The organism is Escherichia sp. HH41S, assembly GCF_009820115.1.
Classification (GTDB): domain Bacteria; phylum Pseudomonadota; class Gammaproteobacteria; order Enterobacterales; family Enterobacteriaceae; genus Escherichia; species Escherichia coli_F.
The window spans coordinates 1-41,674 of sequence record NZ_VNXE01000004.1 but is presented as its reverse complement, the minus strand read 5'-3'; the positions used below and the strand labels follow the sequence as shown (position 1 = coordinate 41,674).

The 41,674-nt window shown below is 49.1% G+C and carries 33 protein-coding genes and 2 pseudogenes; 28 read left to right on the top strand and 7 right to left on the bottom strand.

Annotated features, from left to right (window positions below; translation table 11 throughout):
* The 11 genes from FQZ95_RS01035 to FQZ95_RS00985 all read left to right on the top strand — a co-directional run.
* Positions 1-606: pyridoxal-dependent decarboxylase (locus FQZ95_RS01035; RefSeq protein ID WP_077473361.1), on the top strand; the 606-nt coding region annotated here is incomplete at its 5' end.
* A gap of 155 nt (positions 607-761) precedes the next feature.
* A complete protein-coding gene (gene gadC, locus FQZ95_RS01030; RefSeq protein WP_000246007.1) occupies positions 762-2,297 on the top strand; it encodes an acid resistance gamma-aminobutyrate antiporter GadC in 1,536 nt (511 codons plus the stop codon).
* 130 nt (positions 2,298-2,427) lie between these two features.
* Positions 2,428-3,747, top strand: a complete 1,320-nt coding sequence (locus FQZ95_RS01025; protein ID WP_160529786.1) for a family 10 glycosylhydrolase — start codon at positions 2,428-2,430, stop codon at positions 3,745-3,747.
* Between the two features lie 363 nt (positions 3,748-4,110).
* Positions 4,111-5,493 (top strand): diguanylate cyclase DosC, encoded by a 1,383-nt coding sequence (gene dosC, locus FQZ95_RS01020; protein WP_000426274.1) that lies wholly within the window; start codon positions 4,111-4,113, stop codon positions 5,491-5,493.
* A gap of 24 nt (positions 5,494-5,517) precedes the next feature.
* Entirely contained in the window at positions 5,518-7,917 is a 2,400-nt protein-coding gene (dosP, locus tag FQZ95_RS01015) for an oxygen-sensing cyclic-di-GMP phosphodiesterase DosP (RefSeq protein WP_088542343.1), read from the top strand.
* Between the two features lie 257 nt (positions 7,918-8,174).
* Positions 8,175-8,756 carry a D-alanyl-D-alanine dipeptidase gene (gene ddpX / locus FQZ95_RS01010; RefSeq protein WP_160529785.1) on the top strand — a complete coding sequence of 194 codons (582 nt, stop codon included), beginning with the start codon at positions 8,175-8,177 and terminating at the stop codon, positions 8,754-8,756.
* 13 nt (positions 8,757-8,769) lie between these two features.
* Positions 8,770-10,320, top strand: a complete 1,551-nt coding sequence (locus FQZ95_RS01005) for an ABC transporter substrate-binding protein (protein ID WP_160529784.1) — start codon at positions 8,770-8,772, stop codon at positions 10,318-10,320.
* Between the two features lies 1 nt (position 10,321).
* Positions 10,322-11,344, top strand: coding sequence for an ABC transporter permease subunit (locus tag FQZ95_RS01000; RefSeq protein WP_160529783.1), 1,023 nt, complete (start codon positions 10,322-10,324; stop codon positions 11,342-11,344).
* Positions 11,341-12,237 (top strand): D,D-dipeptide ABC transporter permease, encoded by an 897-nt coding sequence (ddpC, locus tag FQZ95_RS00995; RefSeq protein WP_160529782.1) that lies wholly within the window; start codon positions 11,341-11,343, stop codon positions 12,235-12,237. The genes FQZ95_RS01000 and ddpC overlap by 4 nt, the downstream gene beginning before the upstream one ends.
* Positions 12,234-13,220 carry an ABC transporter ATP-binding protein gene (locus FQZ95_RS00990; protein ID WP_032184224.1) on the top strand — a complete coding sequence of 329 codons (987 nt, stop codon included), beginning with the start codon at positions 12,234-12,236 and terminating at the stop codon, positions 13,218-13,220. The genes ddpC and FQZ95_RS00990 overlap by 4 nt, the downstream gene beginning before the upstream one ends.
* A complete protein-coding gene (locus tag FQZ95_RS00985; protein WP_160529781.1) occupies positions 13,213-14,139 on the top strand; it encodes an oligopeptide/dipeptide ABC transporter ATP-binding protein in 927 nt (308 codons plus the stop codon). The genes FQZ95_RS00990 and FQZ95_RS00985 overlap by 8 nt, the downstream gene beginning before the upstream one ends.
* A 55-nt stretch (positions 14,140-14,194) precedes the next feature.
* On the opposite strand, the gene osmC is transcribed toward FQZ95_RS00985, so the two are convergent.
* The gene (gene osmC / locus FQZ95_RS00980; protein WP_000152305.1) at positions 14,195-14,626 is read right to left on the bottom strand and encodes a peroxiredoxin OsmC; all 432 of its coding nucleotides are present in this window, start codon (positions 14,624-14,626) and stop codon (positions 14,195-14,197) included.
* Positions 14,627-14,969: 343 nt separating this feature from the next.
* Here osmC and bdm point away from each other — a divergent pair, with 343 nt between their 5' ends.
* The 6 genes from bdm to FQZ95_RS00950 all read left to right on the top strand — a co-directional run bounded on the left by bdm (position 14,970) and on the right by FQZ95_RS00950 (position 19,171).
* On the top strand, positions 14,970-15,185 hold the full coding sequence (gene bdm, locus FQZ95_RS00975; RefSeq protein ID WP_000495766.1) for a biofilm-dependent modulation protein: 216 nt from the start codon (positions 14,970-14,972) through the stop codon (positions 15,183-15,185).
* A 101-nt stretch (positions 15,186-15,286) separates the two neighbouring features.
* A complete protein-coding gene (gene sra, locus FQZ95_RS00970; RefSeq protein ID WP_000841554.1) occupies positions 15,287-15,424 on the top strand; it encodes a stationary-phase-induced ribosome-associated protein in 138 nt (45 codons plus the stop codon).
* Positions 15,425-15,580: 156 nt separating this feature from the next.
* Complete coding sequence (gene maeA, locus FQZ95_RS00965; RefSeq protein WP_160529780.1) at positions 15,581-17,278, top strand: malate dehydrogenase; 1,698 nt, start codon at positions 15,581-15,583, stop codon at positions 17,276-17,278.
* Between the two features lie 134 nt (positions 17,279-17,412).
* A complete protein-coding gene (adhP, locus tag FQZ95_RS00960; protein WP_000642407.1) occupies positions 17,413-18,423 on the top strand; it encodes an alcohol dehydrogenase AdhP in 1,011 nt (336 codons plus the stop codon).
* 185 nt (positions 18,424-18,608) lie between these two features.
* Entirely contained in the window at positions 18,609-18,887 is a 279-nt protein-coding gene (locus FQZ95_RS00955; RefSeq protein WP_032303016.1) for a type II toxin-antitoxin system RelE/ParE family toxin, read from the top strand.
* A complete protein-coding gene (locus FQZ95_RS00950; RefSeq protein ID WP_000781370.1) occupies positions 18,887-19,171 on the top strand; it encodes a HigA family addiction module antitoxin in 285 nt (94 codons plus the stop codon). Before FQZ95_RS00955 ends, FQZ95_RS00950 begins: the two co-directional genes overlap by 1 nt.
* A gap of 228 nt (positions 19,172-19,399) precedes the next feature.
* Here the strand turns inward: FQZ95_RS00950 and fdnI are convergent, their stop codons facing one another.
* From fdnI to fdnG, 3 genes are read right to left on the bottom strand one after another with little or no spacing between them, the layout of a single operon-like run.
* Positions 19,400-20,053, bottom strand: a complete 654-nt coding sequence (gene fdnI, locus FQZ95_RS00945; protein ID WP_160529779.1) for a formate dehydrogenase-N subunit gamma — start codon at positions 20,051-20,053, stop codon at positions 19,400-19,402.
* On the bottom strand, positions 20,046-20,930 hold the full coding sequence (gene fdnH / locus FQZ95_RS00940) for a formate dehydrogenase N subunit beta (protein WP_001240580.1): 885 nt from the start codon (positions 20,928-20,930) through the stop codon (positions 20,046-20,048). Before fdnH ends, fdnI begins: the two co-directional genes overlap by 8 nt.
* Positions 20,931-20,942: 12 nt before the next feature.
* Complete coding sequence (gene fdnG / locus FQZ95_RS00935; protein WP_160529778.1) at positions 20,943-23,990, bottom strand: formate dehydrogenase-N subunit alpha; 3,048 nt, start codon at positions 23,988-23,990, stop codon at positions 20,943-20,945.
* 231 nt (positions 23,991-24,221) lie between these two features.
* Here fdnG and yddG point away from each other — a divergent pair, with 231 nt between their 5' ends.
* From yddG to FQZ95_RS00885, 10 genes and pseudogenes are all read left to right on the top strand, one after another.
* Positions 24,222-25,103, top strand: a complete 882-nt coding sequence (gene yddG, locus FQZ95_RS00930; RefSeq protein WP_088542334.1) for an aromatic amino acid efflux DMT transporter YddG — start codon at positions 24,222-24,224, stop codon at positions 25,101-25,103.
* A gap of 259 nt (positions 25,104-25,362) precedes the next feature.
* Complete coding sequence (ompC, locus tag FQZ95_RS00925; protein ID WP_000768391.1) at positions 25,363-26,463, top strand: porin OmpC; 1,101 nt, start codon at positions 25,363-25,365, stop codon at positions 26,461-26,463.
* Positions 26,464-26,632: 169 nt separating this feature from the next.
* Positions 26,633-27,886, top strand: a pseudogene (locus tag FQZ95_RS00920) (leucine-rich repeat domain-containing protein).
* A 61-nt stretch (positions 27,887-27,947) separates the two neighbouring features.
* Positions 27,948-29,198, top strand: a complete 1,251-nt coding sequence (locus FQZ95_RS00915) for a leucine-rich repeat domain-containing protein (protein ID WP_160529777.1) — start codon at positions 27,948-27,950, stop codon at positions 29,196-29,198.
* 324 nt (positions 29,199-29,522) lie between these two features.
* Entirely contained in the window at positions 29,523-30,911 is a 1,389-nt protein-coding gene (narU, locus tag FQZ95_RS00910) for a nitrate/nitrite transporter NarU (RefSeq protein WP_105277757.1), read from the top strand.
* 94 nt (positions 30,912-31,005) lie between these two features.
* Positions 31,006-34,746: a nitrate reductase Z subunit alpha gene (narZ, locus tag FQZ95_RS00905; RefSeq protein ID WP_160529776.1), complete on the top strand. Its 3,741-nt coding sequence runs from the start codon at positions 31,006-31,008 to the stop codon at positions 34,744-34,746.
* On the top strand, positions 34,743-36,287 hold the full coding sequence (gene narH, locus FQZ95_RS00900) for a nitrate reductase subunit beta (RefSeq protein ID WP_000702545.1): 1,545 nt from the start codon (positions 34,743-34,745) through the stop codon (positions 36,285-36,287). The genes narZ and narH overlap by 4 nt, the downstream gene beginning before the upstream one ends.
* Positions 36,287-36,982, top strand: a complete 696-nt coding sequence (narW, locus tag FQZ95_RS00895; RefSeq protein ID WP_001166338.1) for a nitrate reductase molybdenum cofactor assembly chaperone — start codon at positions 36,287-36,289, stop codon at positions 36,980-36,982. Before narH ends, narW begins: the two co-directional genes overlap by 1 nt.
* Positions 36,979-37,659 carry a respiratory nitrate reductase subunit gamma gene (narI, locus tag FQZ95_RS00890; protein WP_000617115.1) on the top strand — a complete coding sequence of 227 codons (681 nt, stop codon included), beginning with the start codon at positions 36,979-36,981 and terminating at the stop codon, positions 37,657-37,659. The genes narW and narI overlap by 4 nt, the downstream gene beginning before the upstream one ends.
* A gap of 79 nt (positions 37,660-37,738) precedes the next feature.
* Positions 37,739-38,632 (top strand): PhzF family isomerase, encoded by an 894-nt coding sequence (locus FQZ95_RS00885; RefSeq protein ID WP_160529775.1) that lies wholly within the window; start codon positions 37,739-37,741, stop codon positions 38,630-38,632.
* Positions 38,633-38,727: 95 nt separating this feature from the next.
* Here the strand turns inward: FQZ95_RS00885 and nhoA are convergent, their stop codons facing one another.
* Positions 38,728-39,573 (bottom strand): N-hydroxyarylamine O-acetyltransferase, encoded by an 846-nt coding sequence (nhoA, locus tag FQZ95_RS00880; protein ID WP_160529774.1) that lies wholly within the window; start codon positions 39,571-39,573, stop codon positions 38,728-38,730.
* A 174-nt stretch (positions 39,574-39,747) separates the two neighbouring features.
* Between nhoA and FQZ95_RS00875 the strand changes: the two genes are divergently transcribed.
* The gene (locus FQZ95_RS00875) at positions 39,748-40,317 is read left to right on the top strand and encodes a flavin reductase family protein (RefSeq protein ID WP_032184209.1); all 570 of its coding nucleotides are present in this window, start codon (positions 39,748-39,750) and stop codon (positions 40,315-40,317) included.
* Positions 40,318-40,708: 391 nt separating this feature from the next.
* On the opposite strand, the gene FQZ95_RS00870 is transcribed toward FQZ95_RS00875, so the two are convergent.
* Together FQZ95_RS00870 and FQZ95_RS00865 are read right to left on the bottom strand one after the other, a co-directional pair.
* The gene (locus FQZ95_RS00870) at positions 40,709-41,344 is read right to left on the bottom strand and encodes a hypothetical protein (RefSeq protein WP_032184207.1); all 636 of its coding nucleotides are present in this window, start codon (positions 41,342-41,344) and stop codon (positions 40,709-40,711) included.
* Between the two features lie 213 nt (positions 41,345-41,557).
* Positions 41,558-41,674, bottom strand: a pseudogene (locus FQZ95_RS00865) (ISAs1 family transposase); the annotation flags it as partial.

Sequence of the window (41,674 nt, the reverse complement as noted above, 5' to 3'; positions counted from 1 at the left end):
CGTGTGAAATCGATCAGTGCTTCAGGCCACAAATTCGGTCTGGCTCCGCTGGGCTGCGGCTGGGTTATCTGGCGTGATGAAGAAGCGCTGCCGCAGGAACTGGTGTTCAATGTTGACTATCTAGGTGGTCAGATTGGCACTTTCGCCATCAACTTCTCCCGTCCGGCGGGCCAGGTGATTGCACAGTACTATGAGTTTCTGCGCCTCGGTCGTGAAGGCTATACCAAAGTACAGAACGCTTCCTACCAGGTCGCGGCCTATCTGGCAGATGAAATCGCCAAACTGGGGCCGTATGAGTTCATCTGTACCGGTCGCCCGGATGAAGGCATCCCGGCGGTTTGCTTCAAACTGAAAGATGGTGAAGATCCGGGATACACCCTGTATGACCTCTCTGAACGTCTGCGTCTACGCGGCTGGCAGGTTCCGGCTTTCACTCTCGGCGGTGAAGCCACTGACATCGTGGTGATGCGCATTATGTGTCGTCGCGGCTTCGAAATGGACTTTGCTGAACTGTTGCTGGAAGACTACAAAGCCTCCCTGAAATATCTCAGCGACCACCCGAAACTGCAGGGTATTGCCCAGCAGAACAGCTTTAAACACACCTGATAACGTTTAACGGTAACGGTGTCCCGAAACGAACCCGTTTCGGGACAATTTCCAAAGTCTGTTCACTGGCATTAGCAACGGAAAATATTGTTCTGAATACGCTTCAGAACAAAACAGGTGCGGTTCCGACAGGAATACCGTTTTAGGGGGATAATATGGCTACATCAGTACAGACAGGTAAAGCTAAGCAGCTCACATTACTCGGGTTTTTTGCCATAACGGCATCGATGGTAATGGCTGTTTATGAATACCCTACTTTCGCAACATCGGGCTTTTCATTAGTCTTCTTCCTGCTATTAGGCGGGATTTTATGGTTTATTCCCGTGGGACTTTGTGCTGCGGAAATGGCTACCGTCGACGGCTGGGAAGAAGGTGGCGTCTTCGCCTGGGTATCAAATACTCTGGGGCCGAGATGGGGGTTTGCAGCGATCTCATTTGGCTATCTGCAAATCGCCATCGGTTTTATTCCAATGCTCTATTTCGTGTTAGGGGCACTCTCCTACATTTTGAAATGGCCAGCGTTGAATGAAGACCCCATTACCAAAACTATTGCAGCACTCATCATTCTTTGGGCGCTGGCATTAACACAGTTTGGTGGCACGAAATACACGGCGCGAATTGCTAAAGTTGGCTTCTTCGCCGGTATCCTGTTACCTGCATTTATTTTGATCGCATTAGCGGCTATTTATCTGCACTCCGGTGCTCCCGTTGCTATCGAAATGGATGCGAAAACCTTCTTCCCTGATTTCTCTAAAGTCGGCACCCTGGTTGTGTTTGTTGCCTTCATTTTGAGTTATATGGGGGTAGAAGCTTCCGCAACCCACGTCAATGAAATGCGCAACCCCGGTCGCGATTATCCGCTGGCGATGTTACTGCTGATGGTGGCGGCAATCTGCTTAAGCTCTGTTGGCGGCTTGTCTATTGCGATGGTTATTCCGGGTAATGAAATCAACCTCTCCGCAGGGGTAATGCAAACCTTTACCGTTCTGATGTCACATGTGGCACCGGAAATTGAGTGGACGGTTCGCGTGATCTCCGCACTGCTGTTGCTGGGTGTTCTGGCGGAAATCGCTTCCTGGATTGTTGGCCCTTCTCGCGGGATGTATGTCACCGCGCAGAAAAACCTGCTGCCAGCGGCGTTCGCTAAAATGAACAAAAATGGCGTACCGGTAACGCTGGTTATTTCGCAGCTGGTGATTACTACTATCGCGTTGATCATCCTCACCAATACCGGTGGCGGTAACAATATGTCCTTCCTGATTGCCCTGGCGCTGACGGTGGTGATTTATTTGTGTGCTTATTTCATGCTGTTTATTGGCTACATTGTGTTAGTGCTTAAACATCCTGACTTAAAACGCACATTTAATATCCCTGGTGGTAAAGGGGTGAAACTGGTCGTGGCAATTGTCGGTCTGCTGACTTCAATTATGGCGTTTATTGTTTCCTTCCTGCCGCCGGATAACATCCAGGGTGACTCTACCGATATGTATGTTGAATTACTGGTCGTTAGTTTCCTGGTGGTACTTGCCCTGCCCTTTATTCTCTATGCTGTTCATGATCGTAAAGGCAAAGCGAATACCGGCGTATCTCTGGAACCAATCAACAGCCAGAACGCACCGAAAGGTCACTTCTTCCTGCACCCGCGTGCACGTTCACCACACTATATTGTGATGAATGACAAGAAACACTAACCATGTCTGAATGGTAATAACACAAGGGAGCGATAATTCATCGCTCCCTTTTTCATGCCTGTTGTCGTATTGACTTAACCGGGATAAGTACGAGAATGAGCGCACATCTGTTTACCGGAAACCAGCATATATGGATATCTGCTCCCGAAACTTGAAATTAGCGATTAGAAGACCAGCGGCACTGGTTGCACTGGCACTTTTACTGAGTAGTTGTAAAAGCACGCCTCCAGATTCAATGGTGACACCACCAGCAGGCTCAAAGCCACCAGCCTCGGCGCAACAATCATCACAACCGATGCGCGGCATCTGGCTGGCCACGGTGTCTCGCCTCGACTGGCCACCGGTTTCCTCGGTTAACATTAGTAACCCCACCAGCCGGATCCGCGTACAACAACAGGCGATGATCGACAAGCTCGATCATCTGCAACGTCTCGGTATAAACACGGTCTTTTTCCAGGTCAAGCCGGACGGTACCGCACTATGGCCATCGAAAATTTTGCCGTGGTCCGATCTTATGACCGGTAAGATTGGCGAAAACCCGGGTTACGATCCGTTGCAATTTATGCTCGACGAAGCCCACAAGCGTGGGATGAAAGTACACGCCTGGTTTAACCCTTACCGCGTATCGGTTAATACAAAGCCTGGTACTATCAGGGAACTGAATAGCACCCTGTCTCAACAACCGGCCAGCGTCTATGTGCAACACCGCGACTGGATAAGAACGTCGGGTGATCGGTTTGTCCTCGACCCAGGCATCCCTGAGGTTCAGGACTGGATCACATCAATAGTCGCGGAAGTGGTTTCCCGCTATCCGGTAGATGGCGTGCAGTTTGACGACTATTTTTATACTGAGTCACCAGCTTCACGGCTAAATGATAACGAAACGTACCGCAAATACGGAGGCGCATTTGCGTCAAAAGCAGACTGGCGGCGCAACAATACTCAGCAGTTAATTGCGAAGGTATCGCACACCATTAAAAGCATTAAGCCGGAAGTCGAATTTGGCGTTAGCCCGGCAGGCGTGTGGCGTAACCGATCACACGATCCGCTCGGTTCCGATACCCGAGGCGCGGCAGCCTATGACGAATCCTATGCTGACACCCGTCGATGGGTGGAACAAGGATTGCTGGATTACATTGCCCCCCAAATTTACTGGCCGTTCTCACGGAGTGCCGCACGTTATGACGTTTTGGCAAAATGGTGGGCGGATGTCGTTAAACCGACCAGGACCCGCCTGTATATCGGTATCGCCTTCTATAAAGTGGGTGAACCTTCAAAGATAGAGCCAGACTGGATGATTAACGGTGGCGTACCGGAACTGAAAAAGCAGCTCGATCTTAACGATGCTGTACCAGAAATCAGCGGCACAATCTTGTTCCGTGAGGACTATCTGAACAAACCTCAGACTCAACAAGCGGTCAGCTATTTGCAAAGTCGTTGGGGCAGTTAAACTTGTAACATGGCCGGTGCTTTACTCACCGGCTTGTTATCCTCTTGAAATATCCCACTAATAATCATGCTTATTTAAGCCAAATTAACCACGCAATTAACCACTCTGAGTTTAATAGCCATAAAACCCCTAATAAAAATGTATGAATATGAAAACCCTACGGTATTCGCTGTTTCCGAAAAATAATTACGATGGGCTATACTCTTCTGAAGAACAGTAGCGTAGATTGAAACTGTCCTAAGTCGCTTATTTGTTTTCAGAATATCTTCATATTTCAGGAGAATATGGTGCAGTTAGTCGATCTCGCACGTTGCGTTTCGTTTTGATTCCGTCTGCTTTCCCAGCCTTATAAGGGTGTGAATTATGGAGATGTATTTTAAAAGAATGAAAGATGAGTGGACCGGGCTTGTCGAACAAGCAGATCCGCTCATTCGTGCTAAAGCCGCGGAAATTGCCGTTGCGCATGCCCATTACCTGAGCATTGAGTTTTATCGGATTGTCCGTATTGACCCGCATGCAGAAGAATTCTTGAGTAATGAACAAGTTGAGCGGCAGCTGAAAAGTGCGATGGAACGCTGGATTATTAATGTGCTTTCTGCCCAGGTTGACGATGTTGAAAGGCTAATACAAATCCAGCATACCGTCGCAGAAGTGCATGCCCGCATCGGCATTCCAGTAGAAATTGTCGAGATGGGGTTTCGGGTGCTGAAAAAAATCCTCTATCCGGTGATTTTCTCTTCGGATTATTCTGCCGCAGAAAAACTTCAGGTCTACCATTTCTCGATTAACAGTATTGATATCGCGATGGAAGTCATGACCCGCGCGTTTACCTTTAGTGACAGTAGTGCCTCAAAAGAAGATGAAAACTATCGTATCTTCTCGTTACTGGAAAACGCCGAAGAAGAAAAAGAACGGCAAATAGCCTCAATCCTTTCATGGGAAATTGACATTATCTATAAAGTTCTGCTGGATTCTGATTTAGGCAGTAGTTTGCCTTTAAGCCAGGCTGATTTTGGCCTGTGGTTTAACCATAAAGGTCGACATTATTTTAGCGGCATTGCCGAAGTGGGTCATATCTCCCGTCTGATTCAGGATTTCGACGGTATTTTTAATCAAACCATACGTAATACAAAAAATTTGAGCAACAAAACTCTGCGGGTGAGATTTTTATTACAGATAAGAAATACCGTATCGCAAATTATTACCTTGCTGCGTGAATTATTTGAAGAAGTATCTCGCCACGAAGTGGGTATGGATGTACTGACAAAATTACTTAACCGCCGCTTCCTGCCGACCATCTTTAAACGCGAAATTGCCCATGCCAACCGGACCGGAACCCCCCTGTCAGTGCTGATTATTGACGTTGATAAATTCAAAGAGATCAACGATACGTGGGGCCATAACACCGGTGATGAAATTTTGCGTAAAGTTTCTCAGGCCTTTTATGACAACGTCCGCAGTAGTGATTATGTTTTTCGTTACGGGGGAGATGAATTTATCATTGTTTTGACTGAAGCTTCGGAAAACGAAACGTTACGTACCGCAGAACGTATTCGCAGTCGGGTGGAGAAAACCAAACTGAAAGCCGCAAACGGCGAAGATATTGCCCTCTCACTTTCCATCGGTGCCGCCATGTTTAATGGTCATCCTGACTATGAGCGCCTCATTCAAATAGCCGATGAAGCTCTGTATATCGCCAAAAGACGAGGTAGAAACCGTGTTGAACTCTGGAAAGCCAGTCTTTAGATGCGCCAGGATGCAGAGGTAATCATGAAGCTAACCGATGCGGATAATGCCGCCGATGGCATTTTTTTCCCCGCCCTTGAGCAAAATATGATGGGCGCGGTGTTAATTAACGAAAATGATGAAGTGATGTTTTTCAACCCCGCCGCAGAGAAGCTCTGGGGATACAAACGTGAAGAAGTCATTGGCAATAACATTGATATGCTGATTCCGCGGGATTTGCGTCCTGCGCATCCTGAATATATCCGTCACAACCGTGAAGGCGGTAAAGCGCGCGTCGAGGGGATGAGTCGGGAGCTGCAGCTGGAGAAAAAAGACGGCAGTAAAATCTGGACCCGTTTTGCGCTATCGAAAGTGAGCGCCGAGGGTAAAATTTATTACCTGGCGCTGGTACGGGATGCCAGCGTAGAAATGGCGCAAAAAGAACAGACCCGACAATTGATTATTGCTGTTGACCATCTCGACCGACCGGTGATTGTCCTCGATCCGGAACGCCATATTGTGCAGTGCAATCGCGCATTTACCGAAATGTTTGGTTACTGCATTAGCGAAGCCAGCGGTATGCAGCCCGATACACTCCTGAACATTCCTGAATTCCCTGCCGATAACCGCATTCGTTTACAACAGTTGCTATGGAAAACCGCCCGCGATCAGGATGAATTTCTGCTGTTGACGCGCACCGGTGAAAAAATCTGGATTAAAGCCTCTATCAGCCCGGTTTATGATGTGCTCGCGCATCTGCAGAACCTGGTAATGACTTTCTCGGATATCACCGAAGAACGGCAAATCCGCCAGCTTGAAGGCAATATTCTCGCCGCCATGTGCAGCAGCCCGCCATTTCATGAAATGGGGGAAATCATTTGTCGTAACATCGAATCTGTTCTCAACGAATCGCATGTTTCGCTGTTCGCGCTGCGCAACGGGATGCCGATACACTGGGCGTCATCTTCACACGGTGCAGAAGTTCAAAATGCGCAAAGCTGGTCAGCGACCATTCGTCAGCGTGATGGTGCGCCTGCGGGGATCCTGCAAATTAAAACCTCGTCAGGAGCAGAAACCAGCGCCTTTATCGAACGCGTGGCAGATATCAGCCAGCATATGGCCGCGCTGGCGCTGGAACAGGAAAAAAGCCGTCAGCATATTGAACAACTAATCCAATTTGATCCGATGACCGGTCTGCCAAATCGCAATAACCTGCACAATTACCTCGATGACCTGGTCGACAAAGCCGTCTCTCCGGTGGTCTATCTCATCGGTGTTGACCATATTCAGGATGTGATTGATAGCCTTGGCTATGCGTGGGCCGATCAGGCATTGCTGGAAGTGGTCAATCGCTTTCGTGAAAAACTCAAACCGGATCAGTATCTCTGTCGTATCGAAGGTACGCAGTTTGTCCTCGTGAGCCTGGAAAACGACGTCAGTAACATTACCCAAATCGCCGATGAGCTACGGAATGTGGTCAGCAAGCCGATAATGATTGACGATAAACCATTCCCGCTCACCTTGAGCATTGGCATCAGCTACGACGTGGGTAAAAACCGCGATTACCTGCTCTCCACTGCTCACAATGCAATGGATTTTATTCGCAAAAATGGCGGTAATGGCTGGCAGTTCTTCAGCCCGGCGATGAACGAAATGGTAAAAGAGCGTTTGGTTTTAGGCGCGGCGCTGAAAGAAGCGATTAGCAATAACCAACTGAAACTGGTTTACCAGCCACAAATCTTCGCAGAAACGGGTGAACTGTACGGCATCGAAGCCCTTGCTCGCTGGCACGATCCCCTGCATGGTCATGTGCCCCCTTCACGGTTTATTCCTCTCGCAGAAGAGATTGGCGAAATCGAAAATATTGGGCGCTGGGTCATCGCGGAAGCTTGCCGTCAGTTAGCAGAATGGCGTAGCCAGAATATTCATATTCCAGCGTTATCCGTTAACTTGTCTGCGCTGCACTTCCGCAGTAATCAGCTGCCTAATCAGGTGTCTGATGCAATGCAAGTCTGGGGCATTGACGGCCACCAGCTAACGGTGGAAATCACCGAAAGCATGATGATGGAACACGATACGGAAATTTTTAAGCGCATCCAGATCCTGCGCGATATGGGCGTGGGTTTATCGGTAGATGATTTTGGCACGGGTTTTTCCGGGTTATCCCGCTTAGTCAGTCTTCCGGTAACGGAAATCAAAATTGACAAAAGTTTTGTTGATCGTTGTCTGACTGAAAAACGCATCCTTGCCTTACTTGAAGCTATTACCAGCATTGGGCAAAGCCTCAATTTAACCGTCGTAGCGGAAGGCGTCGAAACCAAAGAGCAATTTGAGATGCTACGCAAGATTCACTGTCGCGTTATTCAGGGATATTTCTTTTCCCGGCCCCTTCCCGCTGAAGAAATTCCAGGCTGGATGAGCAGCGTGTTACCGCTGAAAATCTGACAAATCCCTCTCGCCCGCACTCGCGGGTTTTCATTTAACGTGACACTGTCACTTAAATACTGTGATTTCAGCTACGATTCCGGGAGATTCCTTCCTTAACTTCCCCTCTTGCACCAAAACTGCACTACGCTGCACAAATGTTGATCAAAAGTTAAAAAATATAACTTTAAGCCAGCATTCTGGCGCTTATCCCGGCATGGCATGAGATCTGCATAAGCGGAAAGCGCAGCAATTTTTGTCTTATACAGGAACCGTTTATGTCGGATACCACCGAACTGGTTGATTTAGCCGTGATCTTCCCTGATCTGGAGATCGAATTGAAATACGCCTGCGCTGATAACATCACAGGTAAAGCTATTTATCAGCAAGCGCGTTGTCTGTTACACAAGGATGCGATTACCGCGCTGGCGAAAAGTATCAGTATCGCCCAGCTGTCAGGCTTACAACTGGTGATTTACGATGCGTATCGCCCACAACAAGCACAGGCGATGTTGTGGCAAACCTGCCCAGACCCGCAATATGTTGTTGATGTGACGGTCGGTTCTAATCACAGCCGTGTCACGGCGATCGACCTGACGCTTCGTGATGAGCACGGGAACATCCTCGATATGGGCGCAGAGTTCGATGAAATGCACGAACGTTCCCATGCTTACCATCCTTCCGTCCCGCCCGCCGCTCAGCGCAATCGCCTGTTGCTGAATGCGATTATGACTGGCGGTGGCTTTGTCGGTATCCCGAGCGAATGGTGGCACTTCGAATTACCCCAGGCAGCAAGTTACCCACTACTCGCTGATCAATTCACCTGTTTTATATCCCCTGGCACACAGCACGCCAGTTAATCAGGAAACTGTCATGAAGAGATCGATTTCGTTTCGTCCTACATTGCTCGCGATCGTCCTTGCCACAACAATGCCGGTTGCGCACGCCGCCGTACCGAAAGATATGCTGGTGATCGGTAAAGCTGCCGACCCACAAACCCTCGACCCGGCGGTGACAATTGATAATAACGACTGGACAGTGACCTACCCGTCTTATCAGCGACTGGTTCAGCACAAAACGGACGGTGATAAAGGCTCAACCGACGTTGAAGGCGATCTGGCGAGTAGCTGGAAAGCGTCTGACGATCAAAAAGAGTGGACGTTCACCCTGAAGGACAATGCTAAATTTGCCGATGGCACACCCGTCACTGCCGAAGCAGTAAAACTCTCTTTTGAGCGGTTACTAAAAATCGGTCAGGGGCCAGCAGAAGCATTTCCCAAAGATTTAAAGATTGATGCTCCCGACGAACATACGGTGAGGTTTACCCTTAGCCAGCCATTCGCACCGTTCCTCTACACGCTGGCGAATGACGGTGCATCCATTATCAATCCGGCGGTCTTAAAAGAACATGCGGCCGATGATGCCCGTGGTTTCCTCGCGCAAAATACCGCTGGCTCCGGACCGTTTATGCTGAAAAGCTGGCAAAAAGGTCAGCAATTAGTTCTGGTGCCAAATCCGCATTACCCCGGCAATAACCCGAACTTCAAACGGGTATCGGTAAAAATTATCGGTGAAAGTGCCTCCCGTCGCCTGCAGCTCTCCCGTGGCGACATTGACATTGCCGATGCGCTGCCGGTGGATCAACTCAACGCCCTGAAGCAGGAAAACAAAGTCAACGTGGCAGAGTATCCGTCACTGCGCGTCACCTATCTGTATCTCAATAACAGCAAAGCGCCACTTAATCAGGCGGATCTGCGTCGGGCCATTTCCTGGTCTACCGATTATCAGGGTATGGTTAACGGCATTCTGAGTGGTAACGGAAAACAAATGCGCGGCCCGATTCCGGAAGGCATGTGGGGATACGATGCGACGGCAATGCAATACAACCATGACGAAACGAAAGCCAAAGCCGAATGGGATAAAGTGACGAGCAAACCCACCAGCCTGACGTTTCTCTACTCCGATAACGACCCAAACTGGGAGCCTATTGCTCTGGCAACACAATCCAGCCTCAACAAGCTGGGCATCAATGTGAAGCTGGAAAAGCTGGCGAACGCCACCATGCGCGACAGAGTGGGTAAAGGTGATTACGACATCGCGATTGGCAACTGGAGTCCGGATTTTGCCGACCCGTATATGTTTATGAATTACTGGTTTGAGTCCGACAAAAAAGGTCTGCCGGGTAACCGCTCGTTCTATGAAAACAGTGAGGTCGATAAGTTACTGCGCAATGCGCTAGCGACCACCGACCAGACGCAGCGTACCCGGGACTACCAGCAGGCACAGAAAATCGTCATTGATGACGCTGCTTATGTGTACCTGTTCCAGAAAAACTACCAACTGGCGATGAACAAAGAGGTGAAAGGCTTTGTGTTCAATCCCATGCTGGAACAGGTCTTCAATATCAATACCATGAGTAAATAACGTGACCTTCTGGAGTATTTTACGCCAACGCTGCTGGGGGCTGGTGCTCGTGGTGGCGGGCGTCTGCGTGATTACGTTTATTATCTCGCACCTGATCCCCGGCGATCCGGCGCGGTTACTGGCGGGTGACCGCGCCAGCGATGCTATCGTGGATAATATTCGCCAGCAACTGGGACTGGACCAGCCACTGTACGTACAGTTTTACCGCTACGTCAGCGACCTGTTTCAGGGTGACCTGGGAACATCCATTCGTACCGGGCGTCCGGTGCTGGAAGAGTTGCGCATATTTTTCCCGGCGACGCTGGAACTGGCATTTTGCGCCCTGCTGCTGGCACTCCTGGTTGGTATCCCGCTGGGCATACTCTCTGCAGTCTGGCGAAATCGCTGGCTGGATCATCTGGTGCGAATAATGGCCATTACCGGAATCTCCACACCTGCGTTCTGGCTTGGGCTGGGCGTCATTGTGCTGTTTTATGGTCATCTGCAAATTCTTCCCGGCGGCGGAAGGCTTGATGACTGGCTGGATCCACCAACGCACGTTACCGGCTTTTATCTGCTCGATGCGCTGCTTGAAGGCAACGGTGAAGTCTTCTTCAATGCGCTGCAACATCTCATCTTACCGGCATTAACGCTGGCGTTCGTTCACCTGGGGATTGTCGCTCGCCAGATCCGCTCAGCTATGCTGGAACAATTGAGTGAAGACTACATTCGTACCGCCCGGGCCAGCGGCTTGCCCGGCTGGTATATCGTTTTATGTTATGCGCTACCCAATGCGTTGATCCCCTCGATTACCGTATTGGGGCTGGCGCTGGGCGATTTGTTGTATGGCGCAGTGCTCACCGAAACCGTTTTTGCCTGGCCCGGAATGGGTGCATGGGTAGTAACATCAATACAGGCGCTCGACTTCCCGACAGTGATGGGCTTTGCCGTCGTGGTTTCATTTGCTTATGTGCTGGTCAACCTGGTGGTGGATTTGCTCTATTTGTGGATTGATCCGCGTATTGGACGTGGAGGTGATGAATGATGCTAAGCGAGGAAACGTCCGTCGTACGCCCACCAAAACAAACGCGATTTAACGGTGCAAAACTGGTATGGATGCTGAAAGGCAGTCCGCTCACCGTGACCGGCGCAGTCATCATTGTATTAATGCTATTGATGATGATTTTTTCACCGTGGCTGGCGACGCATGATCCCAACGCCATTGATTTAACTGCCCGCCTTTTGCCGCCTTCTGCGGCGCACTGGTTTGGCACCGATGAAGTGGGACGCGATCTGTTTAGCCGCGTACTGGTCGGCAGTCAGCAATCAATTCTCGCCGGATTAGTGGTGGTCGCCATTGCGGGTATGATGGGTTCACTACTCGGGTGTCTGTCCGGTGTGCTTGGCGGACGCGCAGACGCGATCATCATGCGCATCATGGACATTATGCTGTCGATTCCTTCGCTGGTGCTGACAATGGCGCTGGCTGCCGCACTTGGACCGAGTTTGTTTAACGCCATGCTGGCGATTGCTATCGTGCGAATCCCGTTTTATGTGCGCCTGGCGCGGGGGCAAACATTAGTTGTCCGCCAGTACACTTTCGTTCAGGCGGCGAAAACCTTTGGTGCGTCACGCTGGCATCTGATCAACTGGCATATTTTACGTAACTCCCTGCCGCCGCTGATTGTGCAGGCATCGCTGGATATTGGTAGCGCGATTTTAATGGCCGCCACGTTGGGATTTATTGGCCTGGGTGCTCAACAACCGAGTGCTGAATGGGGGGCGATGGTGGCGAATGGTCGCAACTATGTGCTCGATCAATGGTGGTATTGCGCATTTTCGGGGGCAGCGATTTTGCTTACCGCCGTCGGGTTCAATCTCTTTGGTGATGGTATTCGCGATCTGCTTGACCCGAAAGCAGGAGGAAAGCAGTCATGACCCAACCCGTTCTGGACATTCAACAGCTGCATTTGAGTTTCTCCGGTTTTAACGGCGACGTTCACGCGCTCAACAATGTGTCATTGAAAATCAACCGCGGTGAAATTGTCGGTCTGGTGGGAGAATCCGGCTCGGGTAAATCAGTCACTGCAATGTTGATTATGCGTCTGTTACCGACGGGCAGTTATTGCGTACATCGGGGACATATTTCACTGCTGGGAGAAGATGCTCTTAACGCTCGGGAAAAACAGCTTCGTCAGTGGCGCGGCGCACGAGTAGCGATGATCTTTCAGGAACCGATGACCGCCCTAAATCCGACACGTCGAATAGGTCTTCAGATGATGGACGTGATCCGCCATCATCAACCAATAAGTCGTCGGGAAGCCAGAGCTAAAGCGATTGCCCTGCTGGAAGAGATGCAAATCCCGGATGCCGTGGAAGTTATGTCGCGCTATCCGTTTGAGCTTTCAGGTGGTATGCGCCAGCGGGTAATGATTGCGCTGGCATTCTCCTGCGAGCCGCAATTGATTATTGCCGACGAACCGACTACGGCGCTGGACGTCACGGTACAGTTGCAGGTACTGCGTCTGCTTAAACATAAAGCCCGCGCCAGTGGAACTGCGGTACTGTTCATCAGCCATGATATGGCCGTGGTGTCGCAACTGTGCGATAGCGTTTACGTGATGTATGCCGGAAGCGTGATCGAGAGCGGTATGACGGCAGACGTTATCCATCATCCGCGGCATCCGTATACCATTGGTTTGCTGCAATGCGCACCGGAACATGGAATACCACGCCAGCCATTACCCGCCATTCCAGGGACGGTACCAAACCTCACCCATTTGCCTGACGGCTGCGCTTTTCGCGATCGTTGCTATGCGGCAGGTACACAGTGTGAAAACGTCCCGGCGCTGACAGCGTGTGGTGACAACAACCACCGCTGCGCCTGTTGGTATCCTCAGCAGGAGGTCATTAGTGTCTGACACGTTATTAACGTTACGCGACGTCCATATCAATTTCCCGGCCCGAAAAAACTGGCTTGGTAAAACTACGGAACATGTTCATGCCATCAATGGTATTGATTTACAGATCCGTCGTGGTGAAACCTTAGGGATCGTCGGTGAGTCAGGCTGCGGCAAAAGCACCCTCGCACAGCTTTTAATGGGTATGCTGCAACCGAGCCACGGGCAGTACATCCGTTCAGGATCACAACGCATTATGCAGATGGTGTTTCAGGACCCGCTCTCTTCGCTTAATCCGCGCTTACCGGTGTGGCGCATCATCACGGAACCGCTCTGGATTGCTAAGCGTAGTAGTGAACAACAGCGGCGAGCGTTGGCAGAGGAGCTGGCTGTGCAGGTGGGTATTCGTCCGGAGTATCTCGACCGCTTGCCTCATGCGTTCTCAGGCGGGCAGCGGCAACGTATCGCCATTGCCAGAGCACTCTCTTCGCAGCCTGACGTGATTGTGCTTGATGAACCCACCTCGGCGCTGGATATCTCCGTGCAGGCGCAGATCCTCAATTTACTGGTAACGCTACAGGAAAATCGCGAGCTGTCTTATGTGCTGATTTCACACAATGTCTCGGTGATACGTCATATGAGCGATCGGGTGGCGGTGATGTATCTCGGACAGATTGTGGAACTAGGAGACGCGCAACAGGTGCTGACAGCTCCGGCACATCCATACACCCGATTATTGCTGGATTCCCTCCCCGCCATTGATAAACCGCTGGAGGAAGAATGGGCATTGCGTAAAACGGAACTACCAGGAAACCGCACGCTGCCGCCGGGCTGTTTTTTCCGCGAACGTTGCCCCCTGGCAACCAGCGGATGTGAAGTCCGGCAATCATTAACAATAAGGGAGGACGGACGTGAGATCCGGTGCTGGCGGGCGCTGTAGAGACGCTAACAACGCATCAGGCAATCACGCGCCTGACGCGTCATCCGGCAACGCTTTACGATTTCAACTGGTAATCAAGCGTAATTTCCGCTTTCAGTACCTGAGAAACCGGGCATCCTGCTTTTGCTTTCTGGATAATGCCGTCAAAAGTAGAGGCATCAATACCCGGCACCGCAACTTCGCTCTTCAGTGCGATTTTCGTAATTGCAAAACCGGCATCCACTTTATCCAGCGACACATCGGCGGTGGTATCAATCGATGTTGGCGTGAATCCTGCTTCCCCCAGCATTAATGAAAGCGCCATTGAGAAACATGCTGCATGCGCCGCGCCAATCAGTTCTTCAGGGTTAGTTCCTTTTTCGCCTTCAAAACGCGTGTTAAACCCATACGGCTGTTGGTTCAGCACGCCGCTCTCGGTGGATACGGTTCCCTTCCCGCGTTTGATATCGCCTTCCCAGTGTGCCTGACCTTTCTTATGGATTGTCATTGTTGCTCTCCTGTGGGCTTAAAAAGGAAATTATAGACTACGTGAGAAACAGCACGAGGATAAGCAGGATATTCCGAATAAAATCCGGCGAAAATATTACTTCTGCACTTAAATTAAATTCCCATAATAGATAACTGGGAATATATATCTCAAGAGATATTGCATCAATATCAATCAACTCACACCAATAATATTCCCATTAATATCATGGAGTTAAAATATAAGAATCATCAACCAGGACTAATCTTAACAACGAAGCGGCAAATATTTGCCATGCTGAATGTGCTTTATAAATCTGCGATCCGTAGCAGACACCATAAATACACAGACACGGAGAATCACTATGTTTACTTATTATCAGGCAGAAAATTCAACAGCAGAACCCGCTCTGGTTAATGCCATTGAGCAAGGCCTTCGGGCAGAACACGGTGTTGTCACTGAAGATGACATTCTCATGGAGCTGACCAAATGGGTGGAAGCTTCTGATAACGACATCCTCAGTGATATCTACCAACAAACGATCAATTATGTGGTCAGTGGCCAGCACCCTACGCTTTAAGGTGCTATGCTTGATCGGCAACCTAATTTAGGGGTTTAGCACGTGTTTCTTCGCTACGGCGATGTTGTCCTTAAAACTAGCAACAGGATTGAGGAGTTAAAATGAAATCGAACCGTCAGGCACGTCATATTCTTGGACTGGACCATAAAATTTCTAACCAGCGCAAAATAGTTACCGAAGGTGACAAATCCAGCGTGGTAAATAACCCAACCGGCAGAAAACGCCCCGCTGAAAAGTAATTCATAACCATCAGTCCTCAATGACGATTAAACACCATTGCCTGCGCAATGGTGTTTTTGTTTTTATCTGCTTTATACTTGGGGTCGACGCCCTGGCGGTAAAGCAAAGACGATAAAAGCACCCCAGGGATGGATATTCAAAAAAGAGTGAGTGACATGGAACCAAAAACAAAAAAACAGCGTTCGCTTTATATTCCTTACGCTGGCCCTGTACTGCTGGAATTTCCGTTGTTGAATAAAGGCAGTGCCTTCAGCATGGAAGAACGCCGTAACTTCAACCTGCTGGGGTTACTGCCGGAAGTGGTCGAAACCATCGAAGAACAAGCGGAACGAGCATGGATCCAGTATCAGGGATTCAAAACCGAAATCGACAAACACATCTACCTGCGTAACATCCAGGACACCAACGAAACCCTCTTCTACCGTCTGGTAAACAATCATCTTGATGAGATGATGCCCGTTATTTACACCCCAACCGTCGGCGCAGCCTGTGAGCGTTTTTCTGAGATCTACCGCCGTTCACGCGGCGTGTTTATCTCTTACCAGAACCGCCACAATATGGACGATATTCTGCAAAACGTGCCGAACCATAATATTAAAGTGATTGTGGTGACTGACGGCGAACGTATTCTGGGGCTTGGTGACCAGGGCATCGGCGGGATGGGCATTCCGATCGGTAAACTGTCGCTCTATACCGCTTGTGGCGGCATCAGCCCGGCGTATACCCTTCCGGTGGTGCTGGATGTCGGGACGAATAACCAACAGCTGCTTAACGATCCGCTGTATATGGGCTGGCGTAATCCGCGTATCACTGACGACGAATACTATGAATTCGTTGATGAATTTATCCAGGCTGTGAAACAACGCTGGCCGGACGTGCTGTTGCAGTTTGAAGACTTCGCACAAAAAAATGCGATGCCGTTACTTAACCGCTATCGCAATGAAATTTGTTCTTTTAACGATGACATTCAGGGCACCGCGGCGGTAACGGTAGGCACGCTGATCGCAGCCAGCCGTGCGGCGGGCGGTCAGTTAAGCGAGAAAAAAATCGTCTTCCTTGGCGCAGGTTCAGCGGGATGCGGCATTGCCGAAATGATCATTGCCCAGACTCAGCGTGAAGGATTAAGCGAGGAAACGGCGCGGCAGAAAGTCTTTATGGTCGATCGCTTTGGCCTGCTGACCGACAAGATGCCGAACCTGCTGCCTTTCCAGACCAAACTGGTGCAGAAGCGCGAAAATCTCAGTGACTGGGATACTGACAGCGATGTGCTGTCACTGCTGGATGTGGTGCGCAATGTAAAACCAGATATTCTGATTGGCGTCTCAGGACAGACCGGGCTGTTTACGGAAGAGATCATCCGTGAGATGCATAAATACTGTCCGCGTCCGATCGTGATGCCGCTGTCTAACCCGACTTCACGTGTGGAAGCCACACCGCAGGACATTATCGCCTGGACCGAAGGTAACGCGCTGGTCGCCACCGGCAGTCCGTTTAATCCGGTGGTATGGAAAGATAAAATCTACCCTATCGCGCAATGCAACAACGCTTTTATCTTCCCGGGCATTGGGCTGGGCGTTATTGCTTCCGGCGCGTCACGTATCACCGATGAGATGCTGATGTCGGCAAGCGAAACGCTTGCTCAGTATTCGCCGCTGGTACTGAACGGCGAAGGTCTGGTACTGCCGGAACTGAAAGATATTCAGAAAGTGTCCCGCGCAATTGCGTTTGCGGTTGGCAAAATGGCGCAGCAGCAAGGCGTGGCGGTGAAAACGTCTGCCGAAGCTCTGCAACAGGCCATTGATGATAACTTCTGGCAAGCCGAATACCGCGACTACCGCCGTACATCCATCTAAGCCTGCGCCCGGTAGTGACTGCTACCGGGCAATTTTCCTCTTCCTTTTTCAGATCTCATCCATACTGGGTAGTGGCGAATAAATCTCATTTGCCTCACCTGCTATGCAGAACATCATCCGAAAAGGAGGAAACTATGAAGGCTGCAGTTGTTACGAAGGATCATCATGTAGACGTTACGGATAAAACACTGCGCTCACTGAAACATGGCGAAGCCCTGCTGAAAATGGAGTGTTGTGGCGTATGTCATACCGATCTTCATGTTAAGAATGGCGATTTTGGTGATAAAACCGGCGTGATTCTGGGCCATGAAGGCATCGGTGTGGTGGCAGAAGTTGGCCCCGGCGTTACCTCATTAAAACCAGGCGATCGCGCCAGCGTGGCATGGTTTTACGAAGGATGCGGTCATTGCGAATACTGTAACAGTGGTAACGAAACGCTCTGCCGTTCTGTTAAAAACGCCGGATACAGCGTTGATGGCGGCATGGCTGAAGAATGCATCGTGGTCGCCGATTACGCGGTTAAAGTGCCGGATGGCCTGGACTCCGCGGCGGCCAGCAGCATTACCTGCGCGGGTGTCACCACCTACAAAGCAGTAAAACTGTCAAAAATTCGTCCAGGACAGTGGATTGCTATCTACGGTCTTGGCGGTCTGGGCAACCTCGCCCTGCAATACGCGAAAAATGTCTTTAATGCCAAAGTGATCGCCATTGATGTCAATGATGAGCAGTTAAAACTGGCGACCGAAATGGGTGCTGATTTAGCGATAAACTCACGCACCGAAGACGCCGCCAAAATTGTGCAGGAGAAAACCGGTGGCGCTCACGCAGCGGTGGTGACAGCGGTAGCTAAAGCTGCGTTTAACTCAGCGGTCGATGCCGTTCGTGCAGGCGGTCGTGTTGTGGCTGTCGGTCTGCCGCCGGAGTCTATGAGCCTGGACATCCCACGGCTGGTGCTGGATGGTATTGAAGTGGTCGGTTCGCTGGTCGGCACGCGCCAGGATCTAACCGAAGCCTTCCAGTTTGCCGCCGAAGGTAAAGTGGTGCCAAAAGTTGCCCTGCGTCCGTTAGCGGACATCAACACCATCTTTACTGAGATGGAAGAAGGCAAAATCCGTGGCCGTATGGTGATTGATTTCCGTCGCTAAGAGGCCTTTGCTGCGACTGCCATGTTTGAGTCGCAGCCTGTTTTGCGAGACGCTTTCCGCAATTTCACTCTTCTTCTTTTCCTCCCCCATCTTTCCTCTCACAATTCACGAAAACGTAGCGAAATTTGTTGCGCTGCACGGAACAACAGTGATAGTGTTCCTTTCGAAGGAACAAGGATGAAGAGATGATAATGAATTTCAGACACAAGGGATTGCGTGACTTGTTTCTTCTCGGCAAAACCTCCGGCGTTATACCGACGCAAATCAAACGATTACGCCACCGACTCGCTGTGATTGATGCAGCAAGCTGTCTTGCTGATCTCGATATGCCCGGTTACCGACTACACCCGTTAAGCGGCGATCGTGATGGAATTTGGGCGATATCTGTCTCGGGCAACTGGCGAATCACATTTGAATTCGTCAATGGCGATGCATACATACTGGATTACGAGGACTATCACTGATGAAAATGGCCAATCATCCCCGCCCGGGGGACATTATTCAGGAATCACTGGACGAACTTAATGTCAGCCTGCGCGAGTTTGCCAGAGCAATGGAAATTGCGCCCTCAACGGCAAGCCGATTGCTGACCGGAAAAGCCGCGTTGACGCCAGAAATGGCGATTAAACTTTCCGTGGTGATCGGCAGTTCGCCGCAAATGTGGCTGAATCTACAAAACGCCTGGAGTCTGGCAGAGGCAGAAAAAACGGTAGATGTGTCGCGACTACGCCGTCTGGTTACGCAATAAAAAAATGGCACCTTATAAAGCGCCATTTGAAACTGATGGCAAACGCAACATTGCCTGATGCGCTACGCTTATCTGACCTACACGTTCACTGCAATCTATTGGATTTGAACGGTTTGTAGGCCGGATAAGGCGTTCACGCCGCATCCGGCATGAATAAAGCCTACGTTGTCTACAATATGAAAATGGCGCCTTTTACAGCGCCATTTTCAGCTTAAAGTTCAAAAGAGATTATATCCCTTCTTCACTCTCTTTTTTCGCTTCTGCCTTTTCGATTTCACGATACCAGCGTGGATGGTGTTTCTTCGCCCAACGACGGCTCACCTTCCCTTCGATCATCCCTTTAATCGACCCTTTCACCCAGAATGCCATATACATATGGATCAGGATGGCGTGGATCAGGATGATACCCGCAGCCGCGTGAATCAACAGGCTATAACGGACAACCTGCATCGGGAAGAACTGCGCAAAGTACGGACGCCAGATAATCACCCCGGTTACCAGCAGCACGAAAATCATGCTCATGATCGACCAGAACATCATCTTTTGCCCGGCGTTGTACTTACCAACATCCGCCACTTTGTGTTCGTTGCCTTTTAATACTTCGACAATGTTCAACAGCCACGGAATATCTTTCTTATCCGGGATGTTGTGATGCACAAAACGCACAAACATAAACATCAGCGCGACGAAAATCGCAATGCCGAAGAACGGGTGCAAAATGCGTCCCATCTGCGGCGTACCGAAGGTTTGTGTCAGCCATTGCAGCGTCGGGAAGAAGAACGAAATCCCGGACAGCGCTACCAGGAAGAAGCAAATCACCACGGTCCAGTGACAGGCGCGATCAATAAACTTGGTGCGCACAATCATTTTCGACTTACTCATGATGATCCTCCTCGTCATCGTCCACTTCCTTATTCGGGCCAATACCGATGTAGTGGAAAATTAACCCGGCAAAAGTGGCGATAAAGCCAGCCGCTGCCAGCGGTTTCAACGCGCCTTTCCACAGATTTACCGATGTATCGATCTTCGGATCTTTCGGCAGACCGTGATACAGCTCCGGCTGATCGGCGTGATGCAGCACGTACATGACGTGCGTACCACCGACCCCTTCCGGATTGTAGACACCAGCATGTTCGTAACCACGCGCTTTCAGTTTCGCCACGCGCTGTTCCGCCAGCTCCAGCATCTCCTTCTTGGTGCCGAAGTGGATAGCCCCGGTCGGACAAGTTTTCACACAAGCCGGTTCCTGACCAACGCTGACGCGATCGACGCAGAGTGTGCATTTATATACCCGGTTATCCTCTTTGTTGAGGCGTGGAATATTAAACGGACACCCGGCAATGCAGTAACCACAGCCGATGCAGTTTTCCGACTGGAAATCGACAATCCCGTTAGCGTACTGAATGATCGCACCAGCAGACGGGCACGCCTTCAGGCAGCCCGGATCTTCACAGTGCATACAACCGTCTTTACGGATCAGCCACTCCAGCTTGCCGTTCTGTTCGGTTTCGCTAAAGCGCATCACCGTCCAGGACTTGGCGCTCAGATCGGCGGGGTTATCATAAACCCCGACGCAGTGCCCCACTTCATCACGGATATCGTTCCACTCCGAACACGCCACCTGACAGGCTTTACAGCCGATACAGGTGGAAACGTCGATAAGTTTCGCGACTTCTGCTTTGTAATCACGCACCTGAGAAGGCGGCGTGATGGAGTTAGTTGCGGACCTTTTGATAATGTCCTGCGTTTCCATAGCCATCTGTTCGCCCCCTTACGCCTTCTCGATGTTGACTAAGAACGCTTTATATTCCGGCGTTTGCGAGTTTGCATCACCGACATTCGGCGTCAGAGTGTTAGCGATATAACCTTTACGCGCGACACCCTCAAAGCCCCAGTGGATTGGAATACCCACCGTTTCAACCTGCTGACCGTTTACATTCAGTGGTTTCAGACGGCGCGTTACCACAGCCACCGCGCGGATAAAGCCACGCTTGCTGGAGACAGTGACACGATCGCCATTGGCAATGCCTTTCGCCGCCGCCAGCGTTTCGCTGATTTCCACAAACTGTTCCGGCTGAGCAATTGCGTTGAGCAACGCGTGCTTGGTCCAGGTGTGGAAGTGCTCGGTCAGACGGTAGGTCGTACCCACATACGGGAACTGCTCTTTTTTACCCATCCGCAGCGCGTCTTGTTCATACAGACGAACCACCGGGTTAGACACCACGTTCGGATGCAGCGGGTTAGTGCCCAGCGGCGTTTCAATTGGCTCGTAGTGTTCCGGGAACGGACCTTCCGCCATTTTGTTGATGGCAAACAGGCGTCCCATCCCTTCCGGCTGCATGATAAACGGCCCGGTTGGCGTACCCGGTGCGGCATTGCCGAAGTCCGGAATATCGTTACCCGTCCACTTGCTGCCGTTCCACTGGATCAGCATCCGTTTCGGATCCCAAGGTTTACCGTTGATATCCGCCGAAGCACGGTTGTACAGCACGCGACGGTTGAGCGGCCACGCCCAGGCCCATCCCAGCGTATTCCCCAGACCGGACGGGTCGGAGTTATCGCGGTTGGCCATCTGGTTGCCCTGCTCTGTCCAGCTACCGGTGTAGATCCAGCAAGAAGATGCGGTTGTACCGTCATCACGCAGATGCGCAAAGCTACTCAGCAACTGCCCTTTCTTCGCAATCAGTACGCCATTAGCGTCATAGAGATCTTCCAGCGCATAGCCGTTATTCTCTTTCGCCACTTCGTCAGACTGCGGTTCGTGCGGCTGCTTGTAGTTCCAGCTCATCTTCATCAGCGGTTCTACGCCTTTACCACCTTCGGCCTGGTACAGCTCGCGCAGATGATGGTAGATACCCGCCAAAATTTCGCCGTCGTTACGCGCTTCGCCCGGCGCGTCCTGACCTTTCCAGTGCCACTGCAACCAGCGACCGGAGTTAGCGATAGAACCATCTTCTTCGGCAAAGCAGGTCGAAGGCAGACGGAATACTTCAGTCTGAATAGACGCCGGATCGACATCGTTCGACTCGCCGTGGTTCTGCCAGAAGGTGGAGGTTTCAGTCACCAGCGGATCGATAACCACCATGTACTTCAGCTTGCTCAGGCAGCTCACCACTTTGTTTTTGTCCGGGAAGGACGCAACCGGGTTAAAGCCCTGGCAGAAATAACCGGTGACTTTACCTTCATCCATCATGTTGAAATACTTGATGACGTCGTAGGTCTGGTCCCACTTGGGCAGCCAGTCGTAGCCCCAGTTGTTCTCTTTCTGCGCAGCATCGCCGTAGAAAGATTTCATCAGGCTAACGAAGAACTTCGGATAGTTGCTCCAGTAGTTCACCTGATCAGCCAGCGTCGCTTTCGGCGTGTTCGCTTCCAGATACGACTGCAAATCAACCTGTTTTTCTGACGGCAGCGTCAGATAACCCGGCAGGCTGGTAGAGAGCAGACCTAAGTCAGTCAGGCCCTGAATGTTGGAGTGACCACGCAATGCGTTCACGCCGCCACCGGCCATACCCATGTTACCGAGCAGCAACTGGATCATCGCCATAGTACGGATGTTCTGCGCACCCACGGTGTGTTGGGTCCAGCCCAGTGCGTACAGGAAGGTGGTTGTGCGATCCGGCGCGCTGGTGGAGGCCAGCACTTCACACACTTTCAGGAAGTCAGCTTTTGGCGTACCGCAGATGTTTTCTACTACGTCCGGCGTGTAACGGGAAACGTGCGCTTTCAGCAAGTTCCACACACAGCGCGGATGAGTCAGTGTTTCATCGCGTTTCGCATAGCCGTTTTCATCGAACTGATAGTTCCAGGACGACTTATCGTACTCACGTTTTTCAGCGTCGTAACCGCTGAACAGACCGTCTTCGAACGCAAAATCATCACGCACCAGCAGGCTGGCGTTGGTGTAATGCTTAACGTATTCGGCGTTGATCTTGTTGTTTTCGATCAGGTAGCGCAAAACGCCAGACAGGAACGTAATGTCCGTACCGGAACGAATAGGTGCGTAGATATCCGCCACAGAAGCGGTACGCGTAAAACGGGGATCGACAACGATCAAGGTTGCATCGTTGTTGTTTTTCGCTTCCATCGCCCAGCGAAAACCGACGGGATGCGCTTCAGCAGCGTTACCGCCCATCACCATTACGACGTTAGCGTTTTTGATATCCACCCAGTGGTTGGTCATCGCACCGCGACCAAATGTTGGAGCAAGACTTGCTACCGTTGGTCCGTGTCAGACGCGCGCCTGGTTGTCTACCGCCAGCATCCCGAGGGAGCGGGCAAATTTCTGTGTCAGCATCCCGGTTTCGTTGCTGGCACCGGAAGCACACAGCATACCGGTAGAAAGCCAACGGTTTACCGTTACGCCCTGCTCATTCTTTTCAATAAAGTTAGCGTCACGGTCTGCTTTCATCAGCTTCGCAATGCGGGAGAATGCTTCTTCCCAGCTAATGCGCTGCCATTTGTCAGAACCTGGCGCACGATATTCCGGGTAGCGCAGACGGTTTTCGCTGTTGACGTAATCCAGCAATCCGGCCCCTTTCGGGCACAGCGCACCACGGCTTACCGGATGATCCGGGTCACCTTCAATGTGATAAATCGCTTCTCTGGCGTTTTTCGCGCCATCACCCAGGCTATACATCAATAGCCCGCAACCTACGGAACAGTATGTACAAGTGTTACGGATCTCTTTCGCGCGTAATAATTTGTAGTTTCGCGCCTGAGCCAGTGCTTGCTTCGGGGCAAAACCCAATGCCGCGACTGTTGTTCCCGCCATACCGCCCGCGCAGATTTTAAAAAATTGTCTGCGACTGACGTCCATTGCTTTCCTCTTTTTTCAGGGGTATTACTGCGCGAGGAAACTAACAGTAAAATTCTGAATCTTTTTGCGCGAAATCAAAAAGAACAGCTGTTTGCCACAAAATAATCCGCCTGCGCAAATTGACCTACCTCAATAGCGGTAGAAAAACGCACCACTGCCTGACAGGCCAGTTAAAAAAATGCTATAAAATTCAGCTTAATTTTTAACGGCAAGAGAGACAAAACAGCGAGCATGACACGACAAAAAGCAACGCTCATAGGGCTAATAGCGATCGTCCTGTGGAGCACAATGGTAGGATTGATTCGCGGTGTCAGTGAGGGGCTCGGCCCGGTCGGCGGCGCAGCTGCTATCTATTCATTAAGCGGGCTGCTGTTAATCTTCACGGTTGGATTTCCGCGAATTCGGCAGATCCCGAAAGGCTATTTGCTCGCCGGGAGTCTGTTATTCGTCAGCTATGAAATCTGTCTGGCGCTTTCCTTAGGGTATGCGGCGAGCCGTCATCAGGCGATTGAAGTAGGTATGGTGAACTATCTATGGCCCAGTCTGACAATTCTCTTTGCCATTCTGTTTAATGGTCAGAAAACCAACTGGCTGATTGTACCTGGATTATTATTAGCCCTGGTCGGTGTCTGTTGGGTGTTAGGCGGTGACAATGGGTTACACTATGATGAAATCATCAATAATATTACCACCAGTCCATTAAGTTATTTCCTGGCGTTCATTGGCGCTTTTATCTGGGCAGCTTATTGTACAGTAACGAATAAATACGCACGCGGATTTAATGGAATAACCGTTTTTGTCCTGCTGACAGGAGCAAGTTTGTGGGTTTACTATTTTCTCACGCCACAACCAGAAATGGTATTTAGCACACCTGCCATGATTAAACTTATCTCTGCGGCATTTACCTTAGGATTTGCTTACGCTGCGTGGAACGTTGGCATTTTACATGGCAACGTCACCATTATGGCAGTAGGTTCGTATTTTACGCCCGTACTTTCGTCGGCGCTTGCTGCGGTACTGCTTAGTGCTCCGCTATCGTTCTCATTCTGGCAAGGCGCACTGATGGTCTGCGGCGGTTCCCTGCTCTGCTGGCTGGCGACACGTCGTGGATAAAATTATTGCCGGGTCAAAGCACCCGGCAGATAACCCGCTAAATTACGAAAATAATAAAAAATAAATTTCAAATACCAGTAATTCACCTTATATCTCATTTCGACTTCGATCACATATCGATAAATAATATTATTTCATCTAGTATTCTCATTGTTTTTAATCACCATTCTATTTTAAAAACAGTATGTCATTTGTAAATGACGCTGTTTAAAATTCGTTTAGAAAATAGGTTTAACGATAATTAAAAGGATACTGTTAAATGAAATTAAAAATAGTTGCGGTGGTTGTAACTGGTTTGTTAGCTGCGAACGTAGCACATGCTGCCGAAGTATATAACAAGGATGGTAATAAACTCGACCTTTATGGCAAGGTTACTGCTCTACGTTATTTTACTGATGATAAGCGTGACGATGGTGATAAAACTTATGCCCGTCTCGGTTTTAAAGGAGAAACGCAAATCAATGATCAAATGATTGGTTTTGGTCACTGGGAATATGATTTTAAAGGCTATAACGATGAAGCCAACGGCTCGCGCGGCAACAAAACCCGCCTTGCCTATGCAGGTTTAAAAATTAGTGAATTTGGCTCTCTGGACTATGGTCGTAACTACGGTGTCGGTTATGACATTGGTTCATGGACCGATATGTTGCCAGAATTTGGTGGCGATACCTGGAGCCAGAAAGATGTCTTCATGACATATCGTACCACTGGTGTGGCAACCTATCGCAACTACGATTTCTTTGGCTTAATTGAAGGGCTGAATTTTGCTGCACAATATCAAGGCAAAAATGAACGCACTGACAACGCTCATCTTTATGGTGCTGACTATACGCGTGCCAATGGTGACGGTTTCGGTATCTCCTCAACTTATGTTTATGATGGCTTTGGGATCGGTGCTGTGTATACCAAATCTGATCGGACAAATGCGCAGGAAAGAGCAGCGGCTAATCCTCTCAATGCCTCCGGTAAGAATGCAGAACTGTGGGCAACAGGTATAAAATATGATGCCAACAACATTTACTTTGCAGCTAATTACGCTGAAACATTAAACATGACCACCTATGGTGATGGTTATATCTCTAACAAAGCACAAAGTTTCGAAGTGGTGGCCCAATATCAATTCGACTTCGGCTTGCGCCCATCACTCGCTTACCTGAAATCAAAAGGCAGAGATCTGGGGCGTTACGGCGATCAGGACATGATTGAGTATATCGACGTTGGTGCAACGTATTTCTTCAACAAAAATATGTCGACCTATGTTGATTATAAAATCAACCTGATCGATGAAAGCGACTTTACCCGTGCCGTAGATATTCGCACCGATAACATCGTCGCAACGGGCATTACCTATCAGTTCTAACATCCTCTCCTGACCAGCCCTTCTCTGGGCTGGTTTTTGATTTAAGTGCTGCTGTATGACTCCTTAAGTAAAAATGAGCAATTTTTGATATTTCTGGTCATTCACCTCAATTAATATTCTTCCATACCCTCCGGGGACATCTTAGTATAATATTTATTGATGAGTGATTATGACCAATATTAATACAGCTTGTGTAAAAAATAATGCCAGTTATCAAGTGAATAACGCATTACCTAACAGAGAAACCATCGCCAGCAATTTTTTTGAACAACTGGCACAATGGGGTGAGAAATCGCTTAATAATGGCGTAGAAAAAAGAACTATTCTAGAGCGAATTAATGAAGCTTACAACTCAAACATGGAATCTCTTAATTTGTCATATCTTGATTTGAGTGAGTTACCGCCTATCCCCCCTACAGTTAAAACATTGAATTTGGAGGGGAATTGTCTAACTTTCCTTGACTTTACCGACAATGCTAGTCTTATCAATATCAACCTCACCTTGAATAATATTGAAACGATAACCTTTCCAAATGAATCAAAACTGGAAAATATTTATATCGATTGCAACAAGCTGGAAAGTTTAGATTTAAAAAATCAGCATTCATTGGTTAATCTGGAAGCGCAAAATAATAATCTAAAAGAAATTAATATTTCTGACAGTTATAAACTGAAAGTTCTTAACCTTGATAATAACCAGCTAACATCGCTGGATGTTTCTCAACAAGAATCTCTGATTGAGTTAAGTGCTTGTCACAATATGATCAATGATCTTAAATTACACTATCACCCCATGGTGAAAAAAATCGCTTTAAACGACAACCATATTGCAAATTTAAACGCTAAAAGCACTGCGATACTTGAATATTTAGACTTAAGTAACAACAATTTATTGCCAACAGATAACATTAATGAGTTAATATCATCAAAACATCTTTGGTATTTATCAGTTAACGGTATTAACAATGATCCTATTGCACAAATGCAGTACTGGAATGCAATAATGGATTTAGTTGATCATATTAATGAAGTGACCATTAAGATATCTTATGATCTGGCAATTAAAAATATCGATACCAGTAATAAGCATCTTGTAGAAGTAAGCAAAAATACTGAAGGTGATAATAAAGAAAACAATGATTCAATGTCGATTCGTTAGCGTTCAAAACCTTATTTCAGCAATTTAACTTTAACAGAACAAGAAACAACACTTTCTGAAGAAGAATTAAAAGCTATTCTGCCTATGTATCGCGCGTGTCGGTTTGATAACGACACTCCCCTATCCTCATCCTCATCCTCAGAACTCAAGGACGCAACAGGCACCCCTATCTGTTATTACATTTATGATGAGAATAAAACTTCCTTAGGTTATGGACCAACATTTCGTAATTGGTTAAGCCAATCCTTTACCACAGAGTTATAAAAAACATCCTGATTAATCAAGGATAATAAATCAAAAAATATATTATTGCCATGGAGTAGTTATGAAGTTTCCTTTAATCTTTTTTAAAACAAAGCAGTCCCTACAGCGACTCCCCGAACAGAATTTATATAGCTGGATGCATGAATTGAATAAATGGAAAGAAAAATGCATAGTCACAGGTGAACTTCATCGTCAAGAATGCCGAAAAGAAGCGGCAGAAAGGATAAACCGTGCTTTTTTGTCGAAGCAGAATGACATTGATTTATCTGGACTTAATTTAACTACTCAACCACCAGGGCTGCAAAACTTCACCTCTATCAATCTTGATGAGAACCAACTCAAACATTTTGATGCAACCAACTACGATAAACTCATCAACCTTAGTCTGAATAGTAATGCTCTTGAGTCTATAAATTTTCCTCAAGGCAGAAATGTAAGCATTAAACATATATCTGTGAATAATAATGCTCTCAGAAATATTGATATAGATGGGCTTTCATCAGTTACTTATTTTAGTGCGGCACATAATCAACTAGAGTTTGTGCAATTAGAATGTTGCGAAAGGCTGCAGTACCTGAATCTCAGCCACAATCAATTAACTGATATTGCTGCAGGAAATAAAGATGAACTCTTACTTCTGGATCTATCCCATAATAAACTAACAAGTTTACATAATGCCTTATTTCCCAACTTGAATATGTTACTTATCAACAACAACTTGCTTTCTGAAATTAAAATATTCTTTAGCAACTTCTGCAATGTACAGACATTAAACGCTGCGAACAATCAGTTGAAAAAAATAAACCTTCATTTCCTGACTTATCTTTCATCTATCAAAAGTTTAAGGCTGGACAATAATAAAATAACCCGCATTGACACTAAGAATACATCCGATATTGGAACTTTATTCCCCATAATAAAACAGAGCAAAAACTTAAATTTTTTAAATGTTTCTGGGAAGAACAATTGCCCTACTATGCAGCTCATGTTATTTAATTTGTTTTCCCCAGCACTTAAGCTTAATACTGGCCTGGCAATTCTTTCGCCTGGTGCATTTGAAGTTCACTCTGACGGAGTAGATGTGGATAACGAATTGTTTCACTATACTTTTAAAGAAGCATACACCCCATATAATATACACACTTATAAAACAGAAGAAGTTGTAAATCAGATGAATATAAAAATTAAAAATATGACCTTAGATGAAATAAACAATACTTACTGTAATAACGATTATTACAATGAGGCGATAAGAGAGGAACCGATAGACTTTCTGGACAGATCGTTTTCCTCCAGCTCATGGCCTTTTTAGTGAATAAATCATCACTAATTCTATAAGTGTCTGGTCTTATTAAGAATATAGTTAATATGCAACCCTTTAGATTCACGATCTGAAGGGTTGAAACATGGCATACGTTCAAAGATTAACCCCCGTTTGAAGGTTAGCCTGTTAGTTACATTTAGTAACACATATCTGTCTGCTTAATCCCCATTCTGCCCCCGCGGTTACACTTTCTTATCTATTCTTTCAATCAGCACTTCACCTAATTCATCCTTAATTCTAATAACTGGCTATTGCGCCTTACCTCCTGTTTTGTCTTTTTTTCATTACCAATGTGTACATGTGAGGAACAATATGGCACTGCAAAATGAGAAAAATAGTCGTTATCTTTTGCGCGACTGGAAACCAGAAAACCCGGCCTTCTGGGAAAATAAAGGAAAGCATATTGCACGAAGAAACCTCTGGATATCAGTCAGTTGTCTACTTCTTGCCTTCTGTGTCTGGATGCTATTTAGCGCAGTTACTGTTAATCTCAATAAAATCGGTTTTAATTTCACTACCGATCAACTCTTTTTATTAACCGCATTACCCTCCGTTTCTGGCGCATTATTGCGTGTCCCCTACTCCTTTATGGTGCCTATATTTGGTGGACGCCGATGGACGGTTTTTAGTACTGCAATCCTGATTATTCCTTGCGTCTGGCTCGGAATTGCCGTGCAGAATCCGAATACTCCTTTTGGGATATTTATCGTTATCGCTTTGCTATGCGGTTTTGCAGGTGCGAACTTTGCTTCGAGCATGGGCAATATCAGTTTCTTCTTCCCAAAAGCCAAACAAGGGAGCGCACTTGGGATTAATGGCGGATTAGGAAACTTAGGTGTAAGTGTGATGCAGCTGGTTGCACCGCTGGTCATTTTTGTACCCGTATTTGCCTTTCTCGGCGTCAATGGAGTACCGCAGGCCGACGGTTCGGTGATGTCGCTGGCGAATGCCGCATGGATTTGGGTGCCATTACTGGCGATTGCCACTATTGCCGCCTGGTTAGGGATGAATGATATCGCCAGTTCACGCGCGTCAATCGCCGATCAATTGCCTGTATTACAACGTCTGCATCTCTGGCTGCTCAGTCTTCTCTATCTCGCCACCTTCGGTTCGTTTATCGGTTTTTCTGCGGGTTTTGCCATGCTGGCGAAAACCCAGTTCCCGGATGTGAATATTCTGCGTCTGGCGTTCTTTGGCCCATTTATTGGTGCCATCGCGCGGTCGGTTGGTGGTGCTATTTCCGATAAATTCGGCGGCGTGCGGGTGACGTTGATCAACTTCATTTTTATGGCGATTTTCAGCGCCCTGCTGTTCCTTACCTTACCGGGCACAGGCTCCGGTAATTTCATCGCATTTTACGCCGTCTTTATGGGGCTGTTTCTGACCGCTGGTCTGGGAAGTGGTTCTACTTTCCAGATGATCGCTGTCATCTTTCGCCAGATAACGATTTATCGCGTCAAGATGAAAGGCGGCAGCGATGAACAGGCTCAGCGGGAAGCGGTCACCGAAACGGCGGCAGCATTGGGCTTTATCTCAGCCATTGGCGCAGTTGGAGGCTTTTTTATTCCGCAGGCGTTTGGCATGTCGCTCAATATGACCGGCTCGCCGGTAGGTGCGATGAAAGTGTTTTTGATCTTCTACATCGTTTGTGTGCTGCTGACCTGGCTGGTTTATGGTCGGCGGAAGTTCAGCCAAAAATAAGAAATCGATGCCTGACACGTCTTATCAGGCTACAACCGTGTCGCATCCGACAAGGCATCAGATCCCAATTCATTCCTGGAGCAGGAGTTATGTCATGAGTAAACTTTTGGATCGCTTTCGCTACTTCAAACAAAAGGGCGAAACATTTGCCGATGGTCACGGCCAGGTGATGCATAGCAACCGCGACTGGGAGGACAGCTATCGCCAGCGTTGGCAGTTCGACAAAATCGTGCGTTCCACTCACGGCGTTAACTGTACAGGCTCCTGTAGCTGGAAAATCTACGTTAAAAATGGCCTGGTGACCTGGGAAATCCAACAGACCGACTACCCGCGCACTCGCCCTGACCTGCCCAATCATGAACCTCGCGGCTGCCCGCGTGGTGCAAGTTACTCCTGGTATCTTTACAGCGCCAACCGACTGAAATACCCGCTAATACGTAAACGACTGATTGAACTGTGGCGCGAAGCGCTCAAGCAACACAGCGATCCGGTACTGGCGTGGGCATCGATTATGAATGATCCGCAAAAGTGCATGAGTTACAAGCAGATACGCGGACGCGGCGGTTTTATCCGCTCCAACTGGCAAGAGCTAAACCAGTTGATTGCTGCCGCTAACGTCTGGACCATCAAAACCTACGGCCCGGATCGCGTTGCCGGTTTCTCGCCGATTCCAGCCATGTCGATGGTTTCTTACGCCGCCGGAACACGCTATCTGTCGCTGTTAGGTGGCACCTGTTTAAGCTTCTACGACTGGTATTGCGACCTGCCGCCCGCCTCACCGATGACCTGGGGCGAACAAACCGACGTGCCAGAATCTGCCGACTGGTATAACTCCAGCTATATCATCGCCTGGGGGTCTAACGTACCGCAAACGCGCACACCAGACGCCCACTTCTTTACCGAAGTACGTTACAAAGGTACCAAAACTATCGCCATTACCCCGGACTACTCTGAAGTAGCCAAATTGTGCGACCAGTGGCTGGCACCGAAACAAGGCACTGATAGCGCCCTGGCAATGGCAATGGGCCATGTGATTTTAAAAGAGTTCCATCTCGATAATCCCAGCGACTATTTTATCAATTACTGCCGCCGCTATAGCGACATGCCGATGCTGGTAATGCTTGAACCGCGCGACGATGGCAGCTACGTTCCCGGACGGATGATCCGTGCATCTGACCTGGTGGATGGGTTGGGCGAAAGCAACAATCCGCAGTGGAAAACCGTGGCAGTTAATACTGCGGGTGAACTGGTGGTGCCTAACGGTTCGATTGGTTTTCGTTGGGGCGAAAAAGGCAAATGGAACCTGGAATCTATCGCCGCCGGAACAGAAACTGAGTTAGCGTTAACCTTGCTCGGTCAACACGACACTGTTGCAGGCGTGGCCTTCCCCTACTTTGGCGGCATTGAAAATCCACACTTTCGCAGCGTAAAACATGATCCCATACTGGTGCGCCAGCTTCCGGTGAAAAATCTGACGCTCGCCGATGGAAGCACTTGTCCGGTGGTTAGCGTTTATGATCTGGTACTGGCAAATTACGGCCTCGATCGCGGGCTGGAAGATGAAAACAGCGCGAAAGATTACGCTGAAATTAAACCTTACACCCCTGCCTGGGGCGAGCAAATTACCGGCGTACCGCGCCAGTATATTGAAACCATCGCCCGTGAATTTGCCGATACCGCCCATAAAACGCATGGGCGCTCGATGATTATCCTCGGTGCTGGCGTCAACCATTGGTATCACATGGACATGAACTACCGTGGGATGATCAACATGCTGATCTTCTGCGGTTGTGTCGGGCAAAGCGGTGGCGGCTGGGCACATTATGTCGGTCAGGAAAAACTGCGCCCGCAAACCGGCTGGCTGCCTCTGGCCTTTGCACTCGACTGGAACCGACCACCGCGCCAGATGAATAGCACCTCGTTTTTCTACAATCACTCCAGTCAATGGCGCTATGAAAAAGTCTCTGCTCAGGAGTTGCTCTCGCCGCTGGCCGATGCCAGCAAATACAGCGGTCATCTGATTGATTTCAACGTTCGCGCCGAACGTATGGGCTGGCTACCTTCTGCGCCGCAGCTGGGGCGTAACCCGCTCGGGATTAAAGCTGAAGCCGACAAGGCCGGATTATCCCCCACAGAATTAACCGCCCAGGCGCTGAAATCGGGCGATTTACGCATGGCCTGCGAACAACCCGATAGCGGCAGCAATCATCCGCGTAATTTGTTTGTCTGGCGTTCTAACCTGCTTGGCTCCTCCGGCAAAGGCCACGAATATATGCAGAAGTATCTGCTGGGAACCGAAAGTGGGATTCAGGGTGAGGAACTCGGTGCCAGCGACGGGATCAAACCAGAAGAAGTCGAGTGGCAAACTGCGGCGATTGAAGGCAAGCTCGACCTGCTGGTGACGCTCGATTTCCGTATGTCCAGTACCTGCCTGTTCTCCGATATCGTTCTGCCCACCGCCACCTGGTACGAAAAAGACGATATGAACACCTCGGATATGCATCCGTTTATTCATCCGCTTTCTGCGGCGGTCGATCCGGCGTGGGAATCACGCAGCGACTGGGAAATCTACAAAGGTATTGCCAAAGCATTTTCGCAAGTGTGCGTAGGGCATCTTGGCAAAGAAACCGACGTGGTATTACAACCCCTACTGCATGACTCTCCGGCAGAGCTTTCGCAGCCGTGTGAAGTGCTCGACTGGCGCAAAGGGGAATGCGATCTGATCCCGGGTAAAACCGCGCCCAATATTGTAGCGGTGGAACGCGACTACCCTGCTACCTATGATCGCTTTACCTCGCTCGGGCCATTGATGGACAAACTTGGCAACGGCGGTAAAGGGATTTCGTGGAATACCCAGGATGAAATCGATTTCCTCGGCAAACTCAATTACACCAAGCGTGATGGCCCGGCACAGGGGCGACCGCTGATTGACACCGCCATTGACGCATCAGAAGTGATTCTGGCGCTGGCACCGGAAACCAACGGTCATGTTGCAGTCAAAGCGTGGCAGGCGCTGGGCGAGATCACCGGACGCGAACATACCCATCTGGCGCTGCACAAAGAGGACGAAAAGATCCGCTTTCGCGATATTCAGGCACAGCCGCGTAAAATTATCTCCAGCCCCACATGGTCCGGTCTGGAAAGCGATCACGTCTCCTATAACGCGGGATACACCAACGTTCATGAGTTAATTCCGTGGCGCACGCTGTCGGGACGCCAGCAGCTTTATCAGGATCATCCGTGGATGCGTGCCTTTGGTGAAAGTCTGGTGGCTTATCGCCCGCCTATCGACACCCGTAGCGTCAGCGAAATGCGCCAGATACCGCCAAACGGCTTCCCGGAAAAAGCACTTAACTTCCTGACGCCGCACCAGAAATGGGGCATTCACTCAACCTACAGTGAAAACCTGCTAATGCTGACGCTCTCTCGCGGTGGACCGATTGTCTGGATCAGCGAAACCGATGCCCGTGAATTGACCATTGTCGATAACGACTGGGTGGAAGTGTTTAACGCCAACGGCGCGCTGACTGCCCGCGCGGTAGTCAGCCAACGTGTACCGCCGGGTATGACCATGATGTATCACGCTCAGGAACGCATTATGAATATTCCTGGTTCGGAAGTAACCGGCATGCGCGGCGGCATTCATAACTCGGTCACCCGCGTTTGTCCGAAACCAACGCATATGATTGGCGGTTACGCGCAGCTGGCCTGGGGCTTTAACTACTACGGCACCGTCGGCTCGAACCGCGACGAATTCATCATGATCCGCAAGATGAAAAACGTTAACTGGCTCGATGATGAAGGTCGCGATCAGGTACAGGAGGCGAAAAAATGAAAATACGTTCGCAAGTCGGCATGGTGCTTAACCTCGATAAATGTATCGGCTGCCATACCTGTTCGGTGACCTGTAAAAACGTCTGGACCGGACGCGAAGGCATGGAGTACGCATGGTTTAACAACGTCGAAACCAAACCGGGCATTGGTTATCCGAAAAACTGGGAAGATCAGGAAGAGTGGCAAGGCGGCTGGGTGCGTGATGTGAATGGCAAGATACGCCCGCGTCTGGGCAGCAAAATGGGCGTAATAACCAAAATCTTCGCCAACCCGGTGGTGCCGCAGATTGATGATTACTACGAACCTTTCACCTTCGACTACGAACATTTACATAGCGCGCCAGAAGGTAAACACATTCCTACTGCCCGCCCGCGTTCGCTGATTGACGGCAAACGGATGGACAAAGTGATCTGGGGGCCAAACTGGGAAGAACTGCTGGGCGGTGAGTTCGAAAAACGCGCTCGCGACCGCAACTTTGACGCCATGCAAAAGGAGATGTACGGTCAGTTTGAAAACACGTTCATGATGTACCTGCCGCGCCTGTGCGAACACTGCCTCAACCCCAGCTGTGTGGCGACCTGTCCCAGCGGCGCGATCTACAAACGCGAAGAAGACGGTATTGTGCTCATCGACCAGGACAAATGCCGTGGCTGGCGTTTGTGCATTAGCGGTTGTCCGTACAAAAAAATCTACTTCAACTGGAAAAGCGGTAAGTCAGAAAAATGCATCTTCTGTTATCCGCGAATTGAGTCCGGTCAACCGACCGTTTGCTCAGAAACCTGCGTGGGTCGTATTCGCTATCTTGGCGTGCTGCTTTACGACGCCGACCGCATCGAGGAAGCGGCGAGCACCGAACGCGAGGTTGATCTCTACGAACGTCAGTGCGAAGTGTTCCTCGATCCGCACGATCCCTCAGTGATCGAAGAAGCCCTGAAACAAGGTATTCCACAAAACGTGATTGAAGCTGCCCAGCGTTCACCAGTCTACAAAATGGCGATGGACTGGAAACTGGCGTTACCGCTGCACCCTGAATACCGCACCCTGCCGATGGTCTGGTACGTTCCTCCGCTGTCACCGATTCAGTCCTATGCAGATGCGGGCGGCTTGCCGAAAAGCGAAGGCGTGCTGCCCGCCATCGAAAGCCTGCGTATTCCGGTGCAATATCTCGCCAATATGTTGAGTGCCGGTGATACCGGTCCGGTACTGCGGGCGCTGAAACGGATGATGGCGATGCGCCACTATATGCGTTCACAAACCGTGGAAGGTGTTACCGATACCCGCGCCATTGACGAAGTAGGCCTGAGCGTCGCCCAGGTCGAAGAGATGTATCGCTACCTCGCCATTGCCAACTATGAAGACCGTTTTGTCATTCCAACCAGTCATCGGGAAATGGCGGGTGATGCCTTCGCAGAACGCAACGGCTGCGGCTTCAGCTTTGGCGACGGTTGCCACGGCTCAGACAGCAAATTCAACCTGTTCAACAGTAGCCGTATCGATGCCATCAACATTACCGAAGTGCGCGATAAAGCGGAGGGAGAATAATGCAGATCCTCAAAGTGATCGGCCTGTTGATGGAGTACCCGGACGAGCTGTTGTGGGAGTGTAAGGACGACGCGCTGGCATTAATCCGCCGCGACGCGTCGATGCTCACCGATTTTGCACTCGACCTGCTCAACGCGCCGCTGCTGGATAAACAGGCCGAATGGTGTGAAGTGTTCGACCGCGGGCGCACCACGTCGCTGCTGCTGTTCGAACATGTTCATGCCGAATCCCGCGATCGAGGCCAGGCAATGGTGGACCTGCTGGCGGAGTATGAAAAGGTCGGTCTGCAACTGGATTGTCGGGAACTGCCCGATTATCTGCCGCTGTACCTGGAGTACTTAAGTGTGCTGCCGGACGATCAGGCAAAAGAAGGCTTGCTCAACGTTGCGCCGATCCTCGCCCTGCTTGGCGGACGCTTAAAACAACGCGAGACACCGTGGTACGCGTTATTTGACGCCCTTTTGCAACTGGCAGGAAGTCCCCTGTCAAGTGACAGTGTCACAAAACAAATTCGTAGTGAAGAGCGTGACGACACCCGCCAGGCGCTGGATGCGGTGTGGGAAGAAGAACAGGTGAAGTTTATTGAAGATAACGCCACGGCGTGTGACAGCTCGCCGCTTAATCAATATCAGCGACGCTTTAGCCAGGATGTCGCGCCACAATATGTCGACATCAGTGCGGGAGGTGGGAAATGATTCAGTATCTGAACGTCTTTTTTTACGATATCTACCCATACATTTGTGCGACGGTGTTTTTCCTTGGCAGCTGGCTGCGCTATGACTACGGGCAGTACACCTGGCGCGCCTCCTCGAGCCAGATGCTCGATAAACGCGGGATGGTGATATGGTCGAATCTGTTCCATATCGGCATTCTGGGGATCTTCTTCGGGCACCTGTTCGGCATGTTAACGCCGCACTGGATGTACGCGTGGTTTTTGCCAGTGGCAGCGAAACAACTCATGGCGATGGTGCTCGGCGGTATTTGCGGTGTGTTGACGTTGATTGGCGGTGCAGGACTGCTGTGGCGCAGGCTGACAAATCAGCGTGTGCGTGCTACTTCCACCACGCCGGATATCATCATCATGAGCATATTGCTGATCCAATGTTTGTTGGGGCTAAGTACCATACCGTTTTCAGCACAGTATCCTGATGGTAGCGAAATGATGAAACTGGTGGGTTGGGCGCAAAGTATCGTCACTTTCCGTGGAGGATCGTCAGAAATGCTTAACGGCGTAGCGTTCGTCTTCCGCCTGCATCTGGTATTGGGAATGACCATCTTCCTGCTCTTCCCGTTCACCAGATTGGTGCATGTGTGGAGCGCGCCGTTTGAGTACTTTACTCGTCGGTATCAGATTGTGCGTTCGCGGCGATAATTTTCACCCTGGCCGGATAGCCCTTCGCTCTCCGGCCACTTGCAGGCTATGATAGTTCTCCAGCCACAGGAGAACGTTAATGAAACCGCAGGTTTATCACGTCGATGCTTTTACCTCACAACCGTTTCGCGGCAATTCTGCCGGTGTTGTTTTCCCCGCCGATAATCTCAGTGAAGCGCAAATGCAGCTTATTGCGCGGGAGCTAGGCCATTCGGAAACTGCTTTTCTGCTGCACAGTGACGACAGCGATGTGCGCATTCGCTACTTTACGCCAAAGGTTGAAGTGCCAATTTGCGGTCACGCGACGGTGGCAGCGCACTATGTACGTGCAAAGGTGTTAGATTTAGGAAATTGCACGGTCTGGCAAACGTCACTGGCAGGAAAACATCGCGTGACTATCGAAAAGCACAACGATGATTATCGTATTTCGCTGGAACAAGGTACGCCGGGCTTTGAGCCACCGCTGGAAGGTGAAACACGTGCGGCGATTATCAACGCGCTTCATCTCACTGAGGACGATATTCTGCCAGGCTTGCCGATCCAAGTGGCAACCACAGGACACTCAAAAGTGATGATTCCACTGAAACCGGAAGTGGATATCGACGCCCTTTCGCCTGACCTTGCTGCGCTGACCGCAATCAGCAAGCAGATTGGCTGCAATGGTTTTTTCCCGTTCCAGATCCGCCCTGGCAAAAATGAAACCGATGGTCGTATGTTCTCACCAGCGATAGGTATTGTGGAAGATCCGGTGACCGGGAATGCCAATGGCCCGATGGGCGCATGGTTGGTACATCACAACTTACTACCCCACGATGGCAGCGTGTTGCGTGTTAAAGGCCATCAGGGGCGCGCATTGGGGCGTGATGGTGTAATTGATGTGACGGTGACAATTCGAGATAACCAACCGGAGAAAGTCACCATTTCTGGCACAGCGGTGATTCTTTTCCATGCTGAATGGGCCATTGATTTTTGATACCGTTGCCTGATGCGCTTCGCTTATCAGGCCTACAACCGGGCTAATGTGGGCCGGTTGTAGGCGTTTACGCCGCATCCGGCCCCTGGCACAAACTATTTCCCCGCCTCCGGATGCGTATCAAACGCCGCCATCACCAACGCCAGTTCATCCACGGTAAAGCCATGCTTTGCGTCACCTACGCCCAGACCAAACTGCTCCTGCATCACGGCATATAACGACGCCACATCCGCTAGATTTCGCTGCTCCACCGCGTGCCCATTTTCATAATGGGTAAAATGAAAATTGGTCAGTGTCAGTTTGCCACCGTCCGGCAAATGGCGGCACATCAGCAAATGATGGCGAAAATGCGATTGCGGCCAGTGCGCAGACCAGAAATTGCCCATTACATAATCGCTTTGTTGCTGCTCGCAGAGATCAAAACGGTACATCGACTGCCAGTGCTGATGATGATTAAACTGCAACACCCAATCATCACCCTCCTGTAACAACCGATACTCTCCGTGTGGCGTGATCTGCACGAGATCGGGAACTAAACGAATCGGCGCGGTTAGCGTCTGTCCACCGAAACCGACATCAGCAATCCATTTTTCCCCTTCCAGTTCCACCAACAACAAACGATGGGTGCGCGGCGGTAATGCTGGCGGATTAGATAACACTACGCGCCCTAACAGACTGCGTACCTGAAAACCCAGCTCGCGTAACACCCGCTCAAACACGCCATTCTGCTCAAAGCAGTAACCACCACGCCGGGCGAGCACCAATTTCTCTTCCAGCGATTGATCATCAAGCTGCATTTCCCTCGGCAGCAGAACATCGAGATTTTTAAATGGAATGGTGCAATTGTGTTTCAGGTGTAATGCACGAAGCGTATCGATATTGACCGCAGCCGCTCCCGACCAGTTAATGCGGGCAAAATAATGATTCAGAATGGGCGTCATCAGGCGTTTCCGTTTGTGGTTTTCTCAATTTATAACCTGGAATAGACGCCGCACCGGCTATTTTGTGCGATCGCGGACATGCATCACGTTCGCAAATCGCCAATCCCGTTAATTTCGTTACTTATTGCGTTACGAGCTACGCTTTTAAAACAACCTTCTTAGCGAGGCGATACCGTGAGCCGATTCATCCCCGTCGAATTACACCATGCCAGCCGTCTGTTAAACCACGGCCCCACAGTTTTGATAACAACTTTTGATGAAAAATCACAGCGACGTAATGTGATGGCTGCGGCCTGGTCGATGCCGGTGGAGTTTGAACCGCCACGCATAGCGATTGTGGTAGATAAATCGACATGGACCAGGGAGTTGATTGAGCGTAACGGTAAATTTGGCATTGTAGTCCCAGGTGTTGCAGCGACTAACTGGACGTGGGCGGTGGGAAGTGTCTCGGGTCGTGAAGAAGATAAATTTAATTGCTATGGCATTCCGGTTGTGAAAGGTCCGGTGCTTGGATTGCCGCTGGTTGAAGAGAAATGTCTGGCATGGATGGAGTGTCGATTGCTACCAGCGACTTCTGCGCAAGAAAAATACGATACGCTATTTGGCGAAGTGGTATCGGCAGCGGCAGACGCACGAGTATTTGTCGAAGGCCGCTGGCAGTTTGATGATGACAAACTCAATACACTACATCATTTAGGTGCTGGCACGTTTGTTACCAGCGGCAAGCGAGTCACCGCGGGATAAAGAATCATATGCAGCAACCAAGTTGCTTAAGCAATTTTCCATATGAGTTAAAAACATATTTTATCTCACGATTGCATATTTTTAGTGAAGATTAATTTATCCTCACCAACATCATAGTAATTGCGTATTATCGCCTCATTGATAAAGCCCTGTTTTGTATAAAATGCGCGGGCGGCACTAAAATCGATATGGCTAGAGATCTCTACTAAAAGTAGTCTTGCGTGATTGGGACAGGTCAAGAAAAAGCAGTTTTGCAGTTTTTTATTTCAGGGCACAGTTGCGAAAATTGAATACCGTATGGACTAATGTGAGAAAATTCCGAGGTATGACTGTTTTGATATAGTGGACAATCAAGCGTCTCGAATTAACAATGAATTTCAGGTGCCAAGCCTTACAATTTGTAGCATGACGGATATAGGACAACATTAGGAAATCGGACAGAAAATTCATTATAATAAAATGACAACTTATCTCTTTCTCTCACGTTCTGTGAAATTTCACAAAAGTATAAACTGAGCCAATATGCCTTTATATATAAAAAATACTCATGTTTATTATTATCGGAAAAAGCCAAGATTTGATTAAGGCCATCAAAAATATCTTTCTCATGATCTATATGTACTCTTGATGATTTTACAATATCTTTTAATTCGCGGTAAATCTTATTAAATAGCGCAACCGATTCACTGTTATTGAATCCATAGTTGATAAAAAGACATGATTTAACATCCGATATTAGTAAGTCGTCATAATCTATCTCAATTCCACACAATTTCACGATATACTCAGCTATAGTATTACTTTGCAAGGACTCAACAACTGACAGTAAAACAGATGGATGCAATAATATTTCAAGAAGACTTCTGTCGATATTTTTATACACATTTATTGCAAATTCATCACTCGTCCCATCGATGATGTCAGATATTAAAAAAAATACATACTCGGGGAGTTCATACCACATATTAATTTTAATAATATCACGACACATATCTTCTAACTGTTGTAATCTATTACCTTTATTCATAACAACCTTAATATTATATGGAATCTTTGGCGGAATCTTCTTACTCCGCGGAATTTTACTAAAGCTTTGTTAGATAAAATATGCGTATCACTGACAGCATGTTATTAATTCACTCTGGTGTTATTTGACAAAAATACCCCCTCCTGTTTTCACCTCTTTGTATTTATGATAATTAAGGGGAGTGCTAATTTAATATAAACACCCAGGGCAAGATTACGAAAGCCCGCTCCCCGCAAGGACTGACGCCAGGTAGTTTCTGTCCATGGCTGCTTTTCGCATCTTACGTCTTAACCCTGCCTTGAATACCTTATCATTCGTCAAAATATTAAT

What these genes read in the sequence shown, in the direction of transcription:
- FQZ95_RS00950 (WP_000781370.1), top strand. Translation starts at nt 18,887, where the DNA reads ATGAAAATGGCCAATCATCCCCGCCCGGGGGACATTATTCAGGAATCA.
- sra (WP_000841554.1), top strand. Translation starts at nt 15,287, where the DNA reads ATGAAATCGAACCGTCAGGCACGTCATATTCTTGGACTGGACCATAAA.
- nhoA (WP_160529774.1), bottom strand. Translation starts at nt 39,573, where the DNA reads ATGACGCCCATTCTGAATCATTATTTTGCCCGCATTAACTGGTCGGGA.
- narI (WP_000617115.1), top strand. Translation starts at nt 36,979, where the DNA reads ATGATTCAGTATCTGAACGTCTTTTTTTACGATATCTACCCATACATT.
- fdnH (WP_001240580.1), bottom strand. Translation starts at nt 20,930, where the DNA reads ATGGCTATGGAAACGCAGGACATTATCAAAAGGTCCGCAACTAACTCC.
- FQZ95_RS01025 (WP_160529786.1), top strand. Translation starts at nt 2,428, where the DNA reads ATGGATATCTGCTCCCGAAACTTGAAATTAGCGATTAGAAGACCAGCG.
- osmC (WP_000152305.1), bottom strand. Translation starts at nt 14,626, where the DNA reads ATGACAATCCATAAGAAAGGTCAGGCACACTGGGAAGGCGATATCAAA.
- dosC (WP_000426274.1), top strand. Translation starts at nt 4,111, where the DNA reads ATGGAGATGTATTTTAAAAGAATGAAAGATGAGTGGACCGGGCTTGTC.
- FQZ95_RS00990 (WP_032184224.1), top strand. Translation starts at nt 12,234, where the DNA reads ATGACCCAACCCGTTCTGGACATTCAACAGCTGCATTTGAGTTTCTCC.
- FQZ95_RS00885 (WP_160529775.1), top strand. Translation starts at nt 37,739, where the DNA reads ATGAAACCGCAGGTTTATCACGTCGATGCTTTTACCTCACAACCGTTT.
- gadC (WP_000246007.1), top strand. Translation starts at nt 762, where the DNA reads ATGGCTACATCAGTACAGACAGGTAAAGCTAAGCAGCTCACATTACTC.
- FQZ95_RS00915 (WP_160529777.1), top strand. Translation starts at nt 27,948, where the DNA reads ATGAAGTTTCCTTTAATCTTTTTTAAAACAAAGCAGTCCCTACAGCGA.
- narH (WP_000702545.1), top strand. Translation starts at nt 34,743, where the DNA reads ATGAAAATACGTTCGCAAGTCGGCATGGTGCTTAACCTCGATAAATGT.
- narU (WP_105277757.1), top strand. Translation starts at nt 29,523, where the DNA reads ATGGCACTGCAAAATGAGAAAAATAGTCGTTATCTTTTGCGCGACTGG.
- FQZ95_RS00870 (WP_032184207.1), bottom strand. Translation starts at nt 41,344, where the DNA reads ATGAATAAAGGTAATAGATTACAACAGTTAGAAGATATGTGTCGTGAT.
- FQZ95_RS01005 (WP_160529784.1), top strand. Translation starts at nt 8,770, where the DNA reads ATGAAGAGATCGATTTCGTTTCGTCCTACATTGCTCGCGATCGTCCTT.
- ddpX (WP_160529785.1), top strand. Translation starts at nt 8,175, where the DNA reads ATGTCGGATACCACCGAACTGGTTGATTTAGCCGTGATCTTCCCTGAT.
- ddpC (WP_160529782.1), top strand. Translation starts at nt 11,341, where the DNA reads ATGATGCTAAGCGAGGAAACGTCCGTCGTACGCCCACCAAAACAAACG.
- dosP (WP_088542343.1), top strand. Translation starts at nt 5,518, where the DNA reads ATGAAGCTAACCGATGCGGATAATGCCGCCGATGGCATTTTTTTCCCC.
- yddG (WP_088542334.1), top strand. Translation starts at nt 24,222, where the DNA reads ATGACACGACAAAAAGCAACGCTCATAGGGCTAATAGCGATCGTCCTG.
- bdm (WP_000495766.1), top strand. Translation starts at nt 14,970, where the DNA reads ATGTTTACTTATTATCAGGCAGAAAATTCAACAGCAGAACCCGCTCTG.
- FQZ95_RS00955 (WP_032303016.1), top strand. Translation starts at nt 18,609, where the DNA reads ATGATAATGAATTTCAGACACAAGGGATTGCGTGACTTGTTTCTTCTC.
- fdnI (WP_160529779.1), bottom strand. Translation starts at nt 20,053, where the DNA reads ATGAGTAAGTCGAAAATGATTGTGCGCACCAAGTTTATTGATCGCGCC.
- ompC (WP_000768391.1), top strand. Translation starts at nt 25,363, where the DNA reads ATGAAATTAAAAATAGTTGCGGTGGTTGTAACTGGTTTGTTAGCTGCG.
- adhP (WP_000642407.1), top strand. Translation starts at nt 17,413, where the DNA reads ATGAAGGCTGCAGTTGTTACGAAGGATCATCATGTAGACGTTACGGAT.
- maeA (WP_160529780.1), top strand. Translation starts at nt 15,581, where the DNA reads ATGGAACCAAAAACAAAAAAACAGCGTTCGCTTTATATTCCTTACGCT.
- narW (WP_001166338.1), top strand. Translation starts at nt 36,287, where the DNA reads ATGCAGATCCTCAAAGTGATCGGCCTGTTGATGGAGTACCCGGACGAG.
- narZ (WP_160529776.1), top strand. Translation starts at nt 31,006, where the DNA reads ATGAGTAAACTTTTGGATCGCTTTCGCTACTTCAAACAAAAGGGCGAA.